At 29.7% G+C, this 57,671-nt stretch carries 45 protein-coding genes, 7 tRNA genes, 2 rRNA genes, 2 pseudogenes and 1 other annotated feature (2 of these 57 only partly in view); of the genes and pseudogenes, 13 read left to right on the top strand and 43 right to left on the bottom strand.

All coding sequences use genetic code 11. The features are described 5' to 3' along the window. The 3 genes from AXY43_RS14700 to AXY43_RS14690 form a co-directional block, all read right to left on the bottom strand. Positions 1–55: the 5' portion of an aminopeptidase P family protein gene (locus tag AXY43_RS14700; protein WP_039773403.1), read on the bottom strand. It extends 1,190 nt beyond the left edge of the window; the window shows 55 of its 1,245 coding nt (coding positions 1–55); it begins with the start codon at positions 53–55; its stop codon lies beyond the left edge, outside the window. A gap of 116 nt (positions 56–171) precedes the next feature. Beyond that, positions 172–693, bottom strand: a complete 522-nt coding sequence (locus tag AXY43_RS14695; protein ID WP_023975935.1) for a spore maturation protein — start codon at positions 691–693, stop codon at positions 172–174. A 53-nt stretch (positions 694–746) separates the two neighbouring features. Continuing rightward, entirely contained in the window at positions 747–1,322 is a 576-nt protein-coding gene (locus tag AXY43_RS14690; protein ID WP_023975936.1) for a nucleoside recognition domain-containing protein, read from the bottom strand. 112 nt (positions 1,323–1,434) lie between these two features. On the opposite strand from AXY43_RS14690, the gene AXY43_RS14685 reads away from it, so the two are divergent. Then, positions 1,435–1,620 carry a hypothetical protein gene (locus tag AXY43_RS14685; RefSeq protein WP_011967415.1) on the top strand — a complete coding sequence of 62 codons (186 nt, stop codon included), beginning with the start codon at positions 1,435–1,437 and terminating at the stop codon, positions 1,618–1,620. Between the two features lie 55 nt (positions 1,621–1,675). Here the strand turns inward: AXY43_RS14685 and AXY43_RS14680 are convergent, their stop codons facing one another. The 4 genes and pseudogenes from AXY43_RS14680 to ileS form a co-directional block, all read right to left on the bottom strand. Next, positions 1,676–3,049, bottom strand: coding sequence for an MATE family efflux transporter (locus AXY43_RS14680; RefSeq protein WP_023975937.1), 1,374 nt, complete (start codon positions 3,047–3,049; stop codon positions 1,676–1,678). Continuing rightward, positions 3,042–3,485: a MarR family winged helix-turn-helix transcriptional regulator gene (locus AXY43_RS14675; protein WP_011967413.1), complete on the bottom strand. Its 444-nt coding sequence runs from the start codon at positions 3,483–3,485 to the stop codon at positions 3,042–3,044. The genes AXY43_RS14680 and AXY43_RS14675 overlap by 8 nt, the downstream gene beginning before the upstream one ends. 238 nt (positions 3,486–3,723) lie before the next feature. After that, positions 3,724–4,721: pseudogene (locus AXY43_RS14670) on the bottom strand (LacI family DNA-binding transcriptional regulator). Positions 4,722–4,982: 261 nt separating this feature from the next. Next, positions 4,983–8,096, bottom strand: coding sequence for an isoleucine--tRNA ligase (gene ileS, locus AXY43_RS14665; RefSeq protein ID WP_105411746.1), 3,114 nt, complete (start codon positions 8,094–8,096; stop codon positions 4,983–4,985). Positions 8,097–8,189: 93 nt separating this feature from the next. Next, positions 8,190–8,437, bottom strand: a binding site (T-box leader). Between the two features lie 262 nt (positions 8,438–8,699). On the opposite strand from ileS, the gene AXY43_RS14655 reads away from it, so the two are divergent. Both AXY43_RS14655 and AXY43_RS14650 read left to right on the top strand, forming a co-directional pair. Then, the gene (locus AXY43_RS14655; RefSeq protein ID WP_023975940.1) at positions 8,700–9,002 is read left to right on the top strand and encodes a zinc-ribbon domain-containing protein; all 303 of its coding nucleotides are present in this window, start codon (positions 8,700–8,702) and stop codon (positions 9,000–9,002) included. A gap of 5 nt (positions 9,003–9,007) precedes the next feature. Then, positions 9,008–9,373, top strand: coding sequence for a DUF2085 domain-containing protein (locus AXY43_RS14650; protein WP_011967409.1), 366 nt, complete (start codon positions 9,008–9,010; stop codon positions 9,371–9,373). Between the two features lie 153 nt (positions 9,374–9,526). On the opposite strand, the pseudogene AXY43_RS14645 reads toward AXY43_RS14650, so the two are convergent. Beyond that, positions 9,527–9,799 (bottom strand): annotated as a pseudogene (locus AXY43_RS14645) (ATP-binding protein); the annotation flags it as partial. Between the two features lie 110 nt (positions 9,800–9,909). On the opposite strand from AXY43_RS14645, the gene AXY43_RS14640 reads away from it, so the two are divergent. Then, positions 9,910–10,128, top strand: a complete 219-nt coding sequence (locus AXY43_RS14640) for a (2Fe-2S)-binding protein (protein WP_011967406.1) — start codon at positions 9,910–9,912, stop codon at positions 10,126–10,128. A 101-nt stretch (positions 10,129–10,229) separates the two neighbouring features. Here AXY43_RS14640 and AXY43_RS14635 read toward each other — a convergent pair whose 3' ends face one another. Beyond that, positions 10,230–10,946 carry a 2-phosphosulfolactate phosphatase family protein gene (locus tag AXY43_RS14635; protein ID WP_105411744.1) on the bottom strand — a complete coding sequence of 239 codons (717 nt, stop codon included), beginning with the start codon at positions 10,944–10,946 and terminating at the stop codon, positions 10,230–10,232. Positions 10,947–10,986: 40 nt separating this feature from the next. Beyond that, positions 10,987–11,916, bottom strand: coding sequence for a TIGR01212 family radical SAM protein (locus AXY43_RS14630; protein WP_105411743.1), 930 nt, complete (start codon positions 11,914–11,916; stop codon positions 10,987–10,989). Between the two features lie 118 nt (positions 11,917–12,034). Here AXY43_RS14630 and AXY43_RS14625 point away from each other — a divergent pair, with 118 nt between their 5' ends. Both AXY43_RS14625 and AXY43_RS14620 read left to right on the top strand, forming a co-directional pair. Beyond that, positions 12,035–13,111 (top strand): YkvI family membrane protein, encoded by a 1,077-nt coding sequence (locus tag AXY43_RS14625; RefSeq protein WP_039773407.1) that lies wholly within the window; start codon positions 12,035–12,037, stop codon positions 13,109–13,111. Positions 13,112–13,168: 57 nt separating this feature from the next. After that, positions 13,169–14,137 (top strand): radical SAM protein, encoded by a 969-nt coding sequence (locus AXY43_RS14620; protein WP_087702767.1) that lies wholly within the window; start codon positions 13,169–13,171, stop codon positions 14,135–14,137. A gap of 132 nt (positions 14,138–14,269) precedes the next feature. Here AXY43_RS14620 and AXY43_RS14615 read toward each other — a convergent pair whose 3' ends face one another. The 5 genes from AXY43_RS14615 to murI form a co-directional block, all read right to left on the bottom strand. Continuing rightward, positions 14,270–17,455 carry a S8 family serine peptidase gene (locus tag AXY43_RS14615; protein WP_087702768.1) on the bottom strand — a complete coding sequence of 1,062 codons (3,186 nt, stop codon included), beginning with the start codon at positions 17,453–17,455 and terminating at the stop codon, positions 14,270–14,272. Positions 17,456–17,607: 152 nt separating this feature from the next. Further along, positions 17,608–18,276 (bottom strand): helix-turn-helix domain-containing protein, encoded by a 669-nt coding sequence (locus tag AXY43_RS14610; protein WP_017209542.1) that lies wholly within the window; start codon positions 18,274–18,276, stop codon positions 17,608–17,610. 1 nt (position 18,277) lies between these two features. After that, positions 18,278–18,649, bottom strand: a complete 372-nt coding sequence (locus AXY43_RS14605) for a DUF3783 domain-containing protein (RefSeq protein WP_011967399.1) — start codon at positions 18,647–18,649, stop codon at positions 18,278–18,280. 52 nt (positions 18,650–18,701) lie between these two features. Further along, the gene (locus AXY43_RS14600) at positions 18,702–19,226 is read right to left on the bottom strand and encodes a peptidylprolyl isomerase (protein ID WP_105411742.1); all 525 of its coding nucleotides are present in this window, start codon (positions 19,224–19,226) and stop codon (positions 18,702–18,704) included. Positions 19,227–19,331: 105 nt separating this feature from the next. Then, on the bottom strand, positions 19,332–20,111 hold the full coding sequence (murI, locus tag AXY43_RS14595; RefSeq protein ID WP_039773412.1) for a glutamate racemase: 780 nt from the start codon (positions 20,109–20,111) through the stop codon (positions 19,332–19,334). Between the two features lie 483 nt (positions 20,112–20,594). Here murI and AXY43_RS14590 point away from each other — a divergent pair, with 483 nt between their 5' ends. Continuing rightward, complete coding sequence (locus AXY43_RS14590) at positions 20,595–21,704, top strand: HD-GYP domain-containing protein (RefSeq protein ID WP_017209545.1); 1,110 nt, start codon at positions 20,595–20,597, stop codon at positions 21,702–21,704. 121 nt (positions 21,705–21,825) lie between these two features. On the opposite strand, the gene AXY43_RS14585 is transcribed toward AXY43_RS14590, so the two are convergent. From AXY43_RS14585 to AXY43_RS14570, 4 genes are all read right to left on the bottom strand, one after another. Next, positions 21,826–22,059 carry a hypothetical protein gene (locus tag AXY43_RS14585; RefSeq protein WP_017209546.1) on the bottom strand — a complete coding sequence of 78 codons (234 nt, stop codon included), beginning with the start codon at positions 22,057–22,059 and terminating at the stop codon, positions 21,826–21,828. 194 nt (positions 22,060–22,253) lie between these two features. After that, positions 22,254–25,463: a carbamoyl-phosphate synthase large subunit gene (carB, locus tag AXY43_RS14580; protein WP_011967394.1), complete on the bottom strand. Its 3,210-nt coding sequence runs from the start codon at positions 25,461–25,463 to the stop codon at positions 22,254–22,256. 14 nt (positions 25,464–25,477) lie between these two features. Next, positions 25,478–26,527 carry a glutamine-hydrolyzing carbamoyl-phosphate synthase small subunit gene (gene carA / locus AXY43_RS14575; RefSeq protein ID WP_017209548.1) on the bottom strand — a complete coding sequence of 350 codons (1,050 nt, stop codon included), beginning with the start codon at positions 26,525–26,527 and terminating at the stop codon, positions 25,478–25,480. Positions 26,528–27,167: 640 nt separating this feature from the next. Beyond that, positions 27,168–27,947, bottom strand: a complete 780-nt coding sequence (locus AXY43_RS14570; RefSeq protein ID WP_077868834.1) for an SDR family NAD(P)-dependent oxidoreductase — start codon at positions 27,945–27,947, stop codon at positions 27,168–27,170. A 329-nt stretch (positions 27,948–28,276) separates the two neighbouring features. Between AXY43_RS14570 and AXY43_RS14565 the strand changes: the two genes are divergently transcribed. After that, positions 28,277–29,887: an IS1182 family transposase gene (locus tag AXY43_RS14565; RefSeq protein WP_435867739.1), complete on the top strand. Its 1,611-nt coding sequence runs from the start codon at positions 28,277–28,279 to the stop codon at positions 29,885–29,887. Between the two features lie 196 nt (positions 29,888–30,083). Here AXY43_RS14565 and mgsA read toward each other — a convergent pair whose 3' ends face one another. The 4 genes from mgsA to trhA form a co-directional block, all read right to left on the bottom strand. After that, complete coding sequence (mgsA, locus tag AXY43_RS14560; protein WP_105411741.1) at positions 30,084–30,443, bottom strand: methylglyoxal synthase; 360 nt, start codon at positions 30,441–30,443, stop codon at positions 30,084–30,086. A gap of 274 nt (positions 30,444–30,717) precedes the next feature. Then, on the bottom strand, positions 30,718–31,962 hold the full coding sequence (locus tag AXY43_RS14555; RefSeq protein WP_039773416.1) for a glutamate-5-semialdehyde dehydrogenase: 1,245 nt from the start codon (positions 31,960–31,962) through the stop codon (positions 30,718–30,720). Positions 31,963–31,987: 25 nt separating this feature from the next. Further along, positions 31,988–32,791: a glutamate 5-kinase gene (gene proB, locus AXY43_RS14550; protein ID WP_017209551.1), complete on the bottom strand. Its 804-nt coding sequence runs from the start codon at positions 32,789–32,791 to the stop codon at positions 31,988–31,990. A gap of 229 nt (positions 32,792–33,020) precedes the next feature. Then, entirely contained in the window at positions 33,021–33,668 is a 648-nt protein-coding gene (gene trhA / locus AXY43_RS14545) for a PAQR family membrane homeostasis protein TrhA (RefSeq protein WP_011967388.1), read from the bottom strand. Between the two features lie 221 nt (positions 33,669–33,889). Here trhA and AXY43_RS14540 point away from each other — a divergent pair, with 221 nt between their 5' ends. Both AXY43_RS14540 and AXY43_RS14535 read left to right on the top strand, forming a co-directional pair. Then, positions 33,890–34,483, top strand: a complete 594-nt coding sequence (locus tag AXY43_RS14540) for a DUF1836 domain-containing protein (RefSeq protein WP_077868832.1) — start codon at positions 33,890–33,892, stop codon at positions 34,481–34,483. A 232-nt stretch (positions 34,484–34,715) separates the two neighbouring features. After that, positions 34,716–36,311 (top strand): ABC-F family ATP-binding cassette domain-containing protein, encoded by a 1,596-nt coding sequence (locus tag AXY43_RS14535; protein WP_041893271.1) that lies wholly within the window; start codon positions 34,716–34,718, stop codon positions 36,309–36,311. A 221-nt stretch (positions 36,312–36,532) separates the two neighbouring features. On the opposite strand, the gene AXY43_RS14530 is transcribed toward AXY43_RS14535, so the two are convergent. Further along, a complete protein-coding gene (locus tag AXY43_RS14530) occupies positions 36,533–37,246 on the bottom strand; it encodes an HAD-IIB family hydrolase (RefSeq protein ID WP_243099092.1) in 714 nt (237 codons plus the stop codon). Between the two features lie 161 nt (positions 37,247–37,407). Further along, complete coding sequence (locus AXY43_RS14525) at positions 37,408–37,992, bottom strand: TetR/AcrR family transcriptional regulator (protein ID WP_017209556.1); 585 nt, start codon at positions 37,990–37,992, stop codon at positions 37,408–37,410. A 269-nt stretch (positions 37,993–38,261) separates the two neighbouring features. Between AXY43_RS14525 and AXY43_RS14520 the strand changes: the two genes are divergently transcribed. Continuing rightward, positions 38,262–39,740, top strand: a complete 1,479-nt coding sequence (locus AXY43_RS14520) for an ISLre2 family transposase (protein ID WP_077870071.1) — start codon at positions 38,262–38,264, stop codon at positions 39,738–39,740. A 354-nt stretch (positions 39,741–40,094) separates the two neighbouring features. Continuing rightward, positions 40,095–40,985, top strand: a complete 891-nt coding sequence (locus AXY43_RS14515; protein ID WP_011967383.1) for a phosphatidylserine decarboxylase — start codon at positions 40,095–40,097, stop codon at positions 40,983–40,985. 34 nt (positions 40,986–41,019) lie between these two features. On the opposite strand, the gene AXY43_RS14510 is transcribed toward AXY43_RS14515, so the two are convergent. The 3 genes from AXY43_RS14510 to AXY43_RS14500 form a co-directional block, all read right to left on the bottom strand. After that, a tRNA-Arg gene (locus AXY43_RS14510) sits at positions 41,020–41,094 on the bottom strand. 187 nt (positions 41,095–41,281) lie between these two features. After that, entirely contained in the window at positions 41,282–42,187 is a 906-nt protein-coding gene (locus AXY43_RS14505; RefSeq protein WP_105411740.1) for a sensor histidine kinase, read from the bottom strand. A gap of 214 nt (positions 42,188–42,401) precedes the next feature. Beyond that, positions 42,402–42,884, bottom strand: coding sequence for a DUF1189 family protein (locus AXY43_RS14500; RefSeq protein ID WP_017209559.1), 483 nt, complete (start codon positions 42,882–42,884; stop codon positions 42,402–42,404). A gap of 215 nt (positions 42,885–43,099) precedes the next feature. On the opposite strand from AXY43_RS14500, the gene AXY43_RS14495 reads away from it, so the two are divergent. Continuing rightward, a complete protein-coding gene (locus tag AXY43_RS14495) occupies positions 43,100–44,281 on the top strand; it encodes a L,D-transpeptidase (RefSeq protein WP_105411739.1) in 1,182 nt (393 codons plus the stop codon). Between the two features lie 70 nt (positions 44,282–44,351). Here AXY43_RS14495 and addA read toward each other — a convergent pair whose 3' ends face one another. The 15 genes from addA to AXY43_RS14420 all read right to left on the bottom strand — a co-directional run. Further along, positions 44,352–48,089, bottom strand: coding sequence for a helicase-exonuclease AddAB subunit AddA (gene addA, locus AXY43_RS14490; protein ID WP_105411738.1), 3,738 nt, complete (start codon positions 48,087–48,089; stop codon positions 44,352–44,354). A 92-nt stretch (positions 48,090–48,181) separates the two neighbouring features. Continuing rightward, the gene (addB, locus tag AXY43_RS14485; RefSeq protein WP_105411737.1) at positions 48,182–51,661 is read right to left on the bottom strand and encodes a helicase-exonuclease AddAB subunit AddB; all 3,480 of its coding nucleotides are present in this window, start codon (positions 51,659–51,661) and stop codon (positions 48,182–48,184) included. Beyond that, positions 51,658–52,173, bottom strand: a complete 516-nt coding sequence (locus AXY43_RS14480; protein WP_105411736.1) for a GNAT family N-acetyltransferase — start codon at positions 52,171–52,173, stop codon at positions 51,658–51,660. The genes addB and AXY43_RS14480 overlap by 4 nt, the downstream gene beginning before the upstream one ends. A gap of 125 nt (positions 52,174–52,298) precedes the next feature. Continuing rightward, positions 52,299–52,389 (bottom strand) — tRNA-Ser (locus AXY43_RS14475). Positions 52,390–52,407: 18 nt separating this feature from the next. Beyond that, positions 52,408–52,498: transfer RNA gene (locus tag AXY43_RS14470), tRNA-Ser, on the bottom strand. 242 nt (positions 52,499–52,740) lie between these two features. Beyond that, positions 52,741–52,831 (bottom strand) — tRNA-Ser (locus AXY43_RS14465). 30 nt (positions 52,832–52,861) lie between these two features. Beyond that, positions 52,862–52,952, bottom strand: a tRNA-Ser gene (locus tag AXY43_RS14460). A gap of 119 nt (positions 52,953–53,071) precedes the next feature. Next, a complete protein-coding gene (locus AXY43_RS14455) occupies positions 53,072–53,299 on the bottom strand; it encodes a DUF1667 domain-containing protein (protein ID WP_011967376.1) in 228 nt (75 codons plus the stop codon). Between the two features lie 16 nt (positions 53,300–53,315). Then, positions 53,316–54,701 (bottom strand): NAD(P)/FAD-dependent oxidoreductase, encoded by a 1,386-nt coding sequence (locus tag AXY43_RS14450; RefSeq protein ID WP_105411735.1) that lies wholly within the window; start codon positions 54,699–54,701, stop codon positions 53,316–53,318. Between the two features lie 2 nt (positions 54,702–54,703). Next, a complete protein-coding gene (locus tag AXY43_RS14445) occupies positions 54,704–55,225 on the bottom strand; it encodes a transcription repressor NadR (RefSeq protein WP_023976926.1) in 522 nt (173 codons plus the stop codon). 14 nt (positions 55,226–55,239) lie between these two features. Then, positions 55,240–55,755, bottom strand: coding sequence for an HD domain-containing protein (locus tag AXY43_RS14440; protein WP_039773422.1), 516 nt, complete (start codon positions 55,753–55,755; stop codon positions 55,240–55,242). Between the two features lie 93 nt (positions 55,756–55,848). Then, a tRNA-Ala gene (locus AXY43_RS14435) sits at positions 55,849–55,924 on the bottom strand. Between the two features lies 1 nt (position 55,925). Next, positions 55,926–56,002, bottom strand: a tRNA-Ile gene (locus AXY43_RS14430). Positions 56,003–56,014: 12 nt separating this feature from the next. Continuing rightward, positions 56,015–56,131, bottom strand: a 5S ribosomal RNA gene (gene rrf, locus AXY43_RS14425). Positions 56,132–56,240: 109 nt separating this feature from the next. Further along, positions 56,241–57,671, bottom strand: a 23S ribosomal RNA gene (locus tag AXY43_RS14420); it runs 1,478 nt beyond the window's last position.

The following is a 57,671-nucleotide window of genomic DNA, read 5'->3' as shown; positions in this document are numbered from 1 at the left end:
CTTCTACACTATTCATAAGTTTGCTTCTGTTTTCTATATAAGTATCTTTATTCATAATTTAGCCTCTTTTCTACTATTAAAATATATTCCTATGTTAATATAATACTCCAATGATTCTAACTAATAAATATTCTGACTAACAAATTTTATCAAATAATTAAACTTGTTATTTTAAAAACATATATTTACCATAAATATAGCCATAATTATTGCTGTTGCATCAGCAAATACTGCTGCCCATAAAGTATGCCTTATCTTTTTTACCTTAATTGCTCCAAAATACACTGTAATTGTATAAAATATAGTTTCTGTGCTTCCCATTACAACTGACGCTATAAGACCTGTTCTTGTATCTGGTCCTAAACTTTTTATTATATCTGTAAACACACCAATTGCACCACTTCCTGACAGTGGTTTTATTATTAGTAATGGTATTAGATCTTTAGGTAATCCTATTAAATTTGCAAGTGGAGCAATCAGATTATTTAGTAAATCCATTAATTTTGCCTCTCTAAATACTTGCACTGCAATTATCATAGCTAAAAGATATGGAAATATTCTTAAGGTTACCATCAATCCATCCTTAGCGCCCTCTATAAACCATTCATAAACCTTTCTTCCTTTGAACATACCATATGTTATTATAATTAAAAATATTATTGGTATTATGCTTTTACTTAAGTAATTAAACATAATTCTATAATCCTCCTTGCAACATTTCTAATTAAATTGCATTGTTGAAATTTCTAAAAGTATTTCTGTAATATCTTGCAGCATATTACTCCAACTATTGCAGCTGTTGCTGTTGATGCTATAGTGGGTAAAATTATTATTCCAGGATTAACCGAATTACATGCTGCTCTTATAGATATTATCGTCGATGGAACTAACTGTATACATGTAGCATTTAAGACAAGAAAAAGCGCCATATCATTTGAGGCTGTTTCTTTATCTGAATTAAGTCTATCCATTTCTTCCATCGCCTTTATTCCAAAAGGGGTTGCTGCATTTGACAATCCCATCATATTAGCAGTAAGATTCATAACAATAGCACCTAAAGCCCTTTCATCCTTTGCAGCCTCTTTAAAAATTCTTTTAAGAATAGGCTTTAATAACTTTGATAATTTTTCAGTGAGTCCGCTATTTTCAGCAACCTTCATAACTCCACACCAAAAGCACATTATTCCTGTAAGTTCAATTATAAAAGTTACAGTATTACCTGACGAACTAATTATTGCTTTGGAAATAAGCTCTCCATTTCCAGTCAATAATCCAACTAGAATTCCAAAAAATATTAGAAAAAACCAAATATAATTTATCATATTCTCCCCCATAGTATAGTTATTCTTTACATTTATATTCCTTGCACTTATTTTTTAGTAGTGATAGGATATAATTACTAAACATAATTATATTATTTTAAGGAGAATTTTTATGAACGATTCAAATTTAAAGATAGCTCAACAAGATGTAGAAGAAGCTCTAAAGACTGTAGAAGACATGGAAAAAGTTATAAGCAATGATGAACCGTCAAAAGAACAGTTAAAAGAAAAGTTTATTTGTTTATCAAATAGAGTTCAGAAATTAGAAGATATTCTAAAAAACGAAGGAATCCTTTAAATAAAATAGGTATGTCTCAATATATTAAGAACTACATTGAGGCATACCTATTCTTTTAATTTTCTAAAATAACTTTTTGTTCTTTTCCATTTCCCATTAAATCCTTTGATGTCTTAACAAACACGATAAGTGTAATTATAACTGATAGTATATCAGATGTTGCTCCTGCGATCCATACTCCATCTAATCCTTTGAACCTTGGAATTATTATAAGACATGGAATTAATATTATTACCTGTCTCAATAAGCTTAAAAACATCGATATTTTTACTCTTCCTATTGATTGAAAGAAATTCGTAATTATAATTTGCGCTCCTATAAATGGCAGCATAATTAAAAATATTCTCATTCCATGAGCAGTTACTTCTATAAGCGATGATTCATTATTAAAAATCTTAACTAATGTTTCTGGAATTCCCTCAATTATTATAAATCCTATTACCACTATTATTGTAGCTGTAATAACTCCATATTTTACTGCTTGCTTAACTCTATCATATTTTCTTGCACCAAAATTATAACCTATTATAGGCTGAAGACCCTGATTTAATCCAAATATAGGCATTAAAAATATCATAGCTAAGCTGTTCACTATAGTCATTGCTCCTACAGCTAAATCACCACCATATGACTGCAATGAATTATTAGTTATTACTTGAACTGCACTTTGTGCAAGCTGCATGCTAAATGGACTGACCCCTATAGCAAAAATACTTAAAACTGCGTCCTTTTCCAATTTTAAATTTTTCCTTCTTATCTTAAGTACACTAGATCCCTTTGTGAAATAATATAAAATCCATATACTGCTTATTGCCTGCGCAACAACAGTTCCAAGGGCTCCTCCTTTAACTCCAAGGCCTAAACCGAATATAAATATTGGATCTAAGATGATGTTTATAATAGCACTCATTAGCATAGACGCCATTGCTATTTTTGGGCTTCCATCACTTCTAATTGAATGATTCAAACCGAAACTCATCAAATTAAATATGCAACCGCTAATAATTACCCTTATAAAATCTTCACCATAACCTATAATATTTTCACTCGCTCCAAATGCTTTCAAAAGCGGATTAGCAAATATATGACCAAACAACGTTAACAATACACCAATTATTATTATCAATGTAAACGCATTTCCTAGAAGCCTTTCTGCCCCTTCCTTATCATGCTCTCCAAGCTTTATTGACACTTTTGTAGCTGTACCTATTCCGATTAACATACCAAATGCTAAAATTATAAACATTATTGGCATTGTAATTCCAACACCAGCCATGGCGAGCTCACCTATGCCTTCTATATGCCCAATAAATATTCTATCTATTATGTTATATAATGTATTAACTAACATTCCTATAACGGCAGGGATTGAAAACTCAAGCAACAATTTTCCTACACCCATTTCTCCTAATCTATTCTGCTTATTCATGAATATCCTCCTTATTAATTAAAGAACTCTTAGATAACTTATTCAACAAATTCATTAATTCTTGAGATTCCTCATCAGTAAAACACATTCTAATCTCAGATTCCCATTCATTCATTATAGAATATACATCATCTTTAATTTGTTCTGCTTTCTCAGTTAGTTCCAATCTATATGCACGCTTATCACTTTCTTTTTTTATTCTCCTTACATAACCTTCATCCTCTAATTTCTTTATTGCCCTAGCTGTTGTCGCCTTATCTAATCTAACCTTTTTCGTCAATTCTTCTTGTGTTATACCATCATTTTCATAAAGATTTAAAAGAAATAAGTACTGACCAGCCCCTATCCCAAATTTACTAAATCTCTTGCCAAAATACATATAGCTAGATCTATGTATTTCACCAATATACTTACCTATATGCTGATAGCAACCCATATTACTTCTCCCCTATCTTAATCATATTAATATAGTATTAACAATAATCATATTTCATATCCAAATAATTACATACAAACTATATTAGCATAAATTAGTTACGTGCGCAACTAATTATAGCTTTAACGCTAATAGAGGGCTACTCCCAAATAGCTCTAAACTATCTTGAAGTAGTCCTCTATAAACATATACATTTAATATTTATACTAACTAAGTATAAAATTTGACTATTTTTCTATTAAACTGTACTTTCTCTTTCAACTAGCTGATGTTCTAAAACATAATGTGGCTCATCTAGCTCTTCTTATTTAAAAGTTTTATAAGCATTCTCATAGCAACAGATCCCATATCATAAGTTGGTTGAGAAATTGTTGTGATCTTTGGATAGAAAATTGAAGCTGCAAAATTATCATTAAATCCAATTACACTTACATCTTTTGGAATATCTAAGTTATTATCTCTTAGTGCATTAATTGCGCCCATTGCAATATCATCAGAAGCACATACAACACCTCTAAACTTCTTATTTTGCTTTATGAACTTTTGTATACCTTCGTATCCACTCTTTACTTTCATTGAGCTTAAATGAACTAGTTCAGGATCTATTTCTATTCCTGATTCCTTCATTGCATTTTCATAACCAACATATCTATCACCCCAAGCATTTTTGCTCTCTTTTTCAGCTCCTATAAAGGCAATTTCTTTTATTCCCTTTTCAATTAATAACTTTGTACTATCATAGCTAGCTTTAACATTATCAATTGTTACACTTGGTAGAACTCCTTCTTTATCCTTAGTTTCAACTAAAACAGTTTTTATATCTAATTCATTGATTAGTTCTAATATTTCTTCATTAAGAGAACTACTCATATAAATTACACCATCAACCATTTTTTCTCTAAGTACCCTTAAGTATTCTTTTTCCTTTTCTATATCAAGGTCTGAATTACAAAGTATTATATTGTAATCGTATATATTTGAAACATCTTCAGCACCTCTTACAATTTCTGGGTAAAACTGGTTTGATATATCAGGAAGTAAAATCCCTATTGTCTTTGTTCTTTGAGTTTTTAAACTTCTTGCAACTATATTTGGTCTGTATCCAAGCTTTTTTATTGCATCTAAAACTTTCTTCTTAGTATCTTCGTTTACTACATCGATATCATTTAAAACTCTAGAAACGGTTGCAATTGATACTCCTGCTTCTTTTGCAACATCCTTAATAGAAGTAGCCATTATTATTCCTCCTTTGAATTTTTCTAGATAATCTCATTATACTAACATATTGCCTTATAAATCAACATAACTTAAAATAAATTATTATTTTATTGTAAGTTTTGTCAAAAATCATAGTTTTTAATCTTAAATTTATAAACATATTAACTAATTTACAATCTTATATAAGAAATATATATCAAAATCATATAAAATATGTACATAGATACTAAAATGACTAGGAATTTTAATAAAATCTTTTATTCCTAGTCATCTTAGTTTTTATTTTACAACTTCAACATTCATGTTTAATGTTTCACTATTTATAACTGTTTCTGAATAATTAGATTCTTGATTATAAAGAACTTCACAAGTTAAAGTCTCTTTCTTTATTGTTTGTTCGAATTTCTTAATAACATCAATTAACATATCGTTATTTGATACATAAAGATTTATTCTATCAGCAACTTCAAATCCTTTATCTTTTCTCATATTTTGAATCTTTGAAATAACTTCTCTTACATGCCCTTCCTCTTGAAGTTCTGGTGTTACAGTTGTATCTAAAACAACTCCAAGTTCACCTTCTCCTGCGAATGCATAACCTTCTAAACCTTGCATTGTAACTAAAAGATTCTCATTTGTAAGAACTATTTCTGTATCATTAACAATTATAGTTTCACTTCCACCATTTTGAATCTTTTGAGCCAATTCCATTTGGTTCCTTTCAGAAATTGCCTTTCTGATTTGAGGAATTAATTTTCCATATAACTTACCTATAACAGGTAGATTAGGTTTTATTTCAAAGTTAACATATTTTGAAAGGTCTGCTCCAAGCTCAACCTTTTTAATATTTAATTCTTCTTTTACGATATCTCCGTAATAATCTGGAAGAGATTTTGTTGATATAAGTAATTCAGAAAGTGGCTGTCTATTCTTAACATTTGCAGCATTTCTAGCACTTCTTCCAAGCTTAACAAGTGTATATGCTAAATCCATTTCTTTTTCTAATTCTTTATTTATTGCAGATTTATCAACTTCTGGCCAAGCGCATAGGTGAATACTTTCTGGCGCATTTTTATCAAGATTCACAACTAAATTTTGATAGATTTCTTCAGTCATGAATGGTACAAATGGTGATGCCACCTTAACTAAATTTGTTAGAACTTTATATAAAGTTACATAAGCTCCTATCTTATCGTCTGTTAACTCTTGTGACCAATATCTTGATCTGTTTCTTCTTACATACCAGTTTGATAATTCATCAGTAAAATCTTCAATAGCTAATGCTGCTTGAGTAATTTTATAAGTATTTAATCCATCATCAACTGTTTCGATTAATGTGTTTAATTTAGATATAATCCATTTATCCATTATATTATCTGAAACAAAATCAGAGTACTTAGTTGAATCAAATTTATCTATTTCAGCATATAAAACATAGAAAGAATAAACATTCCATAATGTTCCTAAGAACTTTCTTTGAGCTTCTGCAACATCATCGATAGAGAATCTTGTTGGAAGCCATGGTGCACTTGCAGTATAGAAATGCCATCTTGTAGCATCTGCCCCTTGACTATTTAATACTTCAAAAGGATCTACAACATTTCCTTTATGCTTAGACATCTTAAGTCCCTTTTTATCTAAAACGTGACCTAATACTATACAATTTTCAAATGAATTTGTGTCAAATAAACATGTTGAAATTGCAAGTAATGTATAGAACCAACCTCTTGTTTGGTCAACTGCTTCTGAAATAAATTGTGCTGGGAAGTTCTTTTCAAAAGTTTCCTTGTTTTCAAACGGATAGTGCCATTGTGCAAAAGGCATTGATCCTGAGTCAAACCAGCAGTCTATAACTTCATGTGTTCTCTTCATTTCCTTACCGCAATGTGGACATTTTAACTTTATTCCATCTACGTAAGGTTTATGTAATTCAATCCCCTTACAGTCTGTAGTTGCTTTTTCTTCTAGTTCTTCTCTGCCACCAATACACTCTTGATGACCACATTCACATTGCCATATTGGAAGTGGTGTTCCCCAATATCTGTCTCTTGAAATACCCCAGTCAATAACATTTTCAAGGAACTTACCCATTCTTCCTGTTCTAGTGTTATCAGGATACCAATTTATTTTATTATTATTTTCAAGTAATTTATCTCTCATTTTAGTCATCGCAACAAACCAACTATCTTTTGGATAGTATAGAAGCGGTGTATCACATCTCCAGCAATGTGGATATGAGTGAGTGTGCTTGTGTGCTGTAAATAATTGATTACGTTCTTCTAAATATTTAACAATACTTTCATCACACTTCTTAACAAACTTTCCTGCCCATGGAGTAACTTCTTCAACAAAATTACCATTTGTATCTACTAAATTTATAAATGCAATTCCATTTTTCTTTGAAACAAGACTATCATCTTCACCATAAGCTGGTGCAATGTGTACTATTCCTGTACCGTCTGATAATGTTACATAATCTCCATGAATTACTACGAAAGCTTTTCCTTCAACTTTTGCAAAAGGTAATAACTGTTCGTATTCAGTACCTAGCAATTCTTCACCTTTAAACTCTTTAACTATTTCATATTCAGTATCGCCTAAAACCTTACCTACTAAATCCTTAGCTAAAATATAAATTTCTTCTCCTACCTTTACTTCTGCATATATATAAGATTTATTTATACATAATGCTAAGTTGGATGGTAATGTCCATGGAGTTGTTGTCCATGCTAATATATATTTATTTTCTTCACCTTTAACTTTAAACTTTACAGTTGCAGTTAAATCTTTAACATCCTTATATCCTTGAGCAACTTCATGAGATGAAAGCGCTGTTCCACACCTTGGGCAATAAGGCATTACTTTGTGGCCCTTATACAATAAGCCCTTATTCCACATTTGCTTTAAAGCCCACCATTCAGACTCAATATAATTATCATGGTATGTCACATATGGATCATCCATATCAACCCAGAATCCAATTTGTTCAGACATTTCCTTCCATAAGCTAACATATGAGAATACGCTATCTTTACATTCATGAACAAACTTTTCTACACCAAAGTCTTCTATTTGTTCTTTTCCTGAGATTCCAAGTTTCTTTTCTATTTCTAACTCTACTGGAAGTCCATGAGTATCCCATCCAGCTTTTCTAAGAACCTTATACCCTTTCATTACTTTATATCTTGGAATTATATCCTTCATAACTCTTGTCAAAATATGCCCAACATGTGGCTTTCCATTTGCTGTTGGCGGACCGTCATAAAAAGTAAAATATTCTCCATCTGAATTTGATTCAAAGCTCTTCTTTATTATGTCTTTTTCTGTCCAAAGCTTTGCTATGTCTTTTTCAATTTTGACGGTACCTTTTGATGAATCTACCTTATTGTACATTAAAAATTCCCCTTTCAGCTAAGTAAACTATATTATTCTCTTTAAGAATTGTTTCCTTTTTGTATACTTTTTTAAACATAAAAAAACTCCATCCTAAAGGACGAAGTTGAATTCGCAAACCACCTAAGGTTAAAACATTTAAATACAAAATTAAATGTTTTATTTCAAGTACATACATACTCTATCCTTTAACGCAGGCTCTACGTGATAACTTATTCGGCATTAAACCTTTCAGCCTCCAACTCCTAGGTGATTTTCTCTAAGATCTATTATAGCTTTACACCAACCAGCTACTCTCTAAAAATAATATCTAAGATACTTTTCCTAATCATCGTCTTTTATTTTAATAATTATATATTAATGATTTTTAAATGTCAATTCATCATCACCATTAATTGTATCTTTATTACTAATTAATGTAATAAAGTAATTGAATCCTAATTTCCTCAAATTAATGTGATGTCACTTTAGTAAACTTATAACTTAACTAACATATAAATTTAAATATTTTCATGAATATAACTACATATTTGTTCATAAGTTGTATTATTGACAATACTATACTCTAGTAATATAACAGTATCTTCTTAAAGGGGGAAATATATGTTTTGTAAGAATTGCGGACAACAAATAGATGATAACGCTGCCGTATGTATACATTGTGGTGTTGCTACTGGTAATAATCTATCTTCCAAAAATGCTTTAGACAATCCATCTCATCTAGCTGGAATTGCATCTTGCTGCTTTCCAGTAGTAGGCATAATCTTATACTTCTTATGGAAAGATGAAAAGCCTCAAAGTGCCAGCCTCGTATGTAAATGGATGATCGGTGGAATAATTGTCTGGATAATCTTTTATGTTCTAGCTTTTGTACTCGGAATGCTAGGCAGCTTATCATCATACTAAGTTAAATGCTTAATTGTAAAAAAGTCTTAAACTATATGTTTTTCTGCCATCAATTACCTGAGAGATCATTCTTTTTTAGAGGTCATCAATTTCCATTATGTGCAAGATGCACGGGAATATTACTGGGATATATCCTCGGACTCACATACGTAATATTATCTAAAAATATTCATATAATTATAGAATTATTACTGATGCTACCACTTTTAATTGATGGATTTGGTCAATATCTCATGTACTTTAAAAGTACTAATACAAGGAGATTAATCACCGGAATCTTAGCAGGCATATCAACTATATGTTTATTTAGATTGGCAATAGTTTTAGGTCTTCAATCTGGACATTGGTTTTATAATTTTATTCATATATAACTGTACTGATTTCTTACTACAGTTATAATAATACTAATATAAAACATAGCTATCTAAATCTAGTATTCTTAATGATTTAGATAGCTTTACATTTTTGAATAAAATAGCTATGTAGACCCTTTAGCAAATAAAATAACCTTTCCTAGTATTATCTTATTTAATTATTTTAGGAATTAATAATATAAATTCAGATCCAACGCCATATTCTGAATTCACTTTTAACTTAATACCAAAATTCTTTGAGATAGATTTCAATAAACTAAGGCCAATTCCCGTTCCATTAATATTTTGTCCTCTAACTATATCGCTTCTATAAAATCTATCAAATATTCGCTTTTCTTCGTCATTCTTAATTCCTATTCCATTATCTACAACATTAATATAATAATAAAAATTATTATTTAATATAGGATATTTTTTTATAATTATTGTTATAATATTAATTAACTATACTTTTATTTTAGATTATAAAATGTATAATTAAGATAAAGTTAGTTTTTCAATTAACTTAAAAAATGTTTTTAGGAGATACTATTATGGAAAATAATTTGAATGAAGCAATTTTAGATAAATTAACAAAAACTTGCACTTGTAAGGCAATACCTAGATCAAAAATTAAGGAAGCTATTAAAAATGGGGCTTCAACTATAAAAGAAGTCCAAAAGGCTACTGGTGCAGGCAGTGGTTCGTGCGGAGGTAGAAATTGTTCTCCACGAATAAATGATTTACTAAAGCAATCAAGAGAAAACATATAATCGTAAAACTTTTACTCATAGTAAATTCGAAAAGTAAAACACATACAGATTAAATAAATCATGTATGTGTTTTACTTTTAATTATAATCTTAAACAGTTTTTCATTCACAGGTTATTTTTCCATCTTTATATTCTGGAACTATATCTATGATGCTTTTTTTTATGCAATATTCAATATCATTATTTAATCCTAAGGATTTCATTACTGAATAGTGAGATGCTTCTCGTACATAGCTTAAGATATTTATATTTTCTTTATATATCATACAGGCAGTCTTTGCTATATCTGTTAACTCTATATTTCTATTAATATCTAGCATTTGGTTAATTATATATCCACTACAAATAAAATCATCCATTGAAAAGTTTCCATTTGTTCCTGCATTAATAATAACCACATCATCATTTATATTAATCAATTTTTTCGCCACTGATTCTCCATTTATCATAGCACCTATAAAAACTCTTTTAGACTCCATTGACTTTGTTAAAGCTCTTGTTCCATTTGTTGTAGTCATAAGCACTGTTTTGCCTTCAACTTTTTCTTTTGTATATTCTAATGGAGAATTTGATAGATCAAAACCTTCAATTTTAACAGCTTTTCTCTCTCCTCCTAAAATATAATTATCTCTACTAAGTTTCTTTGCATATTCCAGTGTTTCCTCAATAGTCAAATAAGGAATAACTTCTCTTGCTCCATTATCTAGTGCTGTTATAATTACAGATGTAGCTCTAAATATATCAATTATAACTGCAATCTTATTCATTACTCTGCTTTCAACTATATCATCTGCTGAAATTATAATATCTATTTTCATTTTACTTACTCCATTCCTAATCATTAGAATTAATATATAGTTACTCTCTGAAATTTTTTCCTTGCCATAAGTTGTTATCTTCTAGAGTCCTATCTATTGAATTTAAAACTTCCCATTTTTTTAAACTCCACATTGGTCCGATCAAGAGATCTCTTGGTGCATCGCCTGTTAACCTGTGAACTACCATGTCCTTTGGAAGTAGTGTTATTCCATGAGTCACAAGATCTATATAATCATCTTGCGATAGAAACTTAAGATCTCCTGCCTCGTATAACTTTACCATAGGTGTTTGCTTCATTAAATGTAGTAGATGCAGTTTAATTCCTTTAGCCCCTGAATGAGCTATATAATTTATTGTTTCTAACATATCCTCTTTAGTTTCACCCGGTAATCCTAAAATATCATGAACTACTACATCAATATTTCTCTCTTTTAATTTTCTCATTGCATTTTCAAATACATCTAATTTATATCCTCTATTAATTCTTTTAGCAGTATCATCATTGCTGGTTTGAAGTCCAAGTTCTATCCAAAGATAAATCTTATTGTTTATGTTATCCAATAATTCTAATACATCATCATCTAAACAATCAGGTCTTGTTGCTATTGCGATAGCTACAACTCCCTCCTGATTTAATGCCTCTTCATATTTTCTTTTCAACTCATCAATAGGTGCATACGTGTTTGTGTAAGCCTGAAAATAAGCTATATACTTACCACTTTTCCACTTTTGTGACATCATATCCTTTATATCATGAAATTGCTTTGAAATAGACAATTCTCTGTCACCAGCATAATCTCCTGAACCTCTTTCACTACAAAAAAGACAGCCCCCATTACTTATCTTTCCATCTCTATTCGGACAAGAAAATCCTCCATCTAAAGATATTTTAAATACTTTTTCACCAAATTTATTTCTTAAAAAATAGTTTAAACTATGATATCTTTTTCCATCCCAAAAACTGTTCATATTTCCTCCTCTTTATGTGTCTAATATACCTTCTTTAAATATTGTAACATTTAAAGAATAAATTAAAAGTAAACCTTATATATTTAATAAAAGGAACATTCTTTAAGGGGGATAAATATTGAAAAAGGAAATGGTAAAAGTATTTCAAGTTGCCACTGTGTTTATCGGAACAATAGTTGGGGCTGGTCTTGCTTCTGGAAAAGAAATCACAGAATTTTTTACTCAATACGGTATATCTAGTTTCATAGGAATTATAGGTTGTGGTATTTTCTATATCTTAATAAGTTCTATAATTTCTAGAATAAGCATTAATTATAATCTTAGCTCTTATAGTGATGTTATGAATATAATAAGTCCTAATATATTTGGTAAAATCACTGGTTTTATAACAACTCTCTTTCTTATTTCCAGCGCATCTATAATACTTGCTGGAAGTGGTGCTTTGATACATCAGTTTTTTGGAATACCCAAGATAATTGGCTCACTAATAATGATTGCAATAGCCATATTTTTTCTACTTAGAGATACTGAAGGATTAATTGAAGTTAATTCCTTTATTGTTCCAGGTTTAATTTGTACTCTTACTTTGATTACAGTTTTATATTTTGCATTTTGTAGAAATACAGTTTCGTTAGATAATATCGCTAGCTTTCCAAAACAAAAAACTGGAATCTTTATTTCAACAGTACTTTATGCTGGATATAATACACTTTCAGCCTCAGGAGTCCTAGTACCACTTAGCACTCAAATGAAGAAAAGTAAAATAATGATTACTGGAATAGTAACCGGCGCAATTGGACTAACTATACTTTGTTTAATGATAAATTTATTATTAACAATTAATCAACCTTATATATATAAATATGAGATTCCTTTACTTTTTGTCGCTAATAGATTTGGTAACTTAATTCAAGCATTGTTACTCGTGATAATCTGGTTGGAGATGTTTTCTACTGAAGTTTCTGACATATATTCCATAAGTAAAACCCTAGAGCAAACATTTAATATAAAATTTAAAAAAGCAATTTTTATCGTAATAAGTCTTGCTCTTTTAATTTCCCAATTTGGATTTGGAACTCTTATAACTAAACTATATCCTATATTTGGGCTATTAAGTTTGATTTTTATATTCCAATGTATACTATTCTTTTTTAAGCATAAAAAAGATTTTTCTAACACGACTCAAATCAAATAATTATGATATACTTTTTATAAAATATATTAATAATTATTCTTAAAGGATTTGATATAAATGAATTATCTAGATTTATTAAATGAATGTACTTTATGTAATAGAGATTGTAAAGTAAATAGAAATAATGGTGAAATAGGATATTGCAAAGCTAGCAATATCATAAAAGTGGCTAAGGCTTCCCTTCATCTTTGGGAAGAGCCACCTATTTCACAAGGAAATGGTTCTGGTACTGTATTTTTTTCTCACTGTAATCTAAAATGCGTATTTTGCCAAAACTATAATATAAGTCAGGGGATTAGTGTTAATTCATCTTCTTCTGATTTTAATAAAAATAGCATTAAAAACACATCAATTGTTGGTGCAGAAATATCTATTGAAAGACTTTCTGAAATTTTTCTAGAACTTCAGAAAAAAGGTGCAAACAACATTAACTTAGTGACTCCTACTCATTATGTTCCTCAAATAATTGAATCCTTAAAAATAGCTAAAAAAAATAATTTAACTATCCCAGTTCTTTATAATACCAATAGTTATGATTCTATTGAAACTATAAGATTATTGGATGGATATATTGATGTTTATTTGCCGGACTTCAAATATTTTAATAATAAATATTCTCTAAAATACTCTAAAGTTAATGATTATGCTTCCAATACTATAAAAATAATAGATGAAATGCTAAGACAAGTTGGCACTCCCAAGTTTGATTCAAATGGAAATATACTAAAGGGAGTTATTGTAAGACACCTAATGCTTCCTGGACTCCTTTTTGATTCAAAAAAGATAATAGATATTCTATATAATAGATATAAAACTGATATTTATATAAGCTTAATGAATCAATATATTCCTATGTTTAATGCTTGCGATTATCCAGAAATAAATAAGAAACTTAATCCAAAACACTACGATAGCCTAATTAATTATGCTTTAGATATTGGCGTAGTTAATGGATTTATACAAGATGAAGGTGCTAACATATCTGATTTCATTCCTGAATTTAATCTAGAAGGAATAGAAAAATAAATTTTTATCATACATATATCTTCTAATAATTTCATTAATTATAGCAGCTCCTATTCTAATCACAGCTATATAATGTAGCTGACAGAGAAAATGGGAACTGCTTCTACATCTAAAAACCATCTTAATATAATTCTAATAATAAAATTTAGGAATTCCTCTTTTATTATCTAAACCTGGTATAATCGGAGGCATAAATTCATTCATTCCAAGCGTACTTCTTAAACTTGAAGAATCTCTAAGTTCTGCTATCCTTGATACTCCAACATAGATGTCCGATATTCTATACCATGTTGCATAATCAACAATTCCGGTTTGTGGTAATGTAAATATTTGTTGAAATGTTTTTACTGCATCTGCTGTCTTTTGATTAAACTGTCCATCCTCAGCAACCTTAGGTATCAAAGGATAATTTCTAGCTATTCTATTCAATTGATTCTGGATAGTTCTTACTGCTGGACCTGAAGATCCTATAGTAAGCGGTTCACCAGGGTATGACTGTGGGCTTCCAGAAACTTTTTCAGCTGTAGTTAGTTCGATATCATTTCCATAATAATTTTTCAAAATATCATATGGAACCATTCCTTGTTGAGCTAATTGCTGACTTCCCCATTGGCTTAACCACTGAGGGCAGGTAACACTCTTTCCATCACAATATTGTGTCAAAAGTGGTTGTTTAGCTCCAACTCTCTTTATATAAGTAGAAAATATTTCATCTACAATAGCACTTATACTATCGTAAATATTTCTTCCATAATTAAATGCGTGATCATAAGCTGTTGAACTGGTAATATCAAAATTCTTTCCTTTTCCTCTGTACCATTCAGTATAAATTCTATTTAGCGTAAATGATACAATGCAGAATACATTTGCTCTTATAGCAGATTCATTCCAAGTTGAATATATTTCACTGGAAGCAACATTTTTAATATAATCTTTAAAAGGTACTTTATAATTTGGTGCTGATGGATCATTTGGCCCACCTTGGTGTACAATAATATATTCTGGAACTATTGGTTGAGGCAATACAACTCCAGAACTTGGTGGGGGTAACTGCTTTTCTGGATCCTCTGGTATTTTAGGTGGAAAATTTCCATTCAATGTATTTGGTTGTATATTTATAACCTCTTGTCTCATCATTCCCCTTCCTGAGTTACTTGTCAAATTACAAATCTGATAGGCAACCTGTGTAGGAAATACTTGACATCCTCTTATTACTATTGGGTTAAATCCATCTCTTTCAACCGTTATATCATATAAACTATAAGGCACTTGGTTGCTATTAGGATTCAAAGAATATTCTAAAGGTGGCGCTGTCAATTCAATTATTTGTGTCAATCCAACTGAATCTGTAACTAGCTGAATACTATTAACACTTTCAGCGCCTTGTGGTGTTCTTACAGTTATTCTGGCTCCATCAATTGGAATATAATCCTCCCCCCTGAAACATTGAATCTTTAACCTACCGATATTTGTTGAGGTATTTCCACTACTCGTATTCTCCATAACTTCCCTCTTTATATTTTTTCTCAAAATATTATATTTATTAGGTACGCTATTTGTTACCTGTATATCTCTTGAATTTATATTTCCTCTAGTCAAAATAGCATTTAAATCATTTTGTAACGCTCTTAAACTGTTGAATATACATACTTCACCATATCCCCATGAGGGATTTGGATATGTTACATCTGTACGTCTTCTTCTGGCTCCTCTTAATAAATAATATTTTAACCTTTGACCAAACAAATATGGATCATTTCCTTTAACTATTCCCCATTGCATCATTAACGCACATATTCCAGATACTTGAGGAGTAGCCATTGATGTACCTGTTTTATTATCGTATCCACCATTTGGTACCGGCCCTGCAATATCCTCTCCTGGGGCTACTAAATCAGGTCTTACTATATTCTGATCTTGTGCACCTCTTCCACTGAATGATGATAAATTATTGGTTCTATAATTATAACTTCCTACAGCTATTATATTATCTACTGTTGCTGGTATGCCAAGCGTATTATATTGATTAGGTTCTAAAAATTTAGTTGCAGGATTTAATCCTTCTAAAACCGGAAGCCATATTGAATATGCTCCTAAGTATTCATTCGTAACATTTATTTCTAATGTCCATACACCTTCAACAAGAAAGCCAGATCTAGCAGAAAGAATTATTCTGATTTCACTATTCAATTCAAAAGGTTTAGGTCCAGATATATATATATCGTATCTATCACTCCCTATTGTTCCTTGAATGTAACCTTCTTGTATATTAATATTTCCAGTTCCTTGGCTTGTTGGATTTATTATATTAACTGATATATTAGGTAATATTGTCTTATAAAAATTCATTACTATTGATTTTTCTTCGCTTGCTATATTAAAAATTTGCCTTTGTGTTTTAACTAATTGTCCGCCAACATGATGACCTGCATCACCTTCATTTCCTGCCGCAATAACAATAGATACTCTTTCCAAGTTAGATATAGTCCTAATGTATTGCTCTAGTAAGCTGCTTCCATCGTGTGCTCCATCATTAGTGCTAAGACTAATACTAATAACTAGCGGCATATTCAGTTCTTTACCTCTATCTATAAGAAATTTGATTCCCTGCATAATCTGAGAGCTTAAGATTGCAGTTCCCCTAGCAGCTTTAACCATTGCTATAGACGAATTAGGAGCTACACCTCTATACATAGGATTTATTCTTCCCCCACCACATGCGATTCCTGCAACGTGAGTTCCATGTCCACTATTGTCTATTGATGGAACTACTGAGAATGGATTATTGGATTTTATTGCTTCATTTATCATTTGCTTATTATATACATTTCCCCCTGTACTTAAATCATAAATGTATTCTATTCTAGTGGATGTTCCGGTCGAATCCATAAAAGCAGGGTGAGTATAATCTATCCCAGAATCTACAAAGCCGACTAATATCCCTTCACCTGAAACATCAAAATTTGGAGCCAATTGAAGTATACAGGATGCCCTATTACTTTCTTGGTCTTGCTCATATAAGTTCTTTGGTAATTCTATATATTGAATAGAATTACTCATTGATAGCTGTTCTAATTTATCTCTGGGTATATTAACAACAGCAAAGTTAAATCCTAAATCCTGAAAAGTTCCTCCTAAGCCTTCAACAAATGATTTTGTTTGTTCTTGAGTATCTCTATATAAAATAGTGAGCTCCACATTGTTACCCTGACTCTGATACTTATAACCTAGTTCATCTAATATAGCTTTTGGAACATTAGCTAATAATCCTATTGATGCATCTACCTTTGAAGATATTTGTGTCTCCAATTCAGGCATAATTACCACACCTTAATTAAATATATTCATAGATATACTATGCAATTAAATGTTTTAATGTAACAAAAACAGAGAATAACTGAAAAATTCAATTATTCTCTGTTTCTACCTACGCTTTAATTCTTCAATATAAGAGTTCTTACATTAGTTGTTTATAATGTAATCTCTAGTCTTTCTAATTTAGCAATTACATCTACTTCTTTTAATTCCATGGTTTCAGTAAGAAGACTTCCAGCATTGCTTACTAAAAGTAATTTAGAATTACCTAATACCTTTATTTGTCTTACTTTCCTTTTTCCCTTATAATCTATTAAGAAAAATCCGCTATTACTTATATCCTTCACAGCATGTGCAAATGCAACATCACCCTTTAGCATTCTAAATCCATTCATTTCATCATCTTCAATTTCTAAATAAAATACTTTATCTTGAGGATAATTCTCGATTTTATTTGAATGAATAGGCATCTCTTTAGAACCCTTTTTATTAGATAGTGAATAATCATATATTGGAACACTTCTAAGTACTGATGAGAAAGCATCAGTCCAAACTTCTGAACTTTCTACATTTCTTTTAGGAACTTCCTTTAAAGTTTTTCTTTCTTCCATCAATACTTCATCGGTAACAACCATGCTTATGTCATTTAAATCAGCTTTTAATACCTTGCCCGCTTTATCTATTAGTGATTCAGGTGCAACTTTTCTTCCCATTTCAACTTCATTTAAATATTTTTCTGCTACACCTAGTTTTTTAGCTAAAGCTTTAACCGTAAGTCCGCTCTTTTCTCTAGCTTGTTTTATATTTTCTCCTACACGACTCACTTTACTTTCTCCCCTTTTGTTGTTCTTTATACCATTCTCTTTCTTCAATTAAGTGCTCTAATAGATATTTAAAAGTCCACTTGTAATTCTGTGCTGTAGATACAGCAAGTACTCCACCTTGAATAAAGCTTCTAATATATCTAATAGTAACTTTCAATTGTTCATCCTTAAATCCATTGAAAATTAGTGCCTTTTCACTCAACTGCATTTCATCGTAAGAATCTTCATTTTTGTTTCCATTAATTATATCTTCTAATGTCATTAAAGTCATATTCTTATTAATTTCTATAACTTTAATATTCTGACTCTCAATTTTCTTAATTTCATCCTCTTTTAATCCATACGCTAATATACATTTATTATTTGTAGCCATCCATGACACCTCTCTTCTTTTTACTTACTATAGTCTTGTAGAATGGTATTTTTTACTCTTCAATTATTTCAGGCTCTTTTATTTCTTCCCCTTGTATATCTACTGTAACACTTTTTATTACTTGATCTTCATAAGGCCTATCTGACATATCAGTTTTTTGTGCAACAATCTTATCGGCTACTTCCATTCCTTCAATAACCTTACCAAATGATGCATACTGGCCATCTAAATGTGGAGCATCAGCTACCATAATGAAAAATTGGCTTCCTGCTGAATCTGGATGCATAGCTCTAGCCATTGATAATACTCCTCTTGTATGTTTTAAAGTATTCTTAAAACCATTGCCTGTAAACTCTCCCTTTATTGAATATCCTGGGCCACCAATGCCTGTTCCTTCTGGGCATCCCCCTTGAATCATGAAATTGGGAATAACTCTATGAAATATTAGACCATCATAAAATCCTCTATTGATTAAGTCTACAAAATTTCTCACTGTATTTGGTGCTGCCTCAGGATATAATTCTGCTTTTATAACTCCACCATTTTCCATAGTCATTGTAATAATTGGATTCTTCATCTTTAAATATTCTCCTCTCGATATCAATCTTAATTAGTATTATTATCTAAAACATAAATTTAAATTCATCCTTATATTATATATCTCAATAAATCTGAATCATATTTATATTTTAAAATTAATTAAACTATAACAAAAATCTATCACTTTATCATCATTTATTGAATTACAAATTTCTATATTCCCCTTTTCTTTAGAATCATTTAGTAAACCACTTTCAATTAACTTCCTCTTCAATTCTTGAGCAGTACCAAATCCACCATCAATAAGAGGTATTTCCTTTCCAATAACGTTTGATAAAGCCTTTTTTATAAATGGATAATGAGTACATCCAAGAACTATGGAGCTTATATCATTATCTAAGTAACCTTTGAACTTTTCCTTTAAGTAATACTCTAGATCTTCGCCCTCTACTATTCCCTGTTCTATAAATTCTACTAACCCTGCACATGGTAATGATATTATATTAGCCTCATTTTTATATTTATCCATTAATAATTTAAATTTCTTTTCCCTCAATGTCATAGGCGTTGCCATTATTATTATTTGACCTTTTCTATTTAACTTAACAGCTGGCTTTAATGCTGGCTCTATTCCTATTATGGATATCTGTTTATATTTACTTCTAATCTCTTCTATTGCTGCACTAGTTGCAGTATTGCAGGCTATTACAACCGCTTTAACATTTTTACTTAGTAAAAACTCAACAGCATCAATTGTAAGATCTCTTACCTCACTTACTTTCTTAGTTCCATAGGGTGCATTCTTTGAATCTCCGAAATATATAAAGTTTTCATTAGGCATGATAGATATTGCTTCTCTCATCACGCTTAAACCTCCTACCCCTGAATCAAAAAATCCTATGGGGTCAGTTTTTATATTCAAAACGTCCTCACTCCATTTTTTCAAATATTTAGGTATGCACAAATAACTAATCAGATATATGAAACCACATTTCAAATCTAAAAATAATTTTGGTTGAATCTTAAGTATTAACTAATATTTAAAATTACAATGATAAAAAAGTAAACATAAATCCGATTTATTATTCTTTAATATATTTTATCTACAAATATTTTATTACTTTATTTATCCAATGTCTATAATTTCTGCTTTCCATCTACTCAATTTGATAATTAAATGAATTATAAAATATTAACTTATTTACATAACCTTTTTTATTACATTATTAAATATAATTTTATCAAAAAACTCTATATCATTCAAAATAAACGTCTTCTTATATAAAAATATTTTCATAATATATGAGAATTTTAGATATTATTTTAATATTTTTGCATTGTCATTGTATAAATTTACATGTTATTTATGATATAATGATTATTATTAATTTGGTGAGGTATAATCATGCGATTAATTCCAATTGAATGTGTAAGAGAAAATTCATTGCTAGGCAAAGACATATATACCCCTGATGGTAGATGTCTACTTAGAGCTGGTATTCTGTTAAACGATATTATGTTACAAAAAATTAAGGAATATAAAATATTCTCTTTATATATAATTGATGACTATAGTTCTGCTGAAATTGAAGATGTTATAAAGCCGGAATTAAGACAAAAATCTATATCTGTAATTAAAGAAACATTCTCTGATATAGAAAGAATAGCTTCTGTTCATAAATTTGAAAAGAGGAGCATTAGTGAGTATACAAAGCAGGAACAACAATATTTCAATTCAATTACTAATATAGCAGAAGAGTTATTAGATAATGTTTTATCCAATAAAAATATACTGATTTCTTTAGTTGATATAAAGAGCATGGATAATTATACTTATGCTCATTGTGTAAATGTTGCTGTAATATCACTTATACTTGGAATCAGCTTAAATTTATCTAAGCGCAATCTAACTTATCTCTGCATTGGTGCGCTAATTCATGATATAGGAAAATCATTTATTCCAAGTGAAATTCTTCAAAAGCCAGGTAAATTAACACCTGAAGAATTTGAAGTAATAAAAAATCATTCTCTATATGGATATAAATTTTTGAATAACTTTTTTAGCTTAAGCTCTCATATCAAACTTATAGTTCTGCAACATCATGAGAGATTTGATGGACTAGGTTACCCTAATAGTATATCTGGTAATAAAATTAGCTATCTCGCTAGAATTGTAAGTATTGCAGATGTTTATGATGCATTAACTTCTGACAGGCCTTATAAAAGAGCTATGTGTCCTAGTGATGCACTCGAATACTTAATGTCAAATGCCGGAACACTCTTTGATCATGATATGCTTAACGTATTCTGTAAAATTGTTATCCCATTCCCTCAGGGAACAATTGTAAGCCTTAGCAATGGTGATGTAGGAGTAGTTGAAGAGACTATGCCTAACTTTCCATTAAGACCAACTATAAAAATACTTAAAAGCGATTATCCTAATAAAATTGGTTCTAAAGTCAATTTAATAGAAAATCTTTCAATTGTCATTTCTGATATAAAATATGAAATATAAAATAAGCTACTAAATTATAAAATTTTTGTAGCTTATTTTTTATATATTCTTTAATTTTTCACTAGTTAATGAATGAAAGTTTAGATATATAGTATGAAAATTCATCTAGATTTTATGTACTTTAATTTATGCTTCTTCTATTTAGAAATGGATTCAAATTTGCTAATGCTTCAGCTTCTTTAAAACTTTTAGCTCTAAAAACTAACGTCCAACCATTTTTATCATACTTTCCAGCACACATTATGTATTTTTCTTGTTGTTTTATGTAATTACCCTGTTTATCTATAATTAAGCTTCTAATATTATCAATGCTTTTACAGTTTAACTTAACAAAAAAATTTCCCGATTCGTTCATAATACACATCTCCTTAGCAAACATATGTTCATTAATTGTATTATACAGAACATATGTTCACTTGTCAATATTTCCTTTTAATAATATATTTCATGAAAAAAACTAGGATATCATCTGTCATATCCTAGTTTTAATTTTTAAATAAGTGCAGTAACTTGATTAGTCTTTTTAATACCGCTTTAACTCATTAATTTTTATTTTGCTATATTGAATACTTCCAAATCCTTATTCTCATCAAACTTCTCAAGTTCCACATCTGCAATTGCTCTTAATGTATCTAATGCTGTAATTACTCCTAAGTTTCTCTCAACTGCTGCTCTTCTTATTAAGAAACCATCTCTTTTCGAATCATTTCCTTTTGTTGGAGTATTTACAACTAGGTCTACTTCTCTGTTTTTAACTATATCTAAAATATTTGGTTCTTCTTCATCTATCTTTCTTATTTCTTCTACTTCTATACCTGCTTCCTTCAATAAAGCGCAAGTTCCTGATGTTGCAATAAATTTGTATCCTACTGATGCTAGATCTTTTGCTATTGGTAGGAATTCTGCCTTATCATGCTTATTTATTGTAGCAAGTATTTTTCCTTTTTCCTTTGAAGGATACATATACGCTCCAACAAATCCTTTGTAAAGTGCTTCCTTTATGTTTCTACCAACTCCTAAAACTTCTCCTGTTGATCTCATTTCAGGTCCTAAGCTTACTTCAACATTAGGTAACTTTTGAGTTGAGAATACTGGAACTTTAACTGAAACTAGTTCAGGTTCCTTATATACATCTATTCCATATCCCAATTCCTTTAATTTAGCGCCAAGCATTACTTGTGTAGCTAAATCTACTATTGGAACTCCACTTACCTTGCTTATATATGGTACTGTTCTTGATGCTCTTGGATTAACTTCAATTACATATAATTCTCCTTCAAATTCTATGAATTGAATATTTATCATACCCTTTATCCCAATTGCTAATGCTAATTTTTTAGTATACTCTAATACATCTGCTTTAATTTTGTCAGATATATTTTGGCTTGGATACATAGTTACACTATCCCCTGAATGAACTCCAGCTCTTTCTAAGTGTTCCATGATACCCGGTATTAAAATATTCTCTCCATCTGATATGGCATCTACTTCTATTTCTCTACCCATTAGATATTTATCTATAAGTATTGGATTTTTACTGTCTTTAGCGAAAGCATTTTCTAAGTAGTATGTTAACTCTTCTTCGTCATGAGTTATTTCCATTCCTTGACCACCAATTACATATGAAGGTCTAACAAGTACTGGGAACTTTAATCTCTTAGCTTCTTCTAATCCTTCTTCTAAAGACCATATTCCTTTACCTTTTGGTCTTGATATTCCTAATCTTTCTAGTAATTCATCAAACTTTTCTCTATCTTCAGCCATATCTATTTGATCTGCTGTAGTTCCAAGCGTTACAATATTTTGTTCCTTTAAGAAGTTTGCAAGCTTAATAGCTGTTTGACCACCAAATTGAAGTATTACACCATCTGGTTTTTCTTTTTCTATTATATTTAAAACATCTTCTTCCGTTAATGGCTCAAAATATAACTTATCTGATACATCAAAATCAGTACTTACTGTTTCTGGGTTGTTATTAACTATAATAGTTTCAATTCCAAGTTTCTTTAGTGCTTTTACGCAATGTACTGACGCGTAGTCAAATTCAATACCTTGCCCTATTCTTATTGGACCTGAACCTATAACTATAACTTTTTTATTATTTGATACTTCTACTTCATCATATTGCTCATAAGTTGAGTAATAGTATGGAGATAATGCTTCAAATTCTCCTCCACAAGTATCAACCATTTTATATGAAGGCTTTATACTCCATATGTCTCTTAATCTATATACATCGTCTGGACTAACCTTTAGCATATCAGCTATAGCTTTATCAGAAAATCCTTTTTTCTTTAAATGATGTAACCATTCCTTATCTAAATCTTCTATTTTACTTAATTTTAATCTTTGTTCTTCTTCAACTATCCACTTTATTTTTTCTAAGAAAAACATATCGATTCCAGTAATTTTATTTATTCTATCTATCATGTAATCTCTTCTTATCATCTCAGCTAATGCAAAGATTCTTTCATCATCAGGCTTCATTACTATGCTCTTTAATTTTGAAATACTATATTCTTTAAATTTATTATGATCTAATGAATATTTTCCTATTTCTAAGCTTCTAATTCCTTTTAAAAACGCCTGCTCAAAATTGGCTCCAATAGCCATAATTTCTCCAGTTGCCATCATTTTTGTTCCAAGTTCTCTGTCAGCACCAAAGAATTTATCGAAAGGCCATTTTGGTATTTTTACTACAACATAATCAAGTGTTGGTTCAAAACACGCATATGTTTTTTGTGTAACAGCATTTTTTATTTCGTCTAATCCATATCCAAGAGCTATTTTAGCAGCAAGTTTTGCAATAGGATATCCTGTTGCTTTTGATGCTAGTGCTGAACTTCTTGAAACTCTCGGATTTATTTCTATAACTGCATATTCAAAACTATTTGGATTTAGCGAGAACTGTACATTACATCCACCTTCAATTCCAACTGCATTTATTATATTTATTGATGCTGTTCTAAGCATTTGATATTCTTTATCTGAAAGAGTTTGTGATGGAGCTACAACTATACTATCTCCAGTGTGTATACCAACAGGATCTATATTTTCCATATTACATACAGTAATACAGTTTCCATAAGAGTCTCTCATTACTTCGTACTCTACTTCTTTCCACCCCTTAACGCTCTTTTCAAGTAGAACTTGACCAATTGTGCTTAGTTGAAGTCCCGATTCTAATATTGTTCTAAGTTGTTCCTCGTCATCAGCGATACCACCGCCAGATCCTCCTAATGTATAAGCTGGTCTAACTATAACTGGATAACCAATCTTATTAGCGAACTCCAAACCTGCAGTTAAGTCAGTTACAATTTCACTCTTTATAACTGGTTCTCCAATCCTATTCATCATATCTCTAAATAACTCTCTATCTTCACCTTCTTTAATTGATGCAATAGAGGTTCCGATTACTTTTACATTGTATTTTTCTAATATACCAGAATCATGTAATTCTACTGCAAGGTTAAGTCCTGTTTGACCACCCATTCCTGCAAGTAAGCTGTCTGGTCTTTCCTTAGCTATTACTTTTTCAACAAATTCTAATGTTAATGGCTCTAAATAAACTTTATCTGCAACTTCTTTATCAGTCATTATTGTTGCAGGGTTTGAATTTACAAGTACAACTTCTATACCTTCTGATTTTAATGCTTCACAAGCTTGAGTTCCAGAGTAATCGAACTCTGCTGCTTGACCTATGACTATCGGACCTGATCCTATAACTAAAACTTTTTTTATATCTTTATTTAATGGCATTTTACTAAAACCTCCTATAGTGCATATTCTAAGAACTTATCAAATATATATTCACTGTCTTTTGGACCTGCTGATGCTTCTGGATGAAATTGAACTGAGTATATTGGTAAAGTCTTATGTTTCATTCCTTCTACAGTTCCATCATTTATATTAACGTGAGTAACTTCCATGTCATCTGGTAACTTCTCTACTACATACCCATGATTTTGCGAAGTTATATGCACAATATTAGCTTCTAAATCTTTAACAGGATGGTTGCATCCTCTATGTCCAAACTTCAATTTAGTAGTTTTACCACCTAACGCTAATCCCAATAATTGATGCCCTAAGCAAATACCTGTTATTGGTTTCTTTCCAACTAATTTTTTAATATTTTCTATGGCAAAATCTAAATCTTCTGGATCCCCAGGTCCATTAGATAAAAATATTAAGTCCGGGTTAATATTTAAAACTTCTTCTGCTGTTGCTGTTGCTGGGAATATAGTTAATTTGCAGCCTCTCTTTTTGAAATTCCTTATTATATTAGTCTTTATACCGAAATCCATAACCGCAATATGTTTTCCTGTTCCTTCAACCACATAAGACTTATTTGTTGTAACAGTCTTTACAGCTTCCTTAGTAGAAAATCCTGCTATTTTTTCTTTCACATATTCATCGTCAACATCTTCTAGTGCTATAAGACCTCTCATAGTACCACTATTTCTTAAAACCTTAGTTAAAGCTCTTGTATCTATTCCTTCCAAGCCAATAACTTTTCCTTGTTTTAAAAAATCTTCAAGTTCTAATTCACATCTAAAGTTACTTGGCATATTACATTTTTCTCTAACAATAAAACCCCTTACTTTTATTGAATCAGACTCCATATCTTCAAGGTTTATCCCATAATTCCCTATTAAAGGGTAAGTCATCGTTACTATTTGTCCGTAATAAGATGGATCAGTAAGTACTTCTTGATAACCTGTCATTCCAGTTGTAAATACTACTTCTCCGACGCTTTCTTTTAGATATCCAAAAGCTTTTCCTTCAAAAATCATGCCGTTTTCTAATATAAGCTTTGCTTTCATACTTAAGCCTCCTACAAATATATTTTTGCTAAAACTACACCTTATGAATCTTTGTTTAATATAAAACAAAAGGATAATAAAGAGATTTCAGAAAACCTGATCTCTTCACTATCCTGTGATATACCATACAAATATTTGAATTCAAAAAATAAGCTATGAAATTTTTCATTCAGCTTTCAAATATCATAGTCATGCTTCCCTTTTTGGCCTCACAGGACCAAGTTAAAGTGTATCTTAACTTTTAAAATTTCTCTTTCTAACTATTCTAGTTGATAGATAATCCTGTGTCAAGATAATTTAAGGATAGTTTAATATTTAATATAATTATTTTTATTTATTACTTATTGTCTATTGCTTATTTATCTTTAATTTATTCAATATATAAATCTTATCATAAAAATAAGATTATATAAAGCATAAAAATACACTTATTTGAATTTTTATTCATATTCTTTTTATTTCAGATATAAATATACCATTAATTCAAATAATTACTTTTGTATGTTAATCCTTAATTATATGTGAATTAAAATATGTATCCCAATTAAGTAACTAAATATTTATTATGATAATGCTATATTTAAATCGATATAATGCATGCATATTTATATAAAAAAAAGAATAATAGCTAATATAAATACTAACTATTATTCTTTAATATAATTTTTCTTCCTAACGCTCTAGGGATTAATTTATTTCCTAAAATCAACAGCTTATTTTTATATCCTGGAATAATTATTGTCTTGCCCATTGAAAATTCTCTGTAAGCACATTTTGCTATATCACTAGCATTCATTAAATATCTTTTAGATCTTTGTGATTTTTTTATACCAGCCTTCTCTTGAAATGATGTCCTTACAGGCCCAGGGCAAAGGCAACTTACCCTGATTCCCAAATCTTTCAACTCATCATGTATTGCTTCTGTTAATGATAAAACATATGCCTTGCTTGAATAATATATAGACATTTTAGGACCACCAATAAATGCTGCTGTTGATGCCACATTTAAAATGCCTCCATGTCTTCTCTCAACCATCTTTTTAGAAAAGTACTTTGTAAGCATAGTCAATGCGGTAATATTTATATTTATTATCTTTTCTTCAAGTCCCTCTTCTAAATCATGAAAAAAACCAAAGCAACCTATGCCTACATTATTTATTAAATTATCCACAATTAAATTCTTTTCTTCCACAACTTCTATTATCTTTTTATAACCTTTATCCACAGATAGGTCACATTGAATTATTTCCACAATTACTCCATATTGATCTTCAAGCCTACTTTTAGTATTCCTTAGCTTAATTTCGTCTTTTGCTATAATAATTAAATTATCTTTATTTTTGGCATAGATTTTTGCTAACTCAAATCCAATTCCGTCACTACCACCAGTTATTAATGTATATCTGTTTAAATCAGTCATTATAATCCTTCCTTTTAAGATATTCTATTAGTTTACAAGCTATATTTCCTTGCTATTACCTTAGAATTATAATCATGTTCATACTCCATTTATACACAAATGATTGCTAATTGCAAATTTATATAATTTATGTTATCATATAATTAATAAAATATTCAGAAAATTTAGGCAGTTACAGTTAATTCTGAATTGACCTATCTCAAATTTAACACTACTTTTTCTAAAAGGGGCTGTTGCAAAACTAACATAGTTAGTTTTGTAGCGGCTCATTTTTTTAGATATAAAAAATGTGAATTCCGAAGAACTCACATTCATTGTATAATTTACTTATGCTAAAAACCAAATTACACAATAAAGATCATACTGAGATTAATGATAATTTTCAACTTATATTACCATTAAATCTAGAAAATTTAATACCATCAGATGATTCAGTCCGCTTGCTAAGCCATGTATTGGAGGGATTAGATTACACGAAGTTGTATAAGGCGTACTCTTCCGTTGGAAGAAAACCGGCAGTGGAACCTAAAATTATGTTCAAAATAATATCATATGCTTATTCTCAAAATATTTATTCAAGCAGGAAAATCGAAAAAGCATGCAAAAGAGATATAAATTTTAAGTGGTTACTTCAATGTTATAAGGCACCGGATCATGCTACAATCAGTAGATTTCGTAAAGACTATATTTCAAATGAGGTAATTGAAGATTTATTTTATCAACAAGTTAATTATTTAGCAAATCAAAATGAAATACTATTTGAAAATGCATTTATTGATGGTACTAAAATCGAAGCGAATGCTAATCGTTATACATTTGTTTGGAAAAAAACTATTTTAAAAAATGAAGAAAAAATGTTTGATAAAATTCTTGTTCTTTTAGAAAATATTAACCTTGGAGAATTAAAAAAATTTACTGTTCAGAAAGAAACATTAATAGATGATATTGATAAAATTCTTCAATGGCTTGAATATGAAAAAAAGAAAAGAAACATAGAGTTTGTTCATGGAATTGGTAAAAGAAAAACCAAAATTCAAAAGTGGACAGAGCAACTATCTGAATATAAAGAGAGAGAAGAAAAATATAATTTGAGTAAAAAAATATTTTCAAAAAGAAATAGTTATTCTAAAACTGATCCAGACGCAACTTTCATGCATATGAAAGATGATCATATGAGAAATAGTCAATTAAAACCTGCATATAATGTGCAAATCGCAGTTGAAAGTGAATACGTAACCGGCGTCGGAATATTTGATGATAGAAATGATATAGCAACATTAATACCTATGCTTAATAATATGAAAGAAAAAATCGGTCGTAAATATCTTAATATAATTGCAGACTCAGGTTATGAAAGCGAAGAAAACTATTTATTCTTAGAATCAAATAAGCAAACTCCTTATATAAAACCACAAACTTATGAGAAGTGGAAAAAAAGAAGTTTTAAAAATGATATAAGTAAGCGCGAAAATATGAAATATGATGCTGAATCGGATTTTTATATTTGTCATAACAATAGAAAATTAATACCTACCTCTATTATTTATAGAAAATCCGCAAGTGGATACAAATCAGAAGTAACTGTGTATGAATGCGAAAACTGTGATAATTGCGATTACAAAGTAAAATGCACAAAAGCAAAAGGAAATAGAAAAATGCAGGTTTCAAAAACTTTTGTGGAAAAGCGTGAAATATCCTATAAAAATATTACAACTGAATTTGGAACTAAATTAAGAATGAATAGATCTATTCAGGTCGAAGGAGCATTTGGAGTTCTAAAAAGTGATTATGAATTCAATAGATTTTTAACACGTGGAAAAAATAGCGTTCAAACTGAATTTATTTTGCTTTGTTTTGGTTATAATATTAACAAATTACATTCAAAAATACAAAATGAAAAAACTCAGAATCATCTTCATGAATTGAAACCTACTGCCTAATTATGGAATAAATTAACTAGGCTTATTTTAGTGTGCTTAAAAATCAGAATTCTTTAAATAATTAATATTGTATTTCAAATATTTGGAGATTTGCTGGCTTAAACCGAAAAGGAGCATCGCTCCTGATTAAAATTTAATCATTTTGCGACACTCCCTTTGTTTTTGTATATATGATTTTAACTGGTTTGTCCATAATTTAAAATTGTTTAATTATAAGTTCTGCTGTTTTTATATTAGTAACAACAGCTACATTATGTACATTACAAACTCTAAGCAATGCTGATACATCTGGTTCATGAGGTTGCGCTGTCAATGGATCTGTAAAAAATATTACTAGATCAATCTTTCCTTCTGCAATACGACCACCTAATTGTTGATCTCCTCCATATGGACCAGATAAATATCTCTTAACTTCAAGACCTGTTGCTTCTGATATCTTCATTCCAGTTGTTCCTGTAGCAACTAGCTCATATTTAGCTAGTACATCCTTATACTTCTTTGAAAATTCAATAATATCTTCCTTCTTTTTGTCATGTGCTATTAATGCTATTTTCACAATTGTCATCCCCCTTTTTAGATCCATTTGATACGTTTTCACATTGGATTATACTATACTTTTTTATAGTTATAAAGTCTATTTAATATTATTATTTTATCATATAAATATTTACATATTATTACAACACACTTTATATATTTTAAGATTATTTCCTTGGCAATACTTAATTATGTTGATTTATTCATGAAAATATTAATTTAGTATCTTTAATTATTATAATATATAAGAATATAAAGAATATCATGCAATAATATCCTTTATATTCTCTGTATTATCTTATTTGGCCATTTCCATAAATGATATATTTGATTGTTGTTAATTCTTTAAGTCCCATTGGACCTCTGGCATGTAACTTTTGAGTGCTTATTCCTATTTCTGCACCAAAACCAAACTCTGAACCATCTGTAAATCTTGTTGACGCGTTAACATATACAGCTGCTGCATCAACTCTTTGTAAAAACTTTTGTGAATTTTTATAGCTCTCTGTAATAATTGCTTCCGAATGCCCTGTTCCATATTTATTTATATGCGAAATTGCTTCATCTACATCTTTAACTACTTTTACGGCAATTATATAATCTAAATATTCTTTTCCCCAATCCTCTTCAGCAGCTTTCTCAATGTCGTTAATTATAGATTGTGATACTTCATCACCTTTAACAGCAACGCCGTTTTCTCTTAAGGCATTAACCACTATCGGCAAAAAGTCCTCCACTATCTTTTCATTTATAAGTAACTTTTCAGCTGCATTACAAACAGAAGGTCTTGATGCTTTTGCATTAATAACAATGTTTTTTGCCATTTCAAAATCGCAGTCTCTATCTACATATATATGACAATTGCCTGTTCCTGTTTCTATAACTGGAACAGTAGCATTTTTAAGAACAGCTTGAATTAATCCTGCTCCACCTCTTGGAATAAGAACATCTATAAACTCATTTAACCTCATCATTTCAGTTGCAACTTCTCTACTTGTATCTTCTACTAGCTGTACTGAATCCTTAGGCAAACCAGATCTTTCAATTCCTTTTGTTAATGCCTTAACTATAGCTTTATTAGAATTAATAGCTTCACTTCCGCCTCTTAGAATAACAGCATTTCCAGTCTTTATACAAAGCCCTGCTGCATCACAAGTTACATTAGGCCTTGCTTCATAAATTATTCCAATAACTCCTAACGGTACTCTCTTCTGACCTATTTGTAATCCATTAGGTCTTTGCCACATAGATATTACCTCACCTATTGGATCTTGAAGTTTTATGACATCTTTAAGCCCTGCTGCCATGCTTTCTATTCTTTCATCTGTAAGAGCTAATCTATCTAACATAGCTTTTGAAGTACCTTTTGATACTGCTATATCTAAATCCACTTGATTAGCTGATATTATGTCTCCTTTTGCCTTTATCAATTCCTCTGCCATAATCATAAGTGCATCATCTTTTTGCTTTGTTGATGCAATACCAAGATCATAAGAAGCATTTTTAGCATTTTGTCCTTTAATTATTAACTCACTCATTTTTAGCCCCCATTTCTTATTTTACCTACGATACAAATAAAGTTCCTATTTCTTCACCATTCAAAATATCTATTATTATATCTGGTTCACTTCCATTCGCTAAAATCATATCTACTCCTGCTTTTGTGGATGTCTTAGCTGCTGATAATTTTGTGATCATTCCACCAGTTCCTAGATTTGATCCTGCACCTCCAGCGCACTCTTCTAACTCAGGAGTTATTTCTCTAACTTCATTTAGTAATTTTGCACTCTCATTATTCCTTGGGTCTGAATCATAGAACCCATCTATATCAGATAAAATTATTAACAAATCTGCGTTAATTAATGATGCAACTATTGCCGATAGATTATCATTATCACCAAATCTAACTATATTCTCAATCTCATCTATTGAAACTGTATCATTCTCATTTACTATAGGAATTATCTTATTATCTAATAAAGTTTCAAATGTATTGCATACATTTTCCCTAATATGATCATCTTCTACTACATCTCTTGTGAGTAACACTTGCCCAACCACATGGCTATATTCTCCAAAAAATTTACTATATATATGCATTAGTTCGCATTGTCCAACTGCTGCTACTGCTTGCTTTTCTCTTATACTTTCGGGCTTTTCTTTCAATTTTAATTTATTAACACCAACAGCAACTGCACCTGATGTAACAAGCGTAACCTGCTTACCTGAATTAACTACATCAGATAATACGCGCGTTAGCTTTTCAATTCTACTTAAATTAATATTTCCATTATCATAAGTTAATGTTGATGATCCAACCTTTACTACTATTCTACTAGCATCTTTTAACCTTTGACGAAAGCCCATTTTTCCATCCCCTTAAAGTCTATTTATTCTTTATAATTTATCTTACTATACCTAATATATCTTATCAAGTTTTAAAAGATGTTTTATAATAAAACAATCTAGTTCCATATAAATGTAATTATGTTTTTATAAAAAAATAAGGATAAAAGGAATACTAAATTTATTTAAAATAAGTATTTCTTTTATCCCCTATATAATCTACTAGATTAATGCAACTTAAAATTCTGATTTAAATTATATATACAAATACACAAATAAAATGACAAAGGGTTCCCAACATAATAAATATATGAAATATTTCATGTCTTCCAAAGAGCCATACTTTTATTTTATCTGATTTTAATGCGTATATTATTCCACCTATTGTATACATTATTCCTCCAAGAACTAACCATGATAGTCCAAATGAAGATAAAACTTGAGACATTGGATATATGGCAAATACTGCAAACCACCCAATTCCTATATACATGCTACTGCTGAGCCATCTAGGACAAGTTACCCAACATAATTTAAATGCAATTCCGATTACTGCACATATTGTTACTGCTAGAAATAGATTTATTCCTACCTTTCCATTTAACGCCACTAGGCAAAATGGTGCATATGACCCTGCTATTAATATAAATATCATAGAATGATCCAATCGTTTTAGAATTTTTATTACTTTATCATTTGCTATTACTGAATGATATGTTGCTGATGCGCTATATAATAAAATCATACTTATCCCGAAAAATAAAACTGATACAAATGTTATTGTAGAACTTCCCCTTGTATATACCTTTACTAGCATTGCTATTAATGCAAATAATGATAGAACTGCTCCAATAAAATGAGTTAATCCATTAATAGGTTCTCTTAAATATTTCTCCATTCTTTTACCCTCCCATTTATTCCCACGTAGTTTTAATAACTACATGTTGCTATATTAGAATTATTTCATATTTTTTTTTATATTGCAACCCCATTTTTGTTTATTTTCTATTTATTAAATAGTATTTTACCCATAAATGCTTGAATTATCTACTTCTTTTCGATAATATTAAATTTATAATAATGACATAGTTTCTATTACTATGTGAGGAGTGAAATTATATGAATAACTTTAATATTGATGCATATATAAATTCACAAAAATCATCTAATAACATTAACTTAAATGATTTTCCTGAAATTGATTTATATATGGATCAAGTAATGCAGCTATTTGAAAGTAAATTAAGCTACACTAAAAGAAATGATGATGACAAAGTTCTTACTAAAACTATGATTAATAACTACGCCAAAGGTAATCTTTTAATGAAAATTAAAAATAAGAAGTATACTAAAAGTCATCTTATTTTAATGGGGTTAATTTACAATTTAAAAGGTGCACTGTCCCTTACAGATATAAAAACTATCTTGAGCCCCATAATTATTGCTTTTGAAAAAGAAGAAGAATATCCATTACATGATATATACCAATCCTTTCTTGATATATATGATTCAAACTTAGATGATTTAAAATCTTCCTCAACTAAAATTTATGATAATATTACAAATCTAATAAGTAATGAAGATAATTCTTTAGGAGACTATGAAGAAAAATTTCTGCTTATATGCGCATATGTTAGCATGAGTAATCTTTATAGACGTATGAGTGAAAAAATAATAGATGAATGTTTTGGGAGTACCAAAAATTATAAATAACATTAATTTTAATTAAGTAATAATACAAAAATTTAAAATTATAGAAATACTTAAAAATGCAAAAATCATTAATTATATGATATAATAAGCAACATGTAGTTAAACTATTTATACGATGCACAATTAAGGATGAAATTCCAAATTAATTTATGATAACATATTTTAACGATAAAAAGGATTTTTTCCCTAATTGTGCATTATTATAATTAAGAAGAAATGAGGTCGAAATATATTGATAAACGTATCAAATGTTAGTTTGAGATTTGGTGGACGTAAGCTTTTTGAAGATGTCAACCTTAAATTCACTCCAGGAAATTGTTATGGAGTTATTGGTGCTAATGGCGCTGGAAAGAGTACATTCTTAAAAATATTATCAGGTGAGGTAGAACCTAATACTGGTGAAGTTATAATTGCTCCTAACACAAGAATGTCTGTCTTGAAGCAAGATCATTATAAGTATGATAATTTTCAAGTCCTAGAAACTGTAATAATGGGGAATGAAAGACTATACCAAATAATGAAGGAAAAAGATGAAATTTATGCTAAACCTGACTTTTCTGATGAAGATGGAATTAAAGCATCTGAATTAGAAGGTGAATTTGCTGAACTTAATGGTTGGGAAGCAGAATCTGAAGCATCTTCGCTTTTACAAGGACTAGGTATAGGAACTGATCTTCACTTTAAAAATGTATCAGAATTGACTGGTGGAGAAAAAATTAAAGTTCTTTTAGCTCAAGCCTTATTTGGTAATCCTGGAATACTAATTCTAGACGAACCTACTAACGGTCTTGATTTAAAGGCTGTAAACTGGTTAGAAGACTTTTTAGGTAACTTTGATGGAACTGTTATAGTTGTATCGCATGATAGACACTTCTTAAATTCAGTTTGTACTCAAATGGCTGACGTTGACTTTGGAAAGATAAAAATTTATGTAGGTAACTATGACTTCTGGTATGAATCAAGTCAATTAGCTCTTCAAATGTCAAAAGATCAAAACAAGAAAAAGGAAGAAAAGATTAAGGAATTACAGGACTTTATTGCAAGATTTAGTGCTAATGCTTCTAAATCTAAGCAGGCTACTTCTCGTAAAAAACTTTTGGATAAAATTACTTTAGATGATATTCAACCATCAAGTAGAAAATATCCATTTGTAGGTTTTAAACCTGAAAGAGAAGTTGGTAATGATATCTTAATGGTTAAAGATTTATCAAAAACAGTAGATGGTGTTAAAGTATTAGATAACGTGAATTTCATAGTAAATAAAGGTGATAAAATTGCTCTTATTGGTAATGAAATAGCCGTAACTACATTATTCAAAATATTATCTGGAGAAATGGAACCAGATAGCGGTGAATATAAATGGGGAATAACTATAACTAATGCTTACTTCCCAGCTGATAACTCAAAATACTTTGACGATTGCAATCTTTCTTTAGTAGATTGGCTTAGACAATATTCAGAGGAAAAATCTGAAAGCTATATCAGAGGATTCCTAGGCAGAATGTTATTCTCTGGTGAGGAAGCATTAAAAGAAGCCAATGTATTATCAGGAGGAGAAAAAGTTAGATGTATGTTGTCTAAAATGATGCTTTCTAATGCTAATGTATTAATGTTAGATCAACCTACGAATCACCTTGACCTTGAATCAATTACAGCTGTAAATAATGGTTTGAAAGATTATAATAGTAATATATTATTTGCTTCTCATGACCATCAGTTCGTTCAAACTATAGCAAATAGAATCATAGATATTAAGGATGATGGTTCTATAGTTGATAGAACTATGACATTTGATGAATACTTAGAATTTTCTAATTCTAATAAATAATAATTTAACCATATAAATTAAGATTATATGTAATATACTTATAATAAAAAGTTCAGCATTTCTATAAATTGCTGAACTTTTATATTTCTTTAATAAATTATTTTCCATTTAATTTGCTGAATAAGTTATAATCTCTAAATTAATCTTTTATCTTAGCATATCTTCTATTACTTCAAAAACATGATCTACAAGATTATCAGCATATGGTTTAATTAGTTCTTCTACTGAATTAAATTATAACTATTATTGGTAATCTTAAACATGGAAATATCATTCATTGAATCGCCGACCGTATATAAGCTATCAACGCCTTTATTTTCATCTTCCAAAATCATCATAATTGCATTTCCCTTTGAACAATTCTTTGCAACTATATCTACAAATACTTGATTTCTAAAAGCTTCTATATACTCATCATATTCATTTATCAACTTTTCTCTTACCAATTCTGATTTTTCTATAGATTGAGATACATTAAACACACTCATAATTTGTGAATCTGATACGCTACTCAATGCTTCTTCTAATGTTACCCTATTAGAAAAATGATTAAAAAAATCAGCATCTACAGCTGAAACATCAACTAATTTATTTTCTATCATATAAGTATCATTTCCATCATCATAATATATTAAGGAATCTCCTATATCATAAAAATCAGCTATTATTCTATTTTGTATTTTATTCGGTATTGATTTCTCATGTATAATATTATTTCTGTTATCCATTATCACTCCACCATTACACATAACCAAGTAATCATACTCAAATGGATATTCCTTTAAAATACTATTTACTCCTTTTAAACTTCTTCCTGTTGAAATTATTATCTTATTTCCAAACGCTTTTAGTCGCCTCAATGCATCTAAATCCTTTTCTGAAATTTTGTTATCTCTAAATAGCGTTCCATCTAAATCACTCGCTAAAAATTTCATTAGTATCCCCCAGTTCCCTCGTTATTTTATTCAATTTGGTAATGATTATATATACTGCTCATAAAAAATGTCTCTCTATACACTCCCTATTTATATTTAATTATAAGTGTAAACTAGAACTAATTACATTTATCTAGAATTTAAAATATAAACTTCATATTTTAAATATATCTATTTATATCTATTCCTAATCCATTCAATGTAAACTTAATAGTACTCTCTATAATATCTTCTAAATTTATCTTCTCTATATGTATAGATTCATATATTGCAGATGAACATAGTGATCCAAAAAATTGGAATGCAATAAGTTCTACATCTCCTTTTTTAATTTCCCCAATTTCCATTGCAGTTCTTATATTAATTTCAATTTCATTTATATACTTTCGTATCTTATGACGCAATTCATTTTGTCTATGCTCAGTCCCCCACAACTGGCTCATTACTATTTTAAAAAAATCTGTATACCCATATAAAAATGTTAATTGTATTCTACATATTTTTATTAATTTTTCAATAGGACCTATATTGATATTCTGAACTTCAATAACTTGATTTTGTAATATTTGCAATCCCTCCTCAACAATGAAATTAAATATTTCCTCTTTACTCTTGAAATGATAGTATAATGTCCCCTTTACAAGTCCAGCATTGGCAGCTATATCATCCATAGTAGCACCTCTATATCCAGATTCAGAAAATATTTTTATTGCAGATTTAAAAATCAAGTTCTTTGTTTTGTTCATAACATTTCTCCTCATTTTTCAATAATTACTTATGCCAATATTATCAATATATTATATCATTTAGTTCATTATTAAACCACAATTCTACATATTACTATTTATATCAAAAATGAAACTTTCACTACCTATAAGTTAGAGTATAATTTTAGTAGGCAAAGATAATAAAGAATACTATATAAATAATAAAGGAGATGCAAAAGCATCTCCTCAATACATAAATTATCCATTATAATTAAGTTGACGAAACTAAATAGAATAGAGTTAGATTTATGTATGAATTAAGTTTAAATGATAATGGATTTACTTTCAAGGAGTTAGAGAAAAGAATTTATAAATATGCTTGTGATGAAGCTTGCAATGCATTAAAAAGCATATTAGAATCCTTGGATGAAAAACTACTTAATGAAAGAGATAGCAAGGTTTACCGTAATAAAGGCCGTAAGCAAACTTGTTTGAGGACTATTATGGGGAATGTAGAGTATTCTAGGCGTGTTTATGAATTAAAACTTGAGGATGGTAAGAAAGCAACTAAATACCTTTTGGATGAGTATTTAGGAATGGATACTATAGGAAATGTTTCTATAAATCTCGTAGAAACTATTTTGACTAACGTGGCGGATGTTTCTTTTAGAAAGACATCTGAGAATATTAAAACTATGTGTAATCAAGAAATTAGTGCTCAAGGCGTTTGGAACGTAGTTCAAACAGTTGGAGAAAAGATTAAAGAACTAGAAAATCGTAAAATTGAACTAGATGATAAAGGTGTGTTAAAAGGCGAAAAGGAAGTACCAGTATTGTTTCAAGAGCAAGATGGAGTTTGGCTCTATCTTCAAGGTAAAGATAGACCAAAAGGGAAAAATAAAAAGAAAGAGTTAAAACTAGCAGTATCATATACAGGCTGGACTTTACGTCCAGGAAGCAAAAAAGAATATGTAGTTGTTGATAAAACTGCTTGTGCAAGTTTTAGTAATTCTAGCCACTTTAAAAAGCTTGCTAGCGCAACAATTTCAGAAAAATACAATGTAGACGAAATTCAAACTAGAATATTAAACGGTGATGGAGCAAAGTGGATTAAGGCAACTTGTGAGGATCAAGACATTCATTTTCAACTAGATCCATTTCATGTAGGTCAAGCAATTATGCGTAAGGTAAGTGATAAAAGAACCCAAAAGCAATTATTAAAACTATTTAGAGAAGGTAAAATTGATGAAGGTCTAGAAGCTATTGTAAATATGATGACACTTACAAATGAAGAAGATGTTTCATTTAAGAAGCTTACTGAGTTATATGATTACTTAGCTCACAATAGAGATGGATTAACACCATATAAATTAAGAGGTAACATAGACATGCCTACGGCGCCGGAAGGCATAGAATACAGGAATTTAGGTACAATGGAACATAATATTTGTGATGTATTAGCTCAAAGGATGAAGGGCAGAAAAATGAGCTGGTCTATTAATGGTGCAGATAATTTATCTAAAATATTATCTGAAAAATTTAGTAATAGGTTGTTTGATACTGTGGATAAAATCTATAGAAATATTATTCCTGATAATGTTATTGATACAATAGTTACAAAACTACCATTAACAGTATTTCAAGCAAATAAAGAATCTAATAAATGTAAGGTATATAAGTGTAATAGCGCACAAATTCCGTACAGCGGAGCTGCCACAACGCTAGGTAGAAAAATAGTGCGTGATTTATGTGGATTAAAATCATTTAGTGATATTAGTTATAGTTAAGTATAAAGCGTGTGTAGGGAAATTCTAAAAATATGATGTAAAATAATGGATAATAAATTAAATAAAATTCTTGCCAACTTTTACTTGACTCAAACTACCTATAATCTTACTTTTGAAATTTTGATTATCTGTGATAAAATTAATATTAAGGTAAAAAATAAACTATGTATGTTACACATAATTTATTCAATATATCAGTTTTTCTATATTATTTACTAAATGATTATTCTATAGATTTAACTAGATATATCTAATTAAAATAAGAAATGGAGGATACTTGTCATAACTGTAACATTATAAATCTTTAGAGCTGTTATCTCTAAATTATTTAATAAAGTTTTGACATTTGTATTTATGATTCAAGTATATAATAGAACTACAAAATCTTATGAAGAAGAACTTATCGCTGGAAAGAAATATATAGAATGGACCTATGAATCACCAGTTGGTAAAACAATTACTGAACTTATTGCAAAGAAAAAATTATTTTCTAAGTTATATGGGAAGTATTGTGATACAAAGCTAAGCAAATCCAAAATTTCACCATTTGTAGATAGCTTTAATATTGATATGGCTATGTCGAAGAAGAAAATTAATGAATTTAAATCTTTTAATGATTTCTTTACACGAGAATTAAATTTTGATGCTAGACCAATAAATTCAGATAATAATATATTAATTTCTCCAGGAGATGGAAGAATAACTGCCTATGAAGACATTGACTTAGATAATATAATTCAAATTAAGGGATTAACTTATAGTTTAAAAGAGTTAATTAATGATGATAATGTAGCTAGTAAATATAAAAATGGAATATGCGTTGTATTACGCTTATGCCCTACTGACTATCATAGATTTCACTTTATCGATTCTGGTATTCCATATGAAAATCATCCTATAAAAGGGCACTATTATTCTGTAAATCCAATAGCTTTAAAATCTGTTCCTAAACTTTTTTGTGAAAATAAAAGAGAATGGTCTTTATTTAAATCAGATAACTTTAAAGATGTACTTCATATAGAGGTTGGTGCTACATGTGTAGGTTCAATAATTCAAACTTATTCCCCTAGAGTTAGAGTAAATAAAGGTGACGAAAAAGGCTATTTTAAATTTGGAGGATCTACAACTATATTATTCTTTGAACAAGGATCTATAGAAATAGATGCTGATATTATAGAACAATCTAAATTAGGCTTTGAATGTAAAGTTATATTTGGTGAAAATATTGGTACTAAAGTTTTATAAAATAAAAAGAATGGGTTACCCATTCTTTTTATTTTGGCAGAGCGTGAAGGAATCGAACCCTCAATGTACCGTCCGTAGCGGTATGTTATATCCGTTTAACTAACGCTCCATATTCAATTTTTGCAACAAGTTTATCTTATCACAAGCGGTTATAATAATCAAGTTTATAATTTGATTATTCTCATAATTTTATAAATTTAATACTATTATTCAACTTAGTCCCATATACAATTTGGAATAAGTTATCTAAAAATTAGGTTTAATTTTTAGATAACTATCCTTGTTCATGATGATTTTTACAAATATATATCAGAAAACTCTACCTCAAGTACTTCCACTTTACTTTTAATATTTAAACATTTATCTCTATTATTTTCATCATCCTGTAATCTTTCTATTGGTAACTTAATTATAAATTCACAACCAGAATTCTCTTCACTTTTCAATTCGATACTACCATTATGAGCTTGAGTTAAATATCTAACTAGATCAAGACCTATCCCACTTCCCGAATTCTCAGATTTTTTATTTCTTGAAGATTGAACAAATCTATTAAAAATTGTATTTTGCTCTTCCTTTGGTATCCCAATTCCTTCATCCCTTACCGAAATAGTTAATTGATTTATACTTTTCCACGCATTTATATATATATTACTTCCCCTTGGCGAGAACTTTATTGCATTAGAAATTAAATTCATTATTATTCTATCTATTGCTTCTGGGTCTACTGCCATTATGCACTCTTCAACATTTGTATCAAAAACTAAAGAGATCTCCTTCTGCTTAGCATATTTATCTATTGAAGATATATTCCACTCTATTAAGTTAATTACATCTAAATTCTCTCTTTTAATACTATAATGATTTTTTTCTAATTTTGTTGTATCTATTAGATTGTTTACAAGTTTTAATATTTTATATGAATTTCTTTTTATAACATCCATGTGATCCTGGCATTTACCATACCTTTTAATATCTTTATAATCATCCTTGTAACATTGTAAAACACTTAAAATTATATTTAATGGTGATCTCAAATCATGTGAAATATTCAAAATAAAATCTTCTTGATTTTTCTTAGATTCTGATAAATTAATAAGTTTGCTAACTAATTCATCTTTCGATAACTTAATAAGGTCATTTCTATTCAATATATTTTCCCTATCAATCTGATTATCTTTCAAAATATTAACCTCAACCATTTTTAAATCCCCTTTTGTAATTTTTTTTACTTTTTTTACCATATACCCTTAATATATAATATCACATAACTTCCCGGCTAACAACCATATTAAATAAATTTGATATGATATTTCTAATTCCAAAAGATTATATAATTGTTCGTTTAAGTTTAATAATTGAATATTACAAATTTAGATAATAATTTGAGAAATTTATATATATATGCTTATATTACTAAGTATAGTTTCTTATTATTTCATCCTTTATATACTTTAATATCAATATTACATAGGTTAATGTTCCAACAATAAACATAGTATCAAAGCTTATATTAGGATTAGCTATTTCTAGTATTATTTGTATTATTAATGGCAATGTAGCCGCATATAAGGTTAAAGAATATAAAGCTATATATTTGACTACCATTCTTAAAAATACTGTGAAAAGCGCTGCAACAATTGATACAATTAAGGAATTCAATAATAAATTAAAAAGTATTATTGAAAAATATGCTACCGTTTGATCTACTAAAGATATTATATCTAAATTATAATTCTTATATTGAACAAATGCACTCTTTAAGCCTCCCAATAAGAAACTAAGGAATATTGCATATGAGATTGATCTTAATATTCCTTCTTTCGCATATTTAGAAAAAACCTTTATGTCATATATAGAAGTTATAAGCTTTATAAAAAAATTAGTTTTATTAGTCATTTTCCCCTCCAGATAAATATTGTCTACTTTCATAAGGCCTATTAAGTATATTAACACATATTAAAATTAGTTTAAACTTCAAGGTTTATTATTTACTTTTATTGTCAATATTATATAAATAAAAGAGGACTTTGTAATTAAATAAAAGATTAATCGGCAATATCTTATTCAAATTCACTCTAAATATATTAGTTACTTCATTAGGAGGCATTTATTTGAGCATAAATACATTTTATTATAAAAAGTTAAAAACTAAAAAATTACCTAAAAGAATTATATATGTGCTAGCTTTATTAATAGCATTATCTTCTAGCTGCTTTTATGAGTTATACCGTTATAATAAACTTTTAAATAACTTCAAATCAGATTTTGATAATTATAAATTTTCTGAAGCTAATAATTTATTGATAACTAAACAAAACTTTAATCCATTTAAATTATCTATGATTAGTCATGATGTATCCAAATATCTTAGAACTAAAATTAATACTTTATCAGATGAAATCCAAGATAAGAAACTTTCTTCTGAAGATGCCTTAATTCAGTTTAAGGAAATAAAACGTTATAATCTAGTGAATGATGATGATCTACATAATGCTTCTGATTCGATAGACTTAATTCAAGATTCTATTAAAAATTATAACTCTGGTATTAATTCTTTTAATAATGAACAATATTCAGAGGCCATTTCATTCTTTAAAAAAGTTTCTGCTTTAGATCTTAACTATACAGATTCACTTATATACCTAGATGAATCAAAAAGTAAACTAAAGGAGAATTTATTTGCTTACTGCGATAATTTAATTAGCAATGATTACTATAGCGAAGCTATGTCTAAAATTTCAGACAATAATGATCTTTTGGGTGATGACATAGATGTAAAAGAAAAGATAGCAGATATAAAAGAAAAACAACAAGAATACTTAGATAAAAATTCAGCTATTGCTGAAGCTTCATCGCGTGCCTTGACAACCAATATTACATCAAAAAATATTAATACATTAAATATAGAGAGTACAACACCTTATCTTATAGATGTAAACATTCAAGATCAAAAGACTTATGTTTATAAAGGAAAAGCTGATAAGTGGCAATTGGTTAAAGCATTCACTTGTTCCACTGGAATAAGTGGAGAAGATACCCCTTCTGGATCATTTACTATTAAAGAGAGAGGTGATTGGTTCTTTTCAGAGGAATATAAGGAAGGCGGCAAATATTGGATTCAAATTACTGGAGACATTTTATTTCATTCAGTTCCATTTGCTAAAGACAAAACTACGGTTCTAGATTATACCATGAATAAACCTTCTTCTCATGGCTGTATTAGACTCTCTATAGATGATGCCAAATGGATTTTTACTAACATACCTAGAGAAAGTAAAGTTATAATAAAATAACTATTAAAAAAGCAAGAAGATAAATTTATTTTTGTCTTCTTGCTTTTCTTATTATTTTACTTAAACATATTTATATTATTCTAATTTCTTTTTCTAAATAAAATGAATATAAGTACTTATATTTAACCTTTTTACCTGTTAACTTAAATATTGCATCACTATAATAATCTAATTGTTTCCTATACTTCTCTTTAAATTCATCTTCATGACCTTCTATAATATAATCGGTTTTGTAATCTATAAGTATAATATCTCCCTTATATTCAAAGAAACAATCAATTATTCCTTGTAATCTTATCTTTTCATCCTTATATATATTATCAAGTGTTTTATCTACTTCTAAACTGCTTATCTCTGTATAAAAAGGTATTTCTCTATAAATCTTTTCTCCACTACAATTTAAATCAAGAATTTTTTTCCCTAAATCCGACCTAAAAAAGCTCAGTATCTTAGTAGGATTAATTACCTTTAATTCTTCGCTAAGCAAAAGCTCCTTTTCAAATAATTCGTGCAATTGTTCTTTAATTTCCTCCGTAGATGATACTCTATTAAAATCTATTTTTTTCATTACAAAATGAACTGCAGTACCCTTTTCTGAAGGAGTAAGACCTTTCTTCTCTTGAAGAAACTTAGGAACAACTTTTACCTTTTCTCTATATAATTGTTCAGTATCATCATCTTCTTCTGCATTCCTTCTCTTTAAATCTGAAACTGAAATATTACTTTTAATTGTTGTTGAAGCTTTAAATGGATATTTATATGATAATATTTTATCTACTTCTTCATATAGAGAATTATCATATGGTTTATTATTTATTATTGTTAACTCATATCCTTCACCTTGTTCTAACACTTCTGTCTTTGTCTTATCAATTAAGTCGCCCTTATTCCAAAAATTAACTTTCCACCTAGAATCATCATCCTTTAATATTAAATTTTCAGTTCCAAAACTTTCTGATAAGACACTACCATCTCTATGTTGGCATAGTGACATACAAATCCAATCTAAATATGACTTTCCTTTTAAAACTTCCGAAGGGGATATACGATTATAATCTAAAGATGCTGATCCTAACCATTTTTCAGCTGATTTTTCGAGATTTCCTACTGTACCTGTCATAATCAACTTTTCCTTTGCCCTAGTACATGCTACGTACAATATTCTCATTTCCTCCGACAATGTTTCAAATTTCATCTTTTTCTTTATTGATTCTTTAGCTAAAGTTCCTGTGCTAAACCTTTTTCCTATATCTATAAAGTCTGGCCCAAGTCCTAGTTCATCGTGATACAATATGCTTTTATTTAAATCCATAAGGTTAAAATTCTTTCCTAACCCGCATAAGAATACCACTGGAAACTCTAGCCCCTTACTTTTATGGATACTCATAATTCTTACTACATCCTCATTTTCACCTAATACTTGAGCACTTCCCATGTCACCTGAAGATTTTATAAGTTTATTTATAAAATTTATAAAATTAAATAATCCCTTAAAACTCGTTTTCTCAAATTGTCTTGCTCTTTGAAAAAGTATTTTTAAGTTTGCTTGCCTAAGCACTCCATTTGGCATAGCTCCAACATATCCATAATAAGCAGTATCCATATATAAATACCATATAAATTCATCAATTGCCATATAAATTGATTTATCTCTCCACTTGTCAACGGAATTAATAAAATACTTGCATTTAGCTATCAATACATCAGAATAAGATTCATTAATTGAATTATAAGTTTCTTCACTTATATATTTTATATTTTCATAAAAATAATTATCTTTATTTACAAGTCTAATATCACTTATTTCTTCTGCCGAAAATCCCATAATTGGAGATCTCATTACTGATATTACTGGAATGTCCTGCATTGGATTATCAACAACCTTTAAAAGAGAAATTATTGTTCTAATCTCAATTGATTCAAAATAACCAGATCCTGTATCTGCATACACTGGAATTCCTTCTGCACTTAACTCATCTAATAATGGCTCTGACCAGTTTTTAGTGGCTCTAAGTAGAATAACTATATCCCTATATTTTAATGGCCTATATTCACCAGATTCCTTATCTAAAACTTTAAAAATTTGTTCATCTTCACTTTTTGACATTAGTTCTTTAATTCTTTTCGCAACGATCCTACCTTCTAAAATAACATTATTTATTTCTTCCTGTTCCTCATTATCTTCTACAACCGTTTCATTATGGCTCTTATCAATTATATTAACTTCAATAGGGCCTCCAACAATTGTATATTTGAATTTATTTTCCTTAAAGTCTGCGCCTAAATTTAAAGCTTCCTCATCTGTATATTCTAACTCTCCAACAACTTCAGACATTACTTCTTTAAAGATGTAATTTACCCCATCTATAATTTCTCTTCGACTTCTAAAATTTTTATATAATTGAATTTTTCTATTCGTTCCATTACTTGAATCATATGTATTATATTTTTCAATGAATAATTCAGGTTTTGCTTGTCTAAATCTATATATACTTTGCTTAACGTCCCCAACCATAAATACATTTGGATTATCATCATTCTTTCTGGATACTAGGTTTATTATTGTTTCTTGAACGTTATTTGAATCTTGATACTCATCAACAAGTACTTCATCGAAATATTCTTTAAAATTCATTGCAATACTTGATGGAATTATATTATTCTCATCATCATAATCACTTAATATTTTTAAACATAAATGCTCTAAATCATTAAAATCTAATATATTTCTTTCTCGTTTTCGTTTACTAAACCTAGCACTAAATTCTAAAACTAATTCTATCAATTTTTTTATGTAATGATATGCCCCTTGAATATTCCTTAACATTTGCTGTGGATTTACTGAATATGCATTATTTAATAATTCAGATATTCCTTTTTTAACATCATCTCTAATCTTTTTTACAGTATTTTGAGACAACTCATCTGAAACCTTATCTTTTTTTATAGATTTTAATCTACTGAATTGTATTGATGATAATGAATTAAACATTTCCTCAAGTCCATTATCAGTAGATTCATAAGCATTCCTTATATAACTTAATTCCATTAATAAGTTATCCATATAAGGTTCTAATCCATCAGTTTTGCTAGTAACCTCAATGGCCTTTTCTAACATTTTAACATACCCATCTAACTCAATTTTTACGCTTTGAGCTAAAACTCTCACCCAATTAGTTCTATCCAATTCATCTAATTGTTTAATATTAAAAGACTCAGCACTATTAGCAAGCCATTTTTCAGGCCATGGACCTGACATTGTAAAGCTATATAAATCTAATACTAAATTTTTTAAATTATTATCATTTTTGTAGCTACTAAATATCTCAACCAAATTAGTAAACTCAGTATCTTCTTCCTCGTATTTATCTTCGAAAAGTTCTTCAATAACTTCCGATTTAATTAGTATTCCCTCAGTCTGATCACCTATTCTAAATGATGGATCTAGATCAATCCTATGGTAATTATTTTTAATTACATCTAAGCAAAACGAATGCATTGTAGTGATATTAGCTCTATTTAACAGCGTTAATTGCCTCTGTAGATTTTTAGACCTAGGATTATTCTCTAATTCCTTTGATATCGCATCTGCTATCCTTTCCCTCATCTCAGCAGCTGCTGCATTAGTAAAAGTTACAACCAATAACTTATCTATATCAACTGGATTCTCTTCATTAGTAATTATTCTTATGATCCTCTCTACTAAAACAGCAGTTTTACCTGAACCAGCCGCCGCCGCAACTAGTAAATTACAATTCCTCGTTTCAATTGCACTTAACTGTTCATCAGTCCATTTTGTATTACCCATATATAAATCTCTCCTGTACTAATTAAAATTGCTTTAGATGTAAGAAAACCTAATTAATTTTAATCAAAAATATACTATATTCTTTTATAGTACTATACTTCCTCATTTTCAACTTTAATTAATTTATTAGAATTATCAATTTCTTTTTTTATATTATTCCATATATCATTTGTAGATTTGTTTATTATAATTTTGTATTTATTATCTTTTATCTCTGTATCAAATTGGCATATTGATGAAAAATCACAGTATTCACAATGAGCAATGTTAGAATTCTTAGTGGGCTGAATTTTAATATCTCCACTTAGCATTTCTTCACATATCTCTATCATCTTCCTATTTACATATTCTCTAAGTATTCTAAACTCCTCTTCTGTTACAACATCACTAGTTGCCTTAAAGCTTCCATCAGCCTTAAATGATGCTGGTATAACCAATGAATATCCTTCTATATCCTTATCCATAGCTTTTACAACCCTCGCATCCTTTAAGACTAATCCTTTCATCTTTAAAGCACTTAATACTTCTTTTTCTACTTCTTCATCAGTCATTTCTTTTTTGCTTTTTATTATAGGATCATCTATTTTAAAGTATAATATTGCTCCTGGTTTTACTTGTTTATCAAGTATATATTTTGAATTCCTTATAAGTGCATCTAAGTAAACTAATAATTGCATTTGTAATCCATGATATATTTCATTTAAGTCAAATTTTTTAGCTCCAGTTTTATAATCTATAATTCTTATATAAGTTTCGCCATCTAAATCTAATTTATCTATTCTATCGATTCTTCCTTGAAGATACACCTTTTCATTATCACTTAAATCTAATGTTATAGCTTCTCCAGAGCTATAACTTCCAAAATCAAATTCAGTTTTAAATACTTCAAATTCACCTTTCCCTATTTGACTTGCAATAACTGAAACAGATTTAGATATTACTCTTTTGAACCTTTGCGCTAAATATTTAAATTTCTTAGTACTATTTAATATAGAATTACTTTCATCCATTAACTTCTTATCAATAAGGTTAGATATTATCTTCTTACATTTTTCATTGCTTAAATCAGACCATAGTATTCCATCTTCTCTAACTTTATTAGTGAATGAATCAAGCATTTCGTGTACAAATGATCCTAAGTCTGGTGGTGTAAATTCATATACTTTTCTATTTTTAGCCTTTAGCCCATATTGAACAAAATAAGAAAAAGGGCATTCTGCATACTTTTCTAACTTTGAAACACTAAATACTAACTTTTCTAAGTCATTCTGATAAAGTTTTCTAAGCTTGTTTCTTGGAACTTTATTTCCAATGTTTGAGTAACTAAGCCCCTTAAATATATTCTTAACTTTATCTTTAAACTCACCATTATTTTTAAACCATTCATATACCTCAGACCAGTGAGGCTCTATATATTCTTTATCAAAATCTTTTCTCATAGAAATTATAAGTTCATTAAATGTTGGAATTGGTGCAATAATTTTGCCAAATTTATTTTCAAGAATTTTTAAATCATAAATTGCACTTTCTTCAATTAAATTAGGAAATATCTTTTTAATTCTAGATATTACTATAGATGGTCTTAATGATTTACCCTCAAAATCAGCCATCGGATATGAAAGCATTAAATATTCACTACTAATTGTTAATGCTATATATAGTAGATACTGTTCTTCAAAAACTTTATTTCTAGTTGTTGATGATAAATTTATTCCAACCTCACCTAATGTTATTCTATCTCTATCAGATAATAGACCTTCCTCTTTCTTGGATGCCGGTAGAACTCCATCATTAATTCCTACTATGTAAAGAACTTTAACATCTCTGCCCTTTATTCTTGCTATATCTCCAATATTAACCTGATCTAATGCTACAGGTATAATTCCTATCTCTTCATTGGCGAAACCAGAACTCAATATTCTAAAAAACTCAGAATACTCTAATCTCTCTTCGCCTATAACATCGACCGCTTGATCTAGAATGTCTATAACTATACTTTCAACCTGACTATATTCCTTAACTTTATCTTCTAATCCTAATTCTTCAAAATTTTTAATCCATTCATTAATTCTGTCAAAAACTTTTACATCCACTAAAAACTCATAAATAGCTGAACATATATCTTTAACTTTATGTTTTCCATTTATTTTATTATGAAAAATCATCAATGGATATCTTATCTCTTCCATAATTTCAGCTATTAAAACTTTATCATCCGTCAATTCACTATTTCCTATAAACCATTTCTCATTTACTATTTCTCTTGATGTCCATTTATAACCCTTTACCCCATACTCTAATATAAAGTTCTCTAGCCTATCTATATATGAATTATCTATGCCAGTTAAACCACTCTTTAAATATTTAAATACACTTTCATAAGACCAATTCTTAAGCAAAATTTCAAAAGCAGAACTTATAAGTACAATCAATGGATTACTTAGTAATTGAATCTTTTTATCTAAAAAGTATGGAATATTATAATCTTTAAATATTACTGATATTATTTTTTCATAATCGTCTATATTTCTACAAACTACAGATATATCTCTATATCTATAACCCTTTTCTCTCACCAAACTTGTAATACTTTTTGATACTCTTTCTATCTCGTCATAAATATTACTTGCTTTGTAAAGTGTTATTCTCTCAGGGGTCTTATCATATTCATTAAATGGGTAAGAAAAAAAATACTTTTCTATATGATCAAGTTCCAGATTATCTTTAAACCTATAAGGAATTGCATTATTTAAGTTAACTGGCTTATCATAGGCTATATTGTTTTCTTTCATTATCTTTAATATTTTATTTTCAGTACTCTTTATAATATTGAATACATCAGTTATATCTTCAGAGTTGTTGTTTAGAGATTTGTTATCAATACAAAAAGTTATATTAACTCTTCTGCATCTCTTGGCTAATACCTTTATAATATCTAGTTGTTGAGGTGTAAAGCTAGTAAATTCATCTATCCAGACTTCAGAATCTACATACGCGCTACTTTCTAATAACTTTTTATTTAGTAATGTTAACTGATCATCTCCATCAATGTAATTTTCATGCATTTTTAAGTTAAATGCTTCATAAATTATCATCAACTCTTTAATTTTTTGATATAATTCATTATCATTTATTTTCTCATCTATTGCTCTTATACTATCAATGCTAATATTATACTTTTTAAATTCCGAAATCACTTCTGATATAATTTCATTAAATCCTTGTTCTCTAGACATCCTATTAAAATAATCCAAAGACTCAATATTTTCATTTATAACTCTATGAATTAGCATATTCCTTCCAGATTCCTTAATAATCTCTTTAACTCTTCCACCATATTCTTCAAAAATATTATGAGCCATTTTCTTAAAACTCAGCACCTCTGTCCTAAAAAAAGCATGTTCTCCTATTTCATGTAATATTTTATTTTCGGTCGTAAATGTATATTGTTCTGGAACTAATAGAATTAACTTATTTAAATCTAATTTCTTATCAATATTATTTTTTATCTCGTCAATGCAAAATTTACTCTTGCCTGTTCCAGATCTTCCATAAACAAATCTTATACTCATACGTATTTTCCATCCTCACATTTTAAATATGAATTATATCTTTCTCTAATTATCCCCATAATTATAATATCTATATATTCTCTATCTATATAACTAGAATATCTTTTAATATACTCCTCTATAAACCCACATTTTTTATAACACTTTATAGCTCTTATATTATAACTAGCAACGTATAATTCTACTTTCACAGCATTCAGCTTCTTAAATAAATATCTTAGAAGAGTTTTTATAGAATCTGCCCCATAACTTCTTCCCCAATACTCGCTACCTATCGTTATACCAATGCAGTATGTCCTACTATAATATTCTTTCTCCTTGTACGTTACAAAACCAATTAAATTATCATCCTCATTCACTATACTTAAAGCTTTTCTTAAATCTACTTTATTATCCATGCTATCAATTATTATATTATACTTTTTAACTTTCTCTTCACTATGTAACTTGAATAATATACTTACATCTTCCTTTTTTAGTAATCTTAAATGTACTTTGCTGCCGCTTAGCATAATTCACCTTCTTATAATAATTAATTTATTTTATAATCAGACATATTAATTATAATATTTCAAGTTTATTTTCTCCATAAAATTAATTCAAAACAAAAAAAACATCTAACAATTTGTTAGATGTTTGGCGGAGGATCCGGGATTTGAACCCGGGCGCCAGTTACCCGACCTACGCCCTTAGCAGGGGCGCCTCTTCAGCCACTTGAGTAATCCTCCATGTGCCTTCTATTTTAATGGCGGAAAGATAGGGATTCGAACCCTAGGTACGCTTACACGCACGCCGGTTTTCAAGACCGGTGCCTTAAACCAACTCGACCATCTTTCCATGTCTCACAACAAATATGATTATATCAACTAATTTTATTTATGTCAACATATTTATTTCAATAAATTTAATTTTTTCATTTAGCTAAAATTAATTTTAGCTACGAGTTACAGAATATCAAATAATTTAGAATAGTAAATTATATTTATTGAGCATTTATATAAATTTTCAACAAATAAAAATATATGTTTTACTAAGACTAATTAATTATATTAAAAAACACCTAACAAATGTTAGATGCTTGGCGGAGGATCCGGGATTTGAACCCGGGCGCCAGTTACCCGACCTACGCCCTTAGCAGGGGCGCCTCTTCAGCCACTTGAGTAATCCTCCAAATAAATTTTATATTTTTAGACAAAAAAATGGCGGAAAGATAGGGATTCGAACCCTAGGTACGCTTACACGCACGCCGGTTTTCAAGACCGGTGCCTTAAACCAACTCGACCATCTTTCCACATCTAGTGACATATATCATTATATCAATTACTTATACTTATGTCAACTATTTTATAATATTTTATTAAAATAAATTATTATAATAAAATATTAGCTTATAGATTTAATGTTTAGCTATTATTTTATCTTCCGTGTACATATTATGTCTACGCCAGTATTAAGTATATTCTTACAAATATTATCGCCAATATTAGTAGGAGTACTAACATAAATCCTACTAAGAACCTTTGAAAATTCTTTCCATAAGTGCTTCTCAACGCTTTTATTACTTTTTACTGATACAACTTTGTAATTGATATTACCTTTTACTCTAACTAAACTGGTAAAAACATCTTTATTAGGCATTACTAATTACTCCAATCTAAATTTCATTAAACTCCTTAATTCTTCCAACTAAAATTTGTGAATCCATAGAATCATCTACTATATCTAAAACACTTTTATCCATCTCTCTTGCCAATATCTTTATTATCTTTATATTGCAACTTGAACCATTGCAGTTTCCAAGACCTATCCCTGTACGCCTTTTCACTCCCTCTACTGTTCTTGCACCTAAAGGTCTTCTTATTGAATCAATAATCTCTCCCTCAGAAATATTATTGCAATTACAAATAATATTGCCATAACGCTTATCAAGAGAAATTATTCTATTTATTTGATCTTTAGTCATCTCTCCAAATATATATGTCTCTCTCTTTTTATCAATATAATCCTTTTTCTTCGTTATATTCATACTTACTTTAACTTTCTTTTCAATATCCTGAGCAATTGCTGGTGCAACTGATATTTTAGCATAATGATTTCCTACAACCTTTATATAACCGGCCTCCAAATTACTATCATCTATTAACATATCATTTTCGCTGTATACTTCTGTAAATATATTAACTATTGACTCTTTTTTTATATTTTTCAATATTCTTTCTGGCAATTCTAATTTAGCGCTAAAATTATCACTGATCTTAATTCCAATTAAATTTTCATTTTCGGATATTGGCACCTTTATCATGGAATTTTCTTCATCTATATCTTCAATAATAATTTTCTTTAAGTTATCGCCTATACTTTTCTTAACTATTATACACTTAACTTTTTTATTTTTCATTTCGCTTGTTACATTACCACACATATCATTAAAGGATTCATTTGGAATTGTATTAATAACTAGTTTACAAGTAAACTTATTTTTATTCGTAGTTACTCTGAATCCCTTAGAAATAGTCTTAATATCTATAACCTCTTCTTCTAATCTAAAATTCACTCCATTATCTACAGCTATTTCTGCATATGAAACAGCTAGGTTATATGGTGATATTATTGAAGTATTCTCAGAATAGATAGCTTTATTTGCCTTTAAATTTAAACTTGGTTCCACATTATAAAGTTCATCACTATCTATTATGCGAACTCCATCTATTCCTCGCTCCATAGAATCACTGTACACTTTATTTAATAGTTCACCACTCTCATCTAAGAAAAGCCTTAATGAACCAATCTTATTATATCTAACATTGAACTTTTTACAATGCTTCCTTATTATATCAATACCTCTTTTCTCCAAGAGAGCCATTTTACTACTACTTGATTCTGAACCATCATAAACTACAGCTGTATTTGCAAATGAAATATCGTTTGCAACATCATATCCCTTTTCAATTAACGCTATATTTATATTATATTTTGAAAGTTCATAGGCAACTGCACATCCAATTATCCCACCGCCTAAAATTAATACATCATAATCCATTACTAGTCCTCCAAATCTGAAACTATAAAGTTGTTCTTTTTCAATTCCAATATAATTAAATCAATATCATCTTGAGTTTCAGCTGCTATTGTGTGAAGATGAACTCCATTAGTTAATGCAGATAGTAATTTTGCTTTTTGTTCCTTATATTTTTCAATAAATTTATTTAACTCATTATAATTCTTAATCATAAGCATGCCTTTTATTTCTCCATACAATGGATGCTCCACTACTACATCTTCAATCATTCCACCATATTTGATTACTATACTTAATTCCTCAATCATCTCATCTTCAGTATGAATTACTGCAATAATTGCTTTAGCTTTATTATTATTTGCATTAATTATATATCCATCTGGAGTTGCTATTATATTTTTACCTTTAGCTCTAAGAATTGCTATATCTTTTACTATAACCTGTCTAGTTACAGAATATCTTTTTGCTATAAAGCTTCCTTTCAAAGGCTCATTACTTTCTAGAAGTAATTTAATTATATCCTCTCTTCTCTCAATAGAATTCATATTTCCCTCCTATTTTAATTGCAATCATCAGATATACTTAATACTTTTAAATATATATTTTTCGAGTCAATATCACTTTTATTATGATGATACTTGATAGAATTTATTACGTCTAAGCATTCATCATTATTAATACTCTCAATCAGTCTTGCTCCAACTTCCGGATGATTATAATAACTTATTATTTTCTTATTTTTATTATACTTCAAAAATTTCCCGCGAGTAATACTATTTAAAAAAACAATAATGCCTTTATAAAATATATTTAATTTAGATTCTAATTTTCCTATGTCATGCAATAATGCACACCTAGCCATCCTTTTTTTATCGATATCAACTATATTATTATCCTCTATATATTTTATAGCCGTTCTACAGACTCTTATTGAATGTTGCCGCTCTGATTTAGTAAGTTTCATAAATAAATTCAACTCAGAAATACTAAGATACATCTTTAGTATTTCCATATCTTCCTTAACGAATATAGATTCTATTGCCCAATAAAATTGTTTTATTCTATATGAAAACATTCCTATCTCCTATGCTTATTCATACTAAACATAATTAAATAATTAAATAATTGTATAATAAAAGAAGTTATGAATTAATTCATAACTTCTTAATGGTGGAGATAAAGAGATTCGAACTCTTGACCCCCTGCGTGCAAGGCAGGTGCTCTCCCAACTGAGCTATACCCCCATGGTGGACCTTCAGGGACTCGAACCCTAGACCTACCGGTTATGAGCCGGTTGCTCTAACCAACTGAGCTAAAGATCCCTTTTAAATTTTACCTGGCGACTTCCTACTCTCCCACACAGTCTCCCATGCAGTACCATCAGCGTAATAGACCTTAACTTTCCTGTTCGGAATGGGAAGGAGTGTTACCTCTATGCCATCATCACCAGATCATTACAAATAATATTATACTTTGGAACATATCTTATGTCAAGTATTTTTTATATTATTCTTTCAAAATTGCACACAGTTTCTTTAATGTATTTACAACTTGACTATATTGGTCAAGCCCTCGACCTATTAGTATCAGTCAGCTAAATATGTTACCATACTTACACCTCTGACCTATCAACCTTGTAGTCTTCAAGGGGTCTTACTAGCTTATGCTATGGGAAATCTCATCTTGAGGTGGGCTTCACACTTAGATGCTTTCAGCGTTTATCCCTTCCCGACTTAGCTACCCAGCTATGCTTCTGGCGAAACAACTGGTACACCATAGGTCAGTCCATCCCGGTCCTCTCGTACTAAGGACAGCTCCTCTCAAATTTCCTACGCCCGCGACGGATAGGGACCGAACTGTCTCACGACGTTCTGAACCCAGCTCGCGTGCCGCTTTAATGGGCGAACAGCCCAACCCTTGGGACCTACTTCAGCCCCAGGATGCGACGAGCCGACATCGAGGTGCCAAACCTCCCCGTCGATGTGAACTCTTGGGGGAGATCAGCCTGTTATCCCCGAGGTAGCTTTTATCCGTTGAGCGATGGCCCTCCCACGAGGTACCACCGGATCACTAAGCCCGACTTTCGTCCCTGCTCCACTTGTAGGTGTCGCAGTCAGGCTCCCTTCTGCCTTTACACTCTTCGAACGATTTCCGACCGTTCTGAGGGAACCTTTGGGCGCCTCCGTTACATTTTAGGAGGCGACCGCCCCAGTCAAACTGCCCACCTAACAATGTCCTGTCACCAGTTTCATGGCATCCAGTTAGAACTTCAATACTATCAGGGTGGTATCCCAACAACGACTCCACCAAGGCTGACGCCCTAGTTTCCCAGTCTCCCACCTATCCTGTACAGACAATACCGAAATTCAATGCTAAGCTACAGTAAAGCTCTACGGGGTCTTTCCGTCCAATCGCGGGTAGCGAGCATCTTCACTCGCACTACAACTTCGCCGGATTTGCAGTTGAGACAGTGCACAAGTCATTACGCCATTCGTGCGGGTCAGAACTTACCTGACAAGGAATTTCGCTACCTTAGGACCGTTATAGTTACGGCCGCCGTTTACTGGGGCTTAAGTTCACACCTTCGCGTTACCACTAAGTATTCCCCTTAACCTTCCAGCACCGGGCAGGCGTCAGCCCCTATACATCAGCTTTCGCTTTAGCAGAGACCTGTGTTTTTGTTAAACAGTTGCTTGTGCCTATTCTCTGCGGCCTGATTTCTCAGGCACCCCTTCTCCCGAAGTTACGGGGTCAATTTGCCTAGTTCCTTAACTGCAATTCTTCCGTCGGCCTTAGGATTCTCTCCTCATCTACCTGTGTCGGTTTGCGGTACGGGCACTACTTCTCTCTCTAGATGCTTTTCTTGGAAGCATGGAATCAGATACTTCGGTTCCGTAGAACCTTCCCCATCACGCCTCAGAATTGTTGAAACGGATTTGCCAATCCCAACTCCCTAAACGCTTAGACTAGCATCCAATAGCTAGCACATCC

The organism is Clostridium sp. MF28, from assembly GCF_002969175.1.
Lineage (GTDB): Bacteria > Bacillota > Clostridia > Clostridiales > Clostridiaceae > Clostridium > Clostridium beijerinckii.
This window is presented reverse-complemented; position numbering and strand designations above follow the sequence as displayed.

What these genes read in the sequence shown, in the direction of transcription:
- AXY43_RS14605 (WP_011967399.1), bottom strand. Translation starts at nt 18,649, where the DNA reads ATGGCTACAAATAATAAATGTATATTAGCGTATGGATTAAAAGAGGAT.
- proB (WP_017209551.1), bottom strand. Translation starts at nt 32,791, where the DNA reads ATGGGCTTTCGTCAAAGGTTAAAAGATGCTAGTAGAATAGTAGTAAAG.
- AXY43_RS14630 (WP_105411743.1), bottom strand. Translation starts at nt 11,916, where the DNA reads ATGAACAGTTTTTGGGATGGAAAAAGATATCATAGTTTAAACTATTTT.
- AXY43_RS14525 (WP_017209556.1), bottom strand. Translation starts at nt 37,992, where the DNA reads ATGAACAAAACAAAGAACTTGATTTTTAAATCTGCAATAAAAATATTT.
- trhA (WP_011967388.1), bottom strand. Translation starts at nt 33,668, where the DNA reads ATGGAGAAATATTTAAGAGAACCTATTAATGGATTAACTCATTTTATT.
- AXY43_RS14620 (WP_087702767.1), top strand. Translation starts at nt 13,169, where the DNA reads ATGAATTATCTAGATTTATTAAATGAATGTACTTTATGTAATAGAGAT.
- AXY43_RS14540 (WP_077868832.1), top strand. Translation starts at nt 33,890, where the DNA reads ATGAATAACTTTAATATTGATGCATATATAAATTCACAAAAATCATCT.
- carA (WP_017209548.1), bottom strand. Translation starts at nt 26,527, where the DNA reads ATGAAAGCAAAGCTTATATTAGAAAACGGCATGATTTTTGAAGGAAAA.
- AXY43_RS14655 (WP_023975940.1), top strand. Translation starts at nt 8,700, where the DNA reads ATGTTTTGTAAGAATTGCGGACAACAAATAGATGATAACGCTGCCGTA.
- AXY43_RS14565 (WP_435867739.1), top strand. Translation starts at nt 28,277, where the DNA reads ATGCTAAAAACCAAATTACACAATAAAGATCATACTGAGATTAATGAT.
- AXY43_RS14590 (WP_017209545.1), top strand. Translation starts at nt 20,595, where the DNA reads ATGCGATTAATTCCAATTGAATGTGTAAGAGAAAATTCATTGCTAGGC.
- AXY43_RS14515 (WP_011967383.1), top strand. Translation starts at nt 40,095, where the DNA reads ATGATTCAAGTATATAATAGAACTACAAAATCTTATGAAGAAGAACTT.
- AXY43_RS14585 (WP_017209546.1), bottom strand. Translation starts at nt 22,059, where the DNA reads ATGAACGAATCGGGAAATTTTTTTGTTAAGTTAAACTGTAAAAGCATT.
- AXY43_RS14555 (WP_039773416.1), bottom strand. Translation starts at nt 31,962, where the DNA reads ATGAGTGAGTTAATAATTAAAGGACAAAATGCTAAAAATGCTTCTTAT.
- AXY43_RS14570 (WP_077868834.1), bottom strand. Translation starts at nt 27,947, where the DNA reads ATGACTGATTTAAACAGATATACATTAATAACTGGTGGTAGTGACGGA.
- AXY43_RS14695 (WP_023975935.1), bottom strand. Translation starts at nt 693, where the DNA reads ATGTTTAATTACTTAAGTAAAAGCATAATACCAATAATATTTTTAATT.
- AXY43_RS14450 (WP_105411735.1), bottom strand. Translation starts at nt 54,701, where the DNA reads ATGGATTATGATGTATTAATTTTAGGCGGTGGGATAATTGGATGTGCA.
- addB (WP_105411737.1), bottom strand. Translation starts at nt 51,661, where the DNA reads ATGAGTATAAGATTTGTTTATGGAAGATCTGGAACAGGCAAGAGTAAA.
- AXY43_RS14685 (WP_011967415.1), top strand. Translation starts at nt 1,435, where the DNA reads ATGAACGATTCAAATTTAAAGATAGCTCAACAAGATGTAGAAGAAGCT.
- AXY43_RS14680 (WP_023975937.1), bottom strand. Translation starts at nt 3,049, where the DNA reads ATGAATAAGCAGAATAGATTAGGAGAAATGGGTGTAGGAAAATTGTTG.
- AXY43_RS14635 (WP_105411744.1), bottom strand. Translation starts at nt 10,946, where the DNA reads ATGAAAATAGATATTATAATTTCAGCAGATGATATAGTTGAAAGCAGA.
- AXY43_RS14445 (WP_023976926.1), bottom strand. Translation starts at nt 55,225, where the DNA reads ATGAATTCTATTGAGAGAAGAGAGGATATAATTAAATTACTTCTAGAA.
- AXY43_RS14480 (WP_105411736.1), bottom strand. Translation starts at nt 52,173, where the DNA reads ATGCTAAGCGGCAGCAAAGTACATTTAAGATTACTAAAAAAGGAAGAT.
- AXY43_RS14650 (WP_011967409.1), top strand. Translation starts at nt 9,008, where the DNA reads ATGCTTAATTGTAAAAAAGTCTTAAACTATATGTTTTTCTGCCATCAA.
- AXY43_RS14640 (WP_011967406.1), top strand. Translation starts at nt 9,910, where the DNA reads ATGGAAAATAATTTGAATGAAGCAATTTTAGATAAATTAACAAAAACT.
- AXY43_RS14615 (WP_087702768.1), bottom strand. Translation starts at nt 17,455, where the DNA reads ATGCCTGAATTGGAGACACAAATATCTTCAAAGGTAGATGCATCAATA.
- AXY43_RS14455 (WP_011967376.1), bottom strand. Translation starts at nt 53,299, where the DNA reads ATGCCTAATAAAGATGTTTTTACCAGTTTAGTTAGAGTAAAAGGTAAT.
- AXY43_RS14675 (WP_011967413.1), bottom strand. Translation starts at nt 3,485, where the DNA reads ATGGGTTGCTATCAGCATATAGGTAAGTATATTGGTGAAATACATAGA.
- AXY43_RS14440 (WP_039773422.1), bottom strand. Translation starts at nt 55,755, where the DNA reads ATGTTTTCATATAGAATAAAACAATTTTATTGGGCAATAGAATCTATA.
- AXY43_RS14520 (WP_077870071.1), top strand. Translation starts at nt 38,262, where the DNA reads ATGTATGAATTAAGTTTAAATGATAATGGATTTACTTTCAAGGAGTTA.
- AXY43_RS14530 (WP_243099092.1), bottom strand. Translation starts at nt 37,246, where the DNA reads ATGAAATTTTTAGCGAGTGATTTAGATGGAACGCTATTTAGAGATAAC.
- AXY43_RS14600 (WP_105411742.1), bottom strand. Translation starts at nt 19,226, where the DNA reads ATGAAGAATCCAATTATTACAATGACTATGGAAAATGGTGGAGTTATA.
- AXY43_RS14505 (WP_105411740.1), bottom strand. Translation starts at nt 42,187, where the DNA reads ATGGTTGAGGTTAATATTTTGAAAGATAATCAGATTGATAGGGAAAAT.
- carB (WP_011967394.1), bottom strand. Translation starts at nt 25,463, where the DNA reads ATGCCATTAAATAAAGATATAAAAAAAGTTTTAGTTATAGGATCAGGT.
- addA (WP_105411738.1), bottom strand. Translation starts at nt 48,089, where the DNA reads ATGGGTAATACAAAATGGACTGATGAACAGTTAAGTGCAATTGAAACG.
- AXY43_RS14690 (WP_023975936.1), bottom strand. Translation starts at nt 1,322, where the DNA reads ATGATAAATTATATTTGGTTTTTTCTAATATTTTTTGGAATTCTAGTT.
- ileS (WP_105411746.1), bottom strand. Translation starts at nt 8,096, where the DNA reads ATGTACAATAAGGTAGATTCATCAAAAGGTACCGTCAAAATTGAAAAA.
- AXY43_RS14500 (WP_017209559.1), bottom strand. Translation starts at nt 42,884, where the DNA reads ATGACTAATAAAACTAATTTTTTTATAAAGCTTATAACTTCTATATAT.